Origin of the sequence: Roseovarius atlanticus, from assembly GCF_001441615.1 — a bacterium.
Classification (GTDB): domain Bacteria; phylum Pseudomonadota; class Alphaproteobacteria; order Rhodobacterales; family Rhodobacteraceae; genus Roseovarius; species Roseovarius atlanticus.
In genome coordinates, this window is record NZ_LAXJ01000012.1 from 1 (window position 1) to 57671 (window position 57671).

Sequence of the window (57671 nt, forward strand, 5' to 3'; positions counted from 1 at the left end):
GGAACAGGATGTCGTCGGCCATGCGCCGCGCCTGCCCCATGTCGTGGGTCACGAAGACGATGCGCACGCCCCGCTGGCTGGCCTCGCGGACGATCTGCTCGATGGCCAGAACCGACGCCGGGTCGAGGCTGGCCGTGGGCTCGTCCAGGAACAGCACCTCGGGATCAACGGCCAGCGCGCGCGCCAGCGCCAGGCGCTGCGCCTCGCCCCCCGACAAGAGGCGTGCGGGCTGGCGGGCCTTGTGGGCCAGGCCAACGTGATCGAGAAGGGCCGCGGTCCGCGCGCGGTCCTTGCCGCGCGCTTTCAGCACGAAGTCGACATTCGCGGCCACCGAGCGGCGCAGCAGCACCGGCTTCTGGAACACCAGCGCCTGCCGGGCCGTGACCTCGCGCGGCCCTTGCCCGCGCCAGTCGATACGGCCCGAGCTCGGCGCGATCAGCCCGTGCAGCAGTTTCAGCAGCAGGCTCTTGCCTGCGCCATTGGGGCCCATGACCATGGTGCAGCCCGAGGGGCCGAGATCGAAACTGACGCCGTCCAGTACGGTCGACGTGCCAAAGCGCAAGCCAAGATCGCGCACCGCCAGCGGCAGGAGGGCCGCGGGCCGTGCGGACGGCGCCATGTCCCGGCTCAAGGGAAGCGCCGCATCAGACATAGGCTTGCCGCGCCGCTGTCATGCGCACCGATTGGACGGCGGCGTTGACGCCAAGCGCGATGACCAGAAGGATGAGGCCAAGTGCGAGTGCCAGCGCCAGGTCGCCCTTGGACGTCTCCAGCGCGATGGCGGTGGTCATGACCCGCGTCAGGTGGTCGATATTGCCGCCGACGATGATGACAGCGCCCACCTCGGCCACCGCACGGCCGAACCCGGCCAGCCCCACGGTCAGCAGCGAATAGCGCGCGTCCCACAAAAGCGCCTGCACGGTCTGCAGCTTCGTCAGGCAGAACGAGCGGAACTGCTCGGCATACTCGGAATGCAGGTCTTCCAGCACCTGCCGCGACAGGGCGGCCACGATGGGCGCGATCAGGATGGTCTGCGCGATGATCATCGCGGTGGGCGTGTATAGCAGGCCCAGAAACCCCAGGGGGCCCGAGCGCGACAGATGCAGGTAGACCAGCAGGCCCACGACCACGGGCGGCAGACCCATCAGCGCGTTCATCACGATCAGCACGGCATTGCGGCCGGCAAACCGACCCGTGGCCACCAGCGCCCCGATCGGCAGCCCGATCAGGCAGGCCAGCGCGGTGGCCGTCAGGCTGACCCGCAGCGACAGCAGCACGATCTCGATCAGATCCGCATCGCCCGATAGAACAAGGTCGAACGCAAGGCCGAAGGCGTCTCCCATGGACTGCAAAATTTCCCACCTTGCAAATCTTCCGTTGTTTGGCACCGTATGCGATTCAGCGAAGGATGTTCAAGTCTGACAATGAAAAACTGCGGGTGAGTTGAATAATTGAAAATCCGACTTGTCCAATCGCCCAGCGGATGACTGCAAAATTTCCCGATTGGAGAGCCCGACGGAGGCCTGGGCAGCGCAGAGACACGCCCTGTTGCCCGACTCATGAGAGTGACGGAGACCCGACCTCCGAGACGCATTGCCGACCGCCGCTGCCGCGCCCAAAGCCCGGCGACGCGCGTCGGTTGGGGCCGGACCGCGCGCCAAAGGCACGTGTTTTGCCGAAGTCGTTGTACCCAAGGCCGGACTCGAACCGGCACGGTATCACTACCGGGGGATTTTGAAATTTCATGAAATTAAATGGCGACAACCTATTAGCAAAATTGACTCCCACAAAAACTGCGGCGTTGCCGATAAATATTGAAGTCCATAAATCCCGAGGAGCACCTTCACAATCGCGACGGGCGGTTGGGACACGGTTTGGTAAAGAGTCTTGGTGCTAAAAAATGAATGTTCAGACCAGCGATTGTGATGTCGCCCGGTCGAGACGACTGCATGTCATACCTTGAAGCACACATATCGGCTCTGAACTCTGCACCCTATTGGCGGTGGTCATATCTTTTTCGAAACAGAAATACAGGTATCCTGAGCACGGTCGCTACGTCGTGTAAGTGACAGCACGCAAAATCGTTTCTCGACTTGCCATGACTTGTTCGGTGATATCAGCCGACACTTAGTGCAAGGAACCGCGCCTACTTCAAAAGGTTTAATGACTGCCGCCATACAGATTACATTCTGAAACCGTGAAGGTTGGCGTCTCAGCGGCGGCACAATCCGCACCAAACCGTTCCGGGTTTTAAATCGAAATAATTTATTTGAGCGCTCAATAAAAATTGCTAGAGTGCCGGCAAGCCACTCAACCCGGAGTTTGCCATGACGCCCCCAGCCACACAGGCCATAGACCTGCCCAACGACCACGACCGCAAGGGACTGCCCGCCTGGAGTTACTTCAACACCGAGATGCTGGAGATGGAAAAGGACCTGCTGTTCCGCTCGCACTGGCAGCTTGTCTGCCATGCCAACGATCTGCCGGAGGTCGGCGATTTCGTCACGCTGGACTGCGTGGGCGAACGCGCGCTGGTGATCCGGGGCAAGGACGGCGAATTGCGGGCCTTTCACAACCTGTGCCGGCATCGCGGGTCGCGCGTGGTGGCCGGGGAACAGGGCAATTGCAAGAATGCGATCATCTGCCCCTTTCACGGCTGGGTCTACAACCTTGACGGCACGCTGCGCGGGGCGGCGCAGCCCGACACCCTGCCCGAGCTGGACCCCGTCGCCTTTGGGCTGAAGGCGATCGAGCTGGACCTGTGGAGGGGGTTCGTCTTCGTGCGGTTCCGGCCCGGCCCGCAGCCCGCGATGTCCGAGGTGCTGTCGCGGTTCGATGCCGAGATTGACCAGTACGACCTTGAAGGTCTCATGCCTTCGGGCGAAGGTTTTTATGCCGACGTGGCCGAGGTGAACTGGAAGTGCATCCGCGATGTGGACAACGAGGGCTATCACGTGCCCATGGCGCATCCGGGCCTACAGGACTTGTTCGGGTCCAACTATTACGACGAAGATTTCGAGGATGGCGCCTCGCGCTCCTATTCCGAGTTCCGCGAGGCCAATCACCGCCTGTGGAGCGTGCGGGCCTATACGTCCATTCTGCAAGCGCCACCCAAGCTGGACGAGAGCCATGCCAAAGCCTGGCTTTATATCGGCATCTTCCCGAATTGCGTGCTTGGCATTTACCCCGATTGTGTCAAATTCTACCAGGAATTCCCGGTGGAGTATGGCAAGACCATGCAGCGCGGAACGACGTACAGGCTGGGCACCGAAGACCGCCGGATGCGGCTGTCGCGCTATCTCAGCAGCCGGATCGACAGGCTGACCTCGGAAGAGGACGAGGAACTGGTGCGCTGGTCCTGGGAAGCGGCGTTTTCCAGCGGCTATGACGGCGTGATCCTCTCGGACCTGGAAAACACCGTGCGCAGCTATCACGACTGCCTGCGCGAGCTGTTCCCGGTGCTGAACGAGGACGAGCCGCCGAAAGGCACGGTGGCCGCGCGCAACGCAGAACTGCTGGCCCGAAAGGTCGCGGCCGAATGAGTACCAAGCCCGCCTCCGGCGGAGGCGCATCCTGATGGCATGGCGCTTTGACCGGGAGGCGGGACAGGGCCTCAAGCTGATCAGCCCGACATTCGGCTATGTGCTGGTGATGCTGGCCGCGCCGCTGTTGATGGTGATCACCTTCAGCTTCTGGACGCAGGATTACCTGACGATCGACACGACGCTGACGCTGGACAATTACCGCGAGGCGTGGACCCAGCCGCTGTATCAGGTGCTGATGTGGAGGTCGTTGAAGATTTCGTTGATCGTGACGGTGGTGACGGTGCTGCTGGCCTTCCCGATCGCCTATTACCTGTCGTTTCACGTCAAAAAGCGCAAGGCGCTGTGGCTGTTCCTGATCACGGTGCCGTTCTGGACAAGCTATCTGCTGCGGGTGTTCCTGTGGAAGGTGATCCTGGGCTATAACGGCGTCTTCAACACGACGCTGATGGGCTTGGGGTTCATCGAGGAACCGCTGACCTTTATCCTTTACAACCTGAACGCCGTTGTCATCACGTTGGCCCACGCCTGGGCGCCTTTCGCGATCCTGCCCATTTTCGTGGCGCTGGAAAAGATCGACCGGTCCCTGCTGGAGGCGGCGACCGACCTTGGCGACAGCCCAATGCGGCGTTTTTTCCGTATCACGCTGCCGCTGGCGATGCCGGGCATCGTCGCATCCACGCTGATCGTGCTGATCCCGACAGTAGGCGATTTCATCACGCCGCGGCTGGTGGGCGGCACCGACGGGCTGATGATCTCGAACATGATCCAGATCCAGTTCGGCAAGGCCAACAATGCGCCGCTGGGGGCCGCTCTGGCCGTCTCGGCGATGGTGGTGATCGGGCTGATCAGCGCCGGAATTTTCTTTGCCGGCAAAAAACTCGGAGGACGCGTGCGATGAAATGGCTCTCGGTCAAGTGGCTGACGATCTATGCCGTGGTCTACATGATCTTCCTCTATGCGCCGGTCATCCTGCTGCCGCTCTTTGCCTTCAACACATCGACCATCATCGCCTTCCCGCTTTCAGGCTTCACCACCGAATGGTTCGTGGGGCTATGGCACACCGACACGCTGCACACCGCGCTGGGCAATTCGATGATCGTGGGGCTGACCACGGCGGTGCTGAGCACGCTTCTGGGCGCCTTTGCGGCCCGCGCCTCGGCCCGGTTCACGTTCCCCGGCAAGACCGGGATCGTCGGGCTGATCATGCTGCCGCTGGTGCTGCCCGAGATCATCGTGGCGGTGGCGCTCTTGGTGATGCTGAACCAACTGGGGATGCCGCTGTCGCTGTGGACGGTTGTGGCGGGGCATGTGCTGATCTGCACGCCCTTTTCCATCGCCATCCTAAGCTCGGCCTTCCGCGGGCTGGACCGCGAGCTGGAGGAAGCCTCGTTCGACCTGGGCGAGTCGCGCTGGGGCACGTTCCGGCGCGTGACGCTGCCGTTGGTGCTGCCCGGCGTGATATCGAGCCTGCTGATCACCTTCACCATCAGCCTCGACGAGTTCATCATCGCCTTCTTCCTGACCGGGACGGACGTGACCCTGCCGGTTTATATCTGGAGCCAGCTGCGCTTTCCGGCCAAGCTGCCGTCGGTCATGGCGCTGGGGACGATCCTGCTGGCCGTCTCGGTCCTGCTGCTGATCGCCGCCGAGGCACTGCGCCGGCGCAGTGCCAGCCGGCAGGGCGTCGAGACCACGCTGGCCGGGGTTTGAACCATGAGCGGAAAGAGTGACATGCAAGACGACAAGACGCCGATGATCGCGATCCGCGATGTGGTCAAGAAATTCGGCAGCTTCACGGCGCTGCACGGCATCACGGCAGATATCCGCGAGGGCGAGTTCTTTTCCCTGCTGGGTCCGTCGGGGTGCGGCAAGACGACCCTGTTGCGCACGATTGCGGGGTTCGAGCCCACGACCAGCGGCACCATCGCCATCGACGGCAAGAACATGGCGGACATCCCGGCCAACGACCGCCCTACCAACATGGTCTTTCAAAGTTACGCGATTTTCCCCCACCTGAACGTGGAGGAAAACGTGGGCTATGGCCTGAAGACCCGGAAGATGCCGAAAAAGGACATCGCCCGCGAGGTGGCCGAAGTTTTGTCGCTCGTGGACATGGAGGGCTATGGCAAGCGCAAGGCGCATGAGCTGTCGGGTGGTCAGCGTCAACGCGTGGCGTTGGCGCGCGCGCTGGTGATGAAACCCAAGGTGATCCTGCTGGACGAGCCGCTGTCGGCGCTGGACAAGAAGCTGCGCGACCAGATGCAGGTGGAGCTGCGCAGCCTTCAGCGCTCGATCGGGATCACCTTCATCCTGGTCACCCACGACCAGGAGGAGGCGCTGATCATGTCCGACCGGATCGCGGTGATGTTCGAGGGGCAGATCGAACAGCTTGATACGCCCGAGGGCCTGTACCGGCGCCCGGTCAACAAGCGGGTCGCGTCCTTTATCGGGGTAATGAATTTCCTGTCCGCCAAGGTGACGGAACAGACCGACACGCACCTGACGCTGGACATGGACGCCCTGGGCAAGATCGACCTGCCGCGCGACAGGCTGGGCGAAGATATTACCCCCGAAAGCATCGGCACTGTCGGCGTGCGGCCCGAGATGCTGACGGTGCTCTTCGACCAGAGCGACTGGTCGCAGAACAAGGTCGAGGGCGAGGTGGTCGACACCGAGTATTACGGTGACATGACCTATTACAAGGTGCGCCTGCCCGGCCGGGACGCGCCGCTGAGCATCTCGATGCGCAACACGGCGGGCCGGTCGGTGGTGCCGCCCGGCAGCCCGGTCACGGTTGGCTGGGGCGCGGAATCGATTGTCGTCTTCGGGGATTGATCCGATGCATGTCACCGACCTGATCGACGCCCAGCAGGACGGCCACGCGATGGCGCAGGCGTTCTATACCTCGCCTGCCGTGTTCGAGGCGGACCGCCGCGCGATATTTGGGCGAGAGTGGATGCTGGCGGGGCATGTCTCGGAGATACCGGACCCCGGCGACTACCTCGTGTTCGATATCCTCAAGGACAGCGTGATCGTCTGCCGCGACCACGACGGCGACGTCCGGGCCTTTGCCAATGTCTGCCGGCACCGAGGCTCTCGCCTGTGCATCGAGGCGCGGGGGAACGTGCGACGGCTGACCTGCCCCTATCACGCGTGGGTGTTCAACCTGGACGGCAGCCTGTTCAGCGCGCGGATGCTGGAAGAGCATCACGACAGGAGCGCGCTGGGACTTTTTCCTGTCGCAGTCGAGATCCTTGAAGGTCTGATCTACGTCTCGCTGGCCGACGATCCACCGGATTTCGCACCGATGCGAACGCACCTGACGCCCTGCCTGGCACCATTCGACCTGGCAAACACCAAGGTCGCGCACCGCGAGATCTATCCGGTTGCCGCCAACTGGAAGCTGCTCCTGGAGAATTACAACGAGTGTTACCATTGCACTCCGGCGCATCCGGAATTCTCGCGCAGCCATGCCACCCACATGTCGGACGAGCGCGTCACACCGTTGAACGAGGCGATGGCGGCCCGGTCGGCCGCCTGCAACGTTCCCACCGATTTCATCGACCGGGTCGGAAAGCACGCGCCTGCGCCCGGGGCGGATTATGCCTATAACCGCTATGCCCTCTACGACGGGTTCCTGACCGGAAGCGAGGACGGCGCGCCGCTGGCGCCCTTGCTGGGGCAGATCACGGGCCATGACGGCGGCGCGTCTGATGTCTACGTGGGCTTACTCAATCCAATGCTGCTGTATTGCGATCACGCGGTGCTGTATCGGTTTCTGCCTGTCGACACGGACACCTGCGCGCAAGAGATCATCTGGCTGGTCCATGCCGATGCGCAGGAAGGGCGGGACTATGAGTTGGGTCGCCTGACATGGCTGTGGGACGTGACCACGAAAGCCGACAAGCGCATCGTCGAGGACAACGCGCGTGGCGTCGCGTCACGGCATTACATGCCCGGCCCGCTGGTCCCGATGGAGTGTTACGTCGCCCGCTTCATCGACGCCTACCAAACCACCTTGAGACAACACGAGGCCCTGACATGACCGACCTGAACTATGATGACCGACACATCGCGCTGCTCGAGTCGTTGTGGGGCGAGGGATATCTGTCCCCCGGCGGCCCGGAAGAAGTGGCGCGCGTGGTCGAGCATGCGCCGGTCGCGGGCGCCAGGATGCTGGATATCGGCAGCGGGTCCGGTGCCATCACCATCTCCCTTGTTCGCGACCACGGTGCCGCGCATGTCACCGGCATCGACGTCGAAGCGCCCGTTTGCGCGGCGGCGCGACGGCGGGTCGAGTCGGCGGGGCTGAGCGACCGGATCGCGATAGAGCTGGTAGAACCCGGCCCCCTGCCCTTTGACGACGCGACGTTCGACGTGGTGTTTTCCAAGGATTCGATCATCCACATTCCGGACAAGGAGGCGCTGGCCGCCGATGTCTTTCGCATCCTCAAGCCCGGCGGCTGGTTCGCCGCCTCCGACTGGATGATGTCGCATGACGACGCGCCCTCGCCCGAGATGGCGGCGTATATCGCGATGGAGGATCTCGATTTCGAAATGGCCTCTCCGGCGCGGTACGAAAAGGCGCTGGCGGACGCGGGGTTTCGGAACATTGCCTTGACCAACCGCAACGCGTGGTACCTGGCGCTGGCCCGGGAGGAACTTGCCAGTTTTTCCGGCGCAAAGCGGTCCGACTGGGAACAGGCGCATGGCGCGGACCTGATCGCGTCCTCCATCGAGACGTGGAGCGCGATGATCACGGTTCTGGAAACCGGCGAGCATTGCCCGCATCACCTGCTGGCGCAGAAGCCCGGCTGACCCTTACGCCTTGAGCCCCAAAGAAACGAAAACCGCCGCACCCGGTAGGCTGCGGCGGTGTCTTTTTCGCATATGGCTCAGGTTCAGAACCCGGCCTTGATGTTCTCGAATTCCGCGATCATCTTCTCGCGCATTTCCGATCCCGGAGGCGCCTGCCACAGGGTGTTTTCACGCAAGGACTCGTTGCTGTCCAGCCCGACCGATTTCAGCATCTCCTGATCCATCTCCGCCATCTGCGCGGCGTTGGAGTGGCCGTAGCCCCAGGCGTTGACGATGTAATCGGCCGTCTTCGGCTCCAGCCATGCGTTGATGAAGTCGTAGAATTTGTCGTCGGACCCTTCACCATCCTTCAGCTTGACGTAGCCGCAGACCCAGCTTGACGCGCCTTCCTCGGTGTCGCGTTTCATCGCGATTGGATGGCCCTCGCCGCTCATGGTGGCCGAGGTTTCGTTCCAGGCCCAGGCCAATTCGACTTGGCCCGACTGCATAAGCTGCGCCAACGACGACGAACTGTCCCAGTAGGACAGCACGTTCTGGTGCACCTTTCGCAGGAAGTCGGAGGCGTTCTGGAAATCCTCGTCGGTGGCGGTGGTCCAGTCCTGCACGCCCGTGGCCAGGAAACCGAGCGCATAGGCGTCATCCACGCTGTCGCCAATCGACACCTTGCCCATCATCGACGGGTCGGCGAAGATCTGCAGCGAACTGACCTGCTCTTCGGTCAGCTTGTCGGTGTTGTAGGTCAGCGCCGTGTTTCCCCAGTCCATCGGGACGAAATAATATTCACCGTCCTTCTTGTAGGCTTCGATCTCGCGGAATTCCTCGTTGAGGTCATCCCAGCGGTCGATGCGGGAGGTATCCAGCGGCTCCAGCAGGCCGGCCTCCATCCATTTCGGCACGGACTGCGAACAGGGGTGCGCGGCGTCGGCCTTGAAGCCCGAGCGCAGTTTCTGGAACGCTTCTTCCTCGTCGCCGAAAAACGCAAAGGTCGGCGGTGCGCCGTGTTCCTCGGTATAGGCGGTGTAGAACTCGGGATCCTCGTACCCGGCCCAGTCGAAAACGGTCAGTTCGGAATCCTGCGCCATGGCTGTCGTGGTCATCAGCGCGGCGGCGCCTGCGAGCGCGGCTATCTTCAGTCGTGACATGATCATCCATTTCTCCCTGTTTCTTATTGTACCGGCCCGTCCGGCACGGATGCGGCGGGCTTCTGGCTGCAAAGGCTACGGGGGAAAGGAGACCGATACAAGATTTATTTGAGCGCTCAAATAATATGCGTCTCGACCAGCGCGCAACGCGTCAGTCCGAGGCCATCTGCGCGGTCACCTCTTCCAACGCGTCCTCCAACAGGACGAACATCTCGTCCACTTGGGCCTCGGTGATGATCAGCGGCGGCGAGAAAACCGCCATGTTGATCAGCGGTCGCACCAGCAATCCGCGCTTGTCGCAGGCCTCGTCCAGCAACGCGCCCAGCTTGCGCTCGGCCGCCAGCGACGTGCCGGGCGTGTCGGGCCGGCCCTCGATACAGCCCAGAAGGCCCATGCCGCGCAGGTCACCGACGATGGGAAACTTTTCCAGCGCATGCAGGCGGGACTGGAAATGCGGGGTGATCGCGCGCGTATGTTCGAGGATGCGTTCCTCTTCCATGATCTCGATATTCTTCAGCGCCGCGACACAGCAGACCGGATGCGCCGAATAGGTGTAACCGTTCGAGAACAGGACATTTTCGTCCGGCCCGGTCATCCGCTCCATCACGCTGTCCGAGATGATGCAGGCCCCGAGCGGCAGGTAACCTGATGTCAGCCCCTTTGCGCAGGTTATAATGTCGGGCACGATCCCGAACACGTCCTCGGACGCAAACCAGTGGCCCAGCCGCCCGAAGGCGGTGACGACCTCGTCCGAGATATAAAGGATGTCGTGCTTGCGGCAGATCTCCAGCGTGCGCTTGTGATAGCCCTCGGGCGGGATGATGACACCGCCGGAACACAGGATCGGCTCGGCGATGAAGGCGCCGATCTTGTCGGGGCCGACCTCGGCAATCATGTCTTCGAGGTCCGCGACCTTGGCATCGCACCAGTCCTCGACGCTCATGCCGTCGGGGCGTTTATAGGGGTTCACGTCGGGCAAAAACCGCACGAGGCGCTTTTCCACGTCAAAGCGGCTCTTGTCGCGTTCCTTGCCGGTGACGGTGGACGCGAGATAGGTCGAGCCGTGATAGCCCTTTTCCCGGGCGATGACGATCTTCTTGTCGGGCCGCCCAAGGGCATTGTTCATGAAATGCATCGTGCGCAGCGCGGTGTCGACGGCGGTCGAACCGCCGGTGGTGAAGAAGACGTTGTTCAGGTCACCGGGCGCCAGATCGGCGATTTTCTTGGCGAGGATCGTCGAGGGATCGGTTGTCGTGGTCCAGGGCGAGGTATAGGGCAGCCGTATCACCTGTTCGGCGATCGCCGCCGCCATGTCCTTGCGGCCATACCCGATATTGACGCACCACATGCCGCCCGGCCCGTCGATGTAGCGCTTGCCGTCGGCATCCCACAGATAGATGCCCTCGGCGCTTTCGATCGGGTGATAGTCGCTCTCCTGCCAGGCATCCATGGCCGCCCAGGGGTGGATCTGGTGGTTGCGGTCCCATTCGTTCAGAAGGTCCGGCGAGGTGCCGTTGGTCATGGTGCGGGGAAGCGTTGTCATGTCGTACTTTCCTTGGTCATCAGAACGCTCCCGGGCGATGTCGCGCGGACGCGGTCAGGCCGTTCTGGCCCGCAACGGCGAGGATCGCGTCGTCTGTGTCCGCGGTCATGCGCCGTCTCCTGGATATCGCATCAGTCTTAGCCGAGGCCCGAATTCCCGTAAAGTTTTTTTGAGCGCTCAAATAAAAAATTTAGAATGACAATGCGGTGCTGGTATGGAAAAAACGGCAGCACCCTGCGGAGGAACGGTATTTGACTGAAGACACGATCAAAAGCTCTGCCAAGCCTCGCAAGGAGCGCAAGGCAAACGCCGACAAGCGCCGGCGCCAGTTGCTGGAGGCGACTCGGCGCTCGATAATCGAGCATGGGCTGGCCAAGACGACGCTGGCCACCGTCGCAGCGCAAGCCGGCCTGTCGCAAGGCGTTGCGGTCTTTTACTTCAAGTCCAAGAACGGTTTGCTGGTGGAAACGCTGCGCGCCCACTACGAGTTTTATAATGATACCTGGCGCGCGGCGCTTGATCGTGCGGGCCCTGACCCCAGACAGCGTTTGATGGCGCTGATCGAGGCGGATTTCTCGCCCGAGGTCTGCTCGCCGGAATCGCTTTCGCTTTGGTTCGCGTTCTGGGGTGAGCAGACCTTCGTGCCACAATATGCCGAAATCTGCCAAGAGTTCGACCGCGACAGGGTCGCAGCGATACGTCAAGTCTGCGGTGAACTGATGACCGGTGCGCAGGAGGAGGAGGTCAATCACGTGGCGCAGTGGATCGACACGCTGACCGACGGGTTCTGGCAGAACCTGCACCTACAACCAGCACGCATGACACCTGCGGACTGTCTGACATCCACCCGCGCGATGATCGACGCGTTGCTGAGTTCGGATGTTTTCCGAGCCTGATCGTACGTCCCTCCCCCTTTCAAACGCCCGGGTGTGGGTGCGCCCAAGTTTTTTTGCGGTACGCAAATTTTTTCGTATTGTGGAAGGCCGTGAGTCAGATTTTTCTTTATATCATTTAAGTCTTTTGCGGTGCTTGGTTTTCGGCAGTCCTTTGGGGCGTGGCTGCTCTTGCCCTGATGCGCTCTGGCGACTTGGTTTCGGTTCTTAATTCTCGATGGCCAAATTCTGCCATAGCCCATGACTTGTTGGTCAAGTCCGAAGTGAGCCTGCCCATCTGAATCGGTCCATCGTTATGTTCAGGAACGGAAGGCAGAGAATGACGAACAAGCGACACAGGCCCGAGTAAGTAGTTAAAAAGTCGCGGCAGGTTGACGTTCTTGTCGGCCAGGGGATGCCGCGTGTGGATGCGATCTGCGAGGTGCACATGCACACTCCATGGTCTCCGCAAGCGCGCGTGCGTTGAACTCGCGGAAGCCAATTGCTCAGACGCCGAAATCCAAGCTGCAACAGGTCAGAGCGCCGAAGCGGTAGCATACTACCGCAAATAAGGCGGACCGGAGAGCATTGCCGCGAACCGCACAGAAGCGGCGCTTCAAGGCATGATGTGGGAGTCACGCAATGCCGGAAGGCAAGCGCGTCATCGCTCAGAAGGCAAGCCCTTGAATTCTTTGGTACCCAAGGCCGGACTCGAACCGGCACGGTATCACTACCGGGGGATTTTGAATCCCCTGCGTCTACCATTCCGCCACTTGGGCACGGACCCAACCTCTACCCAACTCGCCGCCCGAGGACAATAGCAGAACTGGCGCTGGTGTCGGGCGGTGCGATTTGCTACCCGGATGCGGAAGATCCCTCGCGATCCGTTGACCAAGGACCCACGCATGACCGCCACACTGCCGGAAGATGTTGCGATATCGGACCGGCTTGACCAGCTGGCGGCCCGCGCCGGGGGGGCGCAGGTGACGCTGGGCTGGATCCTGGAGCAGCTGCACGAACGCGCCTTCGGTCTGTTCCTGCTGATCCTTGCCCTGCCCTGTTGCATCCCGTTCCTTTACGGCGTGCCGCAGATCGTCGCCCTGCCGCTGATGTTCGTCGCGGTCCAGATCGTCATGGGGCGGCGGGTGCCGTGGCTGCCCGCCCGCCTGGCCGCGCGCCGAGTCGAGACCGAGAGCCTGCGCCGTTTGTCGGACCGCGCGGGCCCCTGGCTGCGCCGGATCGAGGCGGTCAGCAAACCGCGCCTGGCGGTGCTGACACGCAAGCCGCTGGATCAGATCGTCGGTCTGGCGCTGGTTCTGTTCAGCGCCTCGATCCTGGTGCCCCTGCCCGCGACCAACACCGTGCCGGGCTTTGCCGTGGTGGTGGTGGCGATGGGGCTGTTGCAGCGCGACGGCATCCTGGTGCTTGTGGGCGCCGTGCTGGGCACCGCATGGATCGCCACGCTGATCTTCGCCGGGGCGACGCTTGTCAGCCTGATCAGGGGATGGCTTGGGCTGTGACACGGAAATTTGATCCCTTGCGCCGCCCCGCGCAGCCGGTCTAATTCCCCCGTTCCCAATTGTTCGAGGCCGACGTGACCCGTACTTCCTTTGTGATCCTCGCCGCCGGCGGTTCGCTGGCCCTGCTGTTGGGGGCCTGGGCGTTCCAGCACCTGGGCGGGCTGGCGCCGTGCAAGATGTGCATCTGGCAACGCTGGCCGCATGGCGTGGCGATTGCCGTGGGCGCGCTCATCCTGCTGGTGCCGCTGGGCGTCGGGTTGGCGCGACTGCTGATCGGCGTGGGCCTGCTGGCGGCGCTGACCACGGCCGCGATCGGAGGCTATCACACGGGCGTCGAGCGGGGCTGGTGGGAAGGGCCTTCGTCCTGTTCGTCCGGCAGCACCTCGGGCATGAGCACGGACGAACTGATGGACCAGATCATGTCCGCGCCGCTGGTGCGCTGTGACGAGGTGGCGTGGCAGATGCTGGGCCTGTCGATGGCCAGCTGGAACATGCTGGCCTCGCTTCTGCTAGCGGTGTTCTGGGTGATGGCACTGCGCCGGACGGCCTAACCCGCCTGTTTCTTGGTGCTCAGCAATAGGCTCGTCTCGGACGTGGCCACGCCCTCGAACCGGCGGATCTCGGCCAGAACGGCGTCCAGCTCCTCCAGCGTTTCGGCCCCGATCTCGACAATCAGGTCCCAGCGGCCATTTGTGCTGTGCAGGGCGCGCACGGCGCTCAGTCCGCGCAGGCGACGCTCGACCCGCTCGGTGCCGCGCCCCTCGATCCCCAGCATCATCAGGCCGCGCACGGGATCGCGGATCGTGTCCTCCTTGACCACCACGGTGAAGCCCACGATCTTGCCCGAGGCCTTCAGCCGGTCGATCCGCGACCGCACCGTGGTGCGCGACACGCCCAAGGACATGGCCAGTTCCGACAGCGACGCGCGGGCGTCATGGCGCAGCGCCGACAGCAGTTTCTGATCCACCGCATCCATTTCGCAGACCCAAGCCTCCGTTTTGCCGATTTTGGTTTCGTTCTGGTCAAAATACCTGCTTCATTCCGATCAATTTCGCAACAACATTCTGCACAACAGGAAAGGAGCCTCTGACATGACCCCGTCGAACTGCATTCTGATCGGTGCCCCCGTGGACAGCGGCAAGGCGCGCCGCGGCTGCCTGATGGGCTCGGACGCGCTGCGCGTCGCGGGGATCGAGAAATCTTTGTCTTCGCTGGGCCACAGCGTCGAGGATTGGGGCAACCTGACCCCTGCCCCGGCCACCGCGCCCGCCTCCCTGCCCGGCCACCTTGTGCAGCCGGCCGAGACCATCGGCTGGACCGAGAGCATTGCCGCCTCCGCCGAGAAGGCGATGCAGAGCGGCCTGCCGATATTCCTGGGCGGCGATCATGCGCTGTCATTGGGCAGCGTGATCGGCGTGGCCAATCATGCGGCCCGCGTGGAGCGCCCGCAATTCGTGCTGTGGCTGGATGCGCATACCGATTTCCACACGCCGCAGAGCACCGAATCCGGCAACCTGCACGGCACGCCATTGGGCTATGCCACGGGGCGCGACGGTTTCGACGGGTTCCCCGAAGTGAAAAACCCGGTGCACTATGAGAACATCTGTTTCCTCGGCCTGCGGTCGGTCGACCCGGACGAGCGCGAATTCCTGCAATCCACCCCCGCGCATCGCCACGACATGCGCAGCATCGACGAACAGGGCATCGCGCGGCCCCTTGCCGCCTTCCTCGACACGGTCGCGGCGGCAAACGGGATGCTGCACGTGTCTTTCGATGTTGATTTCCTCGACCCCGGCATCGCGCCCGCCGTGGGCACCACCGTGCCGGGCGGCGCCACCATCCGCGAGGCGCATCTGGTGATGGAGATGATCTGCGACAGCGGCCTCATGACCTCGCTCGATCTGGTCGAACTCAACCCCTTCCTCGACGAGCGCGGCCGCACGGCGCAGGTGATGGTGGAACTGACCGCCTCGGCGCTTGGCCGCCGCATCTTCGACCGCCCTACCCGCGCCTTCGCATGATTTCAAAGGAGCCTGACATGCCCATCCTCGCCCCCTCCGACAAGGCGCTCGTGCCGTTCGTGTCCGTCGAGAACATGATGCGCCTCGTGCACCGGATCGGCATCGAGAAGATGCTGACCGGGCTGGCCGACTACATCGCCGCCGATTTCGCGCGGTGGGAACTGTTCGACAAGACGCCCCGTGTGGCCAGCCATTCCGACGTCGGCGTGATCGAGCTGATGCCCACTTCGGACGGCGAGGCCTATGGCTTCAAATACGTCAACGGCCACCCCAAGAACACCAAGGACGGCTTGCAGACCGTGACCGCCTTTGGCCTGCTGGCGGATGTGGATACAGGCTATCCGGTTCTGCTGACCGAGATGACGGTGCTGACCGCGCTGCGCACGGCGGCGACCTCGGCGCTGGTGGCCAAGCATCTGGCCCCCAAGGGGGCCGACACCATGGCGATGATCGGCAACGGCGCGCAGTCGGAATTCCAGAGCCTTGCGATGAAGGCCGTTCTTGGCCTCAAAACCGTGCGCCTGTGGGACATCGACAAGGCCGCAACGCGCAAGGCCGCGCGCAACCTCAAGGGCCTTGGCCTGAACGTGGTGGAATGCGACAGCGCCGAGGAAAGCATGGAAGGCGCGCAGATCATCACCACCTGCACGGCGGACAAGCAATATGCCACGATCCTGACCGACAACATGATCGGCGAAGGGGTGCATATCAACGCCATCGGCGGCGACTGCCCCGGCAAGACCGAGCTTGCGCCCGCAATCCTGACCCGGTCGGACATTTTCGTGGAATATCCCGAACAGACCCGGATCGAAGGCGAGATCCAGCAGATGGAGCCCGACCACCCGGTCACCGAGTTCTGGCAGGTCCTGACCGGGGCCGCGCCGGGGCGCACCAGTGACCGCCAGATCACGCTCTTCGACAGCGTCGGCTTCGCCATCGAGGATTTCAGCGCGCTGCGCTATATCCGCGATCACATCCCGGGCACGGATTGTTTCCTCGATCTCGACCTTCTGGCCGACCCGGACGACCCGCGCGACCTTTTCGGCATGGTGCAACGCGCGACGCCCTGACGCCCGGGACCGATCCGCTCTCGCCTTGGGCGGCGAACTTGGCTATGACGCCGCCCGAACCCCAAGCGAAAGAGCGTGACGATGGCTTCATTCAAACGATGGCTCGACCGGCGGCGCAACCCGTGGAAGGGCGTGTTCTACGATGCCTTCCGCACGTGGCGGCGGCAGAACGGCCAGGCGCGGCTTGTCCAGTACCAGGATCTTGGGCCCGGCGACGTGGTGTTCGACGTGGGCGCCTACAAGGGCGAATGGACCGACACCGTGCTGGGCCAGCAGCCCGCCGCACAGATGCACCTGTTCGAGCCGCACCCAGGCTTTGCCAAGGCGCTGGAGCAGAAATTCGTGGGCCGCGACCACGTGCATGTGCACGAGCTGGCCATCGGCTCGACGACCGGCACGATGGAGCTTTCGGATGCGGGCGACGCGTCGTCCTCGGTGGCCGATCATGGCCGCGCCTTCGAGGCCAAGACCATGTCTGTGTCGGATTTCTTCGCCCATACGCCGGTGGACCGGATCGCGCTGATGAAGGTGAACATCGAGGGCGGCGAATACGACCTGCTGCCCGCGCTGATCGAGTCGGGCGACATCACCAAGATCGACCGCCTGCAAGTGCAGTTCCACCTGTTCGAGCCGGACATGAAGGCGATGCGCGACGATATCCGTGCCCGGCTGGAGGCGACGCACCACTGCGTCTGGTCCTATCCGTTCGTGTGGGAAGAATGGCAGCTACGCCCCTGAGGACACAAGAAAAACGGGGGGCACAAGGCCCCCCGGGTAAGTTTCGCCGCTCAGGCTCACTCTTTATGTACCGCCCGGTTTCTGCCTGCGGCCTGAGCTGCGTCAGGGGCGAGCGCACCCGCCCCGGATCAGGATGGGTCAGAGCGATAGTCTGCCCCCACCCTAGTCTTCAGACCTCGCGCGATGTCTCGCGCCTCTGGCCTGTCTCGTCGGGGCGGCCGGCCTAACGCCAAACCGGGACCGCCCCTGCACACCCCCCAGGGGATGTGTGTTTCGTCAGCTACCGTCAGTCCAGATGCTAAAAACCAATCGCGCCCAATCGACAAACTTTTGCTTTGCCAACCATTTGCCGAACTGAGATTGCTTCAGGACTTCTAACGCTTCTCGCTCGGTTTCAGCTTTCCGCATATCTTCCGCCACGGTTTCAAAACGAGAACGGAGTTCAGCGTCACTCAGTAGCAAATCTTTAAGGTCTTTAGACCCCACGCGAATATCACTTAGATTTACCTTCCCGATGTTCTGTCCGACAAAAGCTTGTCCGTCGCCAACATAGTCGAAACCCTGGACATCCGCCTCATTCATGTTCTTGAAGTCCAAACCTATTTTCGCGCCTGATATGCTTACGTTCTTAACTGTAGCACGGCCGATGCCGTCTAGTTGGATAGCTGATTCACAGTGTGGAGTTTTGTTTTTGCTCATTTGATCAGTCCTCAGCTACACCCGCTCGTCGCGCCGCAGGTGTTGCATTTCATACAAGTTCCATTGCGCACCAGCGTGTAGTTGCCGCATTCGCCGCAGGCCTCGCCTTCGTAGCCCTGCATCTTGGCCTTGGTGGCCGCGGTCATGCCCACCGTGCCCGAGGACACTGCCGTGGTGGTGGTTGCGGCGACCGATGCCTTGGTTTCCGGCACCAGCGTTTGCAGCGTGGTTTCAGGATCGCCGCTGTCCAGCGCCGTGGCGAGCGCCGCCCCGCCATTCAGCACCACCAGTTCCTGGGGCAGACGCTTGCGCAGGTAGCCGGTCGAGCTGATCTGCTTGAGCACTTCGAGGGACTTCGAGGCCGCTTCGCCCGACATCTCCTTGATGTTGCTCACGCCTTCCTCTTCGCCGCGGCCAAGGTCGTCAAACGACGCGCCTTCGGGTTTGACATGGGCGAGGTCCGTGCGGTCGAGGTAGCTGACCGCCAGTTCGCGGAAGATGTAGTCCAGGATCGACGTGGCGTTCTTGATGCTGTCATTGCCCTGCACCATGCCCGCCGGTTCGAACTTGGTGAAGGTGAAGGCGTCCACGAACTCCTCCAGCGGCACGCCGTATTGCAGGCCCACGCTGACGGCGATGGCGAAGTTGTTCATCATCGCCCGGAACCCGGCCCCTTCCTTGTGCATGTCGATGAAGATCTCGCCCAACGAGCCGTCGGCATATTCGCCCGTGCGCAGGTACACCTTGTGCCCGCCGACGACGGCCTTCTGGGTATAGCCCTTGCGGCGCTCCGGCATCTTCTCGCGGTGGCTGGCCTTGATGACCTCCTTCACGATCACCTTCTCGACGATCTTCTCGGCCAGCACGGCGGCCTTTTCCTGCGCCGAGCCGCTTTCGAGGATCTCGGCGGCCTCGTCGTCATCCTCGACCAGCGCGGCGGCCAGCGGCTGCGACAGTTTCGAGCCGTCGCGGTAGAGCGCGTTGGCCTTGACGCCCATCTGCCAGCTGCGCTCATACGCTTCCTGGCAATCCTCGATGGTGGCGTCGTTGGGCATGTTGATCGTCTTGGAGATCGCGCCCGAAATAAACGACTGCGCCGCCGCCATCATGTCGATGTGGGAGTTCACCGACAGGAAGCGTTTGCCCTTCTTGCCGCAGGGGTTGGCGCAGTCGAAGACCACGTAATGTTCTTCGCGCAGGTGCGGTGCGCCTTCCAGCGTCATCGTCCCGCAGACGTGGTCGTTGGCCGCCTCGATGTCCTTCCTGGAATAACCCAGCGAGGCCAGCAGGTCGAAGGTCGGGTCGTTCAGCTTTTCGGCCGGGATGCCCAGCACGTTGCGGCAGAACTCCTCGCCCAGCGTCCACTGGTTGAAGACGAAGCGGATGTCGAAGGCGCTGCCAAGCGCCGCGTCGATCTTGGCCAGCTCGTTGGCGCCAAAGCCGTGGCCCGCGAGCGTGGTGTGGTTGACGCCCGGCGCGTTGCCGATGGTGCCGTGGCCTACGGCGTAGGCGACGATTTCCTCGATCTCTGCGCTGCCATAGCCCAGCTTTTCAAGTGCTGCGGGAACCGACTGGTTGATGATCTTGAAGTAGCCGCCACCGGCCAGCTTCTTGAACTTCACCAGCGCAAAGTCGGGCTCGATGCCCGTGGTGTCGCAGTCCATCACCAGGCCGATGGTGCCGGTGGGCGCGATCACGGTCGACTGCGCGTTGCGGTAGCCGTGCTTTTCGCCCAGCTTCAGCGCCTCGTCCCAGCTGGCCATCGCCAGATCGGCCAGGCGGCTGTCGGGCACGTTGGCCAGGTCCAGCGGCACCGGTTTCACGGCCAGCTTCTCATAGCCTTCGGTCGCGCCATAGGCCGCGTTGCGGTGGTTGCGCATAACGCGAAGCATGTGCGCCTTGTTGCGCTTGTAGCCGGCGAACGGTCCCAGTTCCTTGGCCATCTCGGCCGAGGTGGCATAGGCCACTCCGGTCATGATCGCGGTCAGCGCACCGCAGAGCGCGCGGCCCTCGTCACTGTCATAGCCGAAGCCCATGTTCATCAAGAGCCCGCCGATATTGGCATACCCCAGGCCCAGCGTGCGGAACTCGTAGCTCAGCTGCGCGATTTCCTGGCTGGGGAACTGCGCCATGGTGACCGAGATTTCCAGCGTCACGGTCCAGAGGCGGGTGGCGTGAACATACGCTTCCGCATCGAACGTGGCGCCGTCGAAGAACTGCAGCAGGTTCATCGACGCCAGGTTGCAGGCCGTGTCGTCGAGGAACATGTATTCCGAGCACGGGTTCGAGCCGCGGATCGCGCCGTCTTCCGGGCAGGTGTGCCAGGCGTTGACGGTGTCGTGATACTGGATGCCCGGATCGGCACAGGCCCATGCGGCATGGCCCACCTTCTCCCACAGTTCACGCGCCGGGATTTCCTTGACCACCTTGCCGTCGGTGCGGTTGGTCAGCTGCCACATCGCGTCGTCCTTGACCGCCTTCAGGAAGGCATCCGTGACACGGATCGAGTTGTTAGAGTTCTGGCCCGATACGCTGGCGTAGGCTTCACTGTCCCAGTCGGTGTCGTAGGTCGGAAACTCGATGCTTTCGTAGCCCTGCTTGGCGTAGTCCAGCACGCGCTTGACATAGGTTTCCGGGATCGCCGATTTCTTGGCGCCGCGAATGGCCGCCTTCAGTTGCTCGTTCTTCGACGGGTCCACCGCATCCTCGGTGCTGCCGTCCCAGGCGCGGATCGCGCCGAAGATCTCGTTCAACTTCTGCTCGTGCATCTTCGAGCCGGCGACGATCGACGCCACCTTCTGTTCCTCGATAACCTTCCAGTTGATGAAATCCTCGATGTCGGGGTGGTCGACGTCGCAGATCACCATCTTGGCCGCCCGGCGCGTGGTGCCGCCCGACTTGATCGCGCCCGCCGCGCGGTCACCGATCTTCAGAAAGCCCATCAGGCCGCTGGACTTGCCGCCGCCCGACAGCGGCTCGTTGGCCGCACGCAGCGAGGAAAAGTTGGTGCCGGTGCCCGAGCCGTACTTGAACAGGCGGGCCTCGCGCACCCACAGATCCATGATGCCACCGTCGCCGACAAGGTCGTCCTTGACCGACTGGATGAAACACGCATGGGGCTGCGGGTGCTCATAGGCGCTGCTCGATTTTGTCAGTTCGCCCGTCTTGAAATCCACGTAGTAGTGGCCCTGGCCGGGGCCGTCGATGCCATAGGCCCAGTGCAGGCCGGTGTTGAACCATTGCGGGCTGTTGGGCGCCGCCATCTGCCGCGCCAGCATGTAGCGCATCTCGTCGAAATAGGCGCGGGCGTCTTCCTCGGTGGTGAAATAGCCACCTTTCCAGCCCCAGTAAGCCCAGGCGCCGGCCAGCCGGTCGAACACCTGCTTGGCGCTGGTTTCGCCGGTTTTCGGCGTGTCGTCGCTGGCGGGAACCGAGCGCCACAGGAACTCGGGCACGTCCTTTTCCTCGACCTTCTTCAGATCGGTGGGCACACCGGCCTTGCGAAAGTATTTCTGGGCGATCACGTCGCTGGCGACCTGGCTCCACTTGGCGGGCACCTCGACCTGATCCAGCTTGAAGACGGTGGTGCCGTCAGGGTTGCGGATTTCCGAACTCGTGGTGACGAAGTCCAGCTCCGCGTAAGCGTCCTGACCTGCCTTGGTAAACTTTCTTTCGATCTTCATTTTGGCTGCCCCATGATCCAGCGTTTTATGACCTGCACGACCCTTGGCCGCGACCCTCGCGTCTCAGTGGATCAGGAGGCAAAACCCATCCCCGCCGATGCGCCGCATCCGGTCGCACCTCGCCGTCCCGGCCGTGCCGGTGGAAGTCTGTGGTGTTCGTCCCTCTCCAGATCCGCGCCACTATATCTTGTGGCTTGCTGATCCGCCTGCACAACCTGACGTATCCGGCCCTCACCGGTCAACGAATTTTTTACCTTGATTGCCGAAAAATTTCCGAGCGTCGGGTTATCCACAGCACCGGGTTTGGCCTGCTGGCGATTCCTTTCCGGGCCCCGTGCGGCTGACCGCCTCAGCGGGGGCCGAAAAAGCGCTTTTATCCGTGTGGCTTAGCCGGTTCTGAACGACCGAGTTCGGCAGGACAACACGCAAGCGCCCAAGAATCCACCACATGTGGTGTTCCGAACACGCCAAAGACCCCAGATAGTGCGCGCACGTGTCTCGACAACACTCGTGGCGGTGTTATCCACAGAATCGACCGCGGGCGCGCGTGCCGGCGTGTCAGTCTTGTCTTGTCGGAAAGAAGTGGTCGGGGCGGCAGGATTCGAACCTACGACCCCCTGTACCCAAAACAGGTGCGCTACCAGACTGCGCCACGCCCCGGACCGTTTGGCCCGTTTAGAGCGGTTTGCCGCGAATGGAAAGCCCCTTTGCGACACGCGCCAAATCTGCGCGACACGTCATCCCGGACGTGATCCGGGATCTCGGGCCGAGAGGTCCCGGGTCAGGCCCGGGACGGGCGCACGCGAGCCTAGTCGGCGGCGCAGGGCCAGGCCGCGGCCCCGATCGCCGGATGGCGCAGCTCGGTGCCTTCGGAGATGCCCAGCTGCCGGGCCAGCCCGCCATTGATCTCCAGCACGTACTGGATGGCATCGCCGCCATAGATCAGCGTCTCGTCCAGAGGTTGCGCCTCGTGATGCACCTTCTGCACCGTGCCGGTGTCGTCGAGGAAGATCATGTCGAGCGGGATGAGCGTGTTGCGCATCCAGAACCGCACCGGGCGCGGCGCCGGATAGGCGAAAAGCATCCCCGCCGAGCGCGCCATGCTCTCGCGGTTCATCAGCCCCTGCGCCCGCTCGGCATTGTCGTCGGCCAGTTCCACGGTAAAGCTGGCCGAGCCCCAGTCGCCGCGCAGATCGACCTTGTCCTCGCGGCAGGCGCCCATTGCGGCCCCCGCCATCAGTACGAGCGCCAAAGCGCCCGTCAGGAGCCTTTGGATTCCTTGACCGCCATTTCCCATCCACACACCTCCGTGGCCATGCGGCCGCGTTTACCTTCTATGACACGAATGGCAAGCGCCTCGCCCGGCTGCAAGTCCGCAAGGCCCGAGCGGCGCAACACTTCTATGTGAACGAACACGTCCTCGTCGCGCCCGAAGGTGTTCGCGAAACCGAACCCCTTGCCCTTGTCGAACCATTTCACCCGCGCCGGTTCCAGCGGGGCGGCGCGGATCACCTCGGGGTCGATGCCTTCCAGATCCGCCAGCCCCGTCGCCTCGGCATCCTCTGGCGGCTCGATCTTCAGCACCTCGACGGCCTGCACGCCGCGATCGGTTTCCTGGACCATCAGCACGATACCGGCGCGGTCGGCGACCGAGCTTTGGCCGAAATTGCGCAGAACATTGGCGTGCAGCAGAATGTCGGGGCCGCCCTCGTCGGCCACGACGAAACCGAACCCCTTGACGGGATCGAACCACTTTACGTGGCCATGCAATTGCCTGGTACCGTCTTCCAAGTTCTTCACGTTCGCCGTCCGCTTGAGCCGTATTCACGGGCCGTTTCAGAATATTGCGCCGAAGTGAGCGCCGGATTCAAGAGAATCCCATGACGTTCAAAGGTTTGCATATTGGCATACAATGCGCCTTACGGGCTTAGCCGTGTGATTTCCCACGCATTTTCGTGTGTTTCGCGTCGCCAGACGAACCGGTCGTGCAGACGGAACGCGCCGTCGGCCCAGAATTCGATTTCAACCGGAGCGATACGAAACCCGCCCCAGTACGCGGGACGCGGTGGATTCGGCCCCTTGGCGGCGGTCACACGGGCCACCTCGGCCATCAGATCGGCGCGTGACCCCAGCGGCTGCGATTGTTTCGACGCCCACGCGCCCAGGCGGCTTTTGAGCGAGCGCGAGGCGAAATAGGCGTCGGCCTCGGGGCCGTCCTCGCGGGTGACGGTGCCGCGCACCCGGATCTGGCGGCGCAGCGATTTCCAGTGCAGCACCAGCGCGGCCTTGCCGCTGGCCGCGATCTCGGCGCCCTTGGCGCTCTCGTAATTCGTATAGAACACGAAGCTGTCCGCGCCGATGGATTTCAGCAGCACCATGCGCACGTTGGGCAGGCCGCTCTGGTCGACCGTGGCCAGCGCCATGGCGTTGGGATCGTTGATCTCGGTCTCTTCCGCCTCGGCCAGCCAGGCGCGGGCGATCTCGAACGGATCGTCACCTGCGAATTTGCCGCTTCTGTCGCTCATTGCCTTTTCCCCGTCTGCATCGTTCCTGCGCTAGACCGTGCCGCGCGCGGACGCAAGCGGAACCGCTTTGTCCGGCCACAGACATTGCCGACATGGCGCATCGCTTGGTCTTTGGCTTGATGCACCTTGGCCAATCGCCTAAAGCAGTCAGACAAGCGAAGTGGGCCGAGGGCACTGAATGTCAAATCAACTGATGGCGGGCAAGCGTGGGCTGATCATGGGATTGGCCAATGACAAATCCATTGCATGGGGAATCGCCAAGGCCTGCGCCGAGGCCGGTGCCGAACTGGCCTTTTCCTACCAGGGTGAGGCCTTGCTGAAACGCGTGGCCCCGCTGGCCGAACAGCTGGGCAGCGACACGGTGCTGCCGTGCGACGTGGCCGACATGGCCTCGATCGGGGCGCTGTTCGACGCGTTGGAAAAGAAATGGGGCAAGATCGACTTTCTGGTCCATGCCATCGGTTTTTCCGACAAGAACGAGCTGCGCGGTCGCTACGTCGACACCAGCCGCGAGAATTTCATCAAGACGATGGATATCTCGGTCTATTCCTTCACCGCCGTGGCCCACCGCGCCGAGAAACTCATGACCGATGGCGGCTCGATGCTGACGCTGACCTATTACGGCGCCGAGCAGGTGATGCCGCATTACAACGTCATGGGCGTGGCCAAGGCCGCGCTGGAGGCGTCGGTGAAATACCTGGCCGAGGATCTGGGCCGCGACGGTATCCGCGTGAACGCCATCTCGGCGGGGCCGATCCGCACGCTGGCCGCCAGCGGTATCGGCGACTTCCGCTATATCCTGAAGTGGAACGAGCTGAACTCGCCCCTGCGCCGCAACATCACGATCGAGGATGTGGGTAAGTCCGCGCTCTATCTTCTCAGCGATCTGGGCAGCGGCACCACAGGCGAGAACCTGCACGTGGACGCAGGATACCATATCGTCGGCATGAAGGCCGTCGATGCGCCGGATATCGACAAGAGCTGATCTGCCCCGGACGGGAGACACCGCATGACCGACCGCCTGCCCCACGAAAAAGGCTTTCACGTCAGCTGGGACCAGCTGCACCGCGACGCGCGGGCACTGGCTTGGCGGTTGCAGGACGAGGCGCCCGCCGAGGCCGACTGGAAAGCCGTGGTGGCCATCACCCGCGGCGGCATGGCGCCCGCGATGATCGTGGCGCGCGAGCTGGACATCCGCGCGGTCGACACGATCAGCGTGAAATCCTATGACCACCAGACCCAGGGCAAGCCCCAGATCCTGAAATCCCCCGACCCGGACCTTGTGGGCGATGGTGAGGGTGTGCTGATCGTCGACGACCTTGTCGATACCGGCAAGACGCTGGAGGTGGTCCGCGCGGCCCTGCCCCGCGCCCATGTCGCCACCGTCTATGCCAAGCCGCAGGGGCGCGAGCTTGTCCATACCTTCGTTACCGAAGTCAGCCAGGACACCTGGATATTCTTCCCGTGGGACATGGCCCTGCAATATGTCGAGCCCTATCGCGGGGCCTGAGGACACGATCATGACAAGCCGCACCGAGACGACCTTTTCGCCCCCGGTGATGGAGGCGCGGCGCTGGCTGGAGGGCGTCACCTTCCCGCCCGAGCGCCCGCTGATCAACGTGAGCCAGGCCGCCCCGGTGGACCCGCCGCCCGAACAGTTGCGCAAGGTGATCGCCGAGGCCGCGCTGAACGAGCCGCAGGCGCATCTTTACGGCCCGGTTCTGGGCCGCCCCGACCTGCGCGAGGAAGTCGCCCGCCAGTGGTGCGGCGCTTACGGCGGGGCCATCGCGGCAGACCAGGTCGCCATCACCTCGGGCTGCAACCAGGCCTTTGCCGCCACCATCGCGGGGCTCTGCACCGAAGCCGACGAGGTCATCCTGCCCACCCCGTGGTACTTCAACCACAAGATGTGGCTCGACATGCAGGGCGTCACGTCGGTGCCCCTGCCCACCGATGACGCGCTGCTGCCCGACCCTGGACGGGCCGAAGCCCTGATCACGCCCCGGACGCGGGCGATTTCGCTTGTCACCCCCAACAATCCCGGCGGCGTCGAGTATCCCGCCGAACTGGTGCGGGCGTTTTTCGATCTGGCCCGCCGTCACGGCATCGCGCTGATCGTGGACGAGACCTACCGCGATTTCGACGCCCGAAGCGGCGCGCCGCATGACCTGTTCACCGATCCCTCGTGGGACGACACGCTCATTCAGCTTTATTCCTTCTCCAAGGCCTACCGCCTGACCGGCCACCGCGTGGGTGCGATGGTCGCCAGCCGCGCGCGCCTCGCCGAGGCCGAGAAGTTTCTGGACACCGTCACCATCTGCCCCAACCAGCTGGGCCAGATTGCCGCCCTGTGGGGGATGCAGAACCTTTCGCAATGGCTGGCCGGTGAGCGGGACGAGATCCTCGACCGCCGCGCGGCGATTTCCGACAACATGGCCAAGCTCAAAGGCAAGGGCTGGCGCCTCATGGGCTGTGGCGCCTATTTCGCCTATCTCCGCCATCCATTCGCCATGCCGTCCGATGAACTGGCGCAGAAACTGGTGGCCGAGGCGGGCATCCTGCTCTTGCCCGGCACCATGTTCCAGCCCGCCGAAGCGCCCCAAGGCAAACGCGAGCTGCGCGTGGCCTTCGCCAACGTGGACCGCGCCGAAATCGGCACGCTCTTCGACCGGCTCTCGGCGCTCGACTGGCCCCTTGCTCCTCACTGAAACCGGCCTTAGACAGGCCTGAACCGCACGAGCAGCCCCGGGGGAGGCCACATGGCAGCCAAAAGCATCACGAAACCGCTTGTCTGGATCTTGATGGGTCTTCTGATCCTCGGTCTTGGCGGCTTCGGCGTCACCAGCCTGTCGGGCACCCTGCGCACCGTGGGGTCCGTGGGCGAGGCCGAGATCTCGGTCCAGGACTATTTCCAGGGCCTGCAGAACGAGATCCGCGCCGAAGAGGCCGACCGCGGCGAAAGCATCAGCTTTGCACAGGCCCAGCAATTGAACATCCCCGAAAAGGTGATGGGCCAGCTGACCGTGCAGGGTGCGCTGGACCATGAAACCATCGTCAACAACATCTCGGTGGGCGACGCGAACCTGGCCGACCAGATCACCTCGATGCGCCAGTTCACCGGCCCGGGCGGCGAGTTCGACCGCGAGGCGTACCGCTTTACCCTCGACCGCATGGGCATGAACGAATCCGAGTTCGAGGACGACATCCGCCGCGAGATCGCCCGCAGCTTCATCCAGGCCGCGGTGCTGTCGGGCGTCACCATGCCCGAGGCCTATACCGACACCGTCAAGCAATACCTGGGCGAACGGCGCGGCATCGAATGGGCCATCCTGGAACGTGGCGACCTGGAGGTCGGCGTGCCCGACCCCACCGAGGAAGAGCTGGCCGCGTACCATTCGGAAAACGAGGCGCAGTTCACCCGCCCCGAGCTGAAGCGCATCACCTACGCGCTTCTGACGCCCGAGATGATCCTCGACACGGTCGAAGTGGACGAAGAGGCGCTGCGCGAGGCCTATGAGGCGCGACGCGACGAGTTCGTGCAGCCCGAGCGCCGGCTGGTGGAACGGCTGGTCTTTTCCGACACCGAAGCCGCCGAGGCCGCGATGACCCGGCTGGACGAGGGCGAGGCGAGCTTCGAGGATCTGGTGGCCGAACGCGGGCTGGACCTGGCCGACACCGACATGGGCACCGTCACCGCCGCCGATCTGGGCGAGGCCGCCGACACCGTGTTTCAGGCCGCCCCGTCCGAAGTGGTCGGCCCCCTGCCCAGCAGCGTCGGCCCCGCGCTTTTCCGTGTGAACGCGGTGCTTCAGGCGCAAGAGACCACCTTTGAAGAGGCCGAGCCGGAGCTGCGCGACATCATCGCCGCCGACCGCGCCCGCCGCGTGGTCGAAGGCCGCGTCGATGCGGTCGACGACCTTCTGGCCGGTGGCGCCACCATCGAAGACCTGGGCGCCGAGACCGCGATGCGCGTCGACCAGATCGACTGGCACCCGGGCATGTCCGAGGATATCGCCGCCTACGAGGGCTTTCGCGCCGCCGCCGCAAACCTCAGCGCGGACGACTATCCCGAAGTGATCGAGTTGGAGGATGGCGGCATCTTCGCCATGCGCCTGGACGAGGTCGTGCCCCCCACCCTGCAACCGCTGGACGAGGTGCGCGACGCCGTCACCGAGGCCTGGACCCAGACCAAAATCAACGAACTGCTGCGAGAACAGGTGGCCGGTAAGGTCGGCCGCCTCGCCACCGGCGAAAGCTTCGAGGATGTCGAGCTGACCGTGGATGGCAGCGAAGAGGTGACCCGCCGCGGCTTTATCGATCAAGCGCCGCAGGAATTCATCCAGACCGTCTTTGGCATGGAGGCGGGCGAGGTCGAGGTGATCAACGGCAATGGCCGCATCTTCGTGCTGAAGCTCAACACGATCGAGCCGCCCGACCCCGAGGATGGCGACCTGCAACAGATCGACCAGTTCCTGCGCAACGAGACGGCGGGCAGCCTCTCGCAGGATCTCTTCCAGGTTCTGGCCAACGACATCCGCACCCGCGCCGGGGTCAGTTTCGACCAGGGCGCGCTCAACGCCGTGCACAACAACTTTCAGTAAGGGCGCCACCGTTGGACCTGACCCCGTCATTCGAGGATTTCGCCAAAGGCCACGAGGCCGGGCAGAACCAGGTCGTCTATGCCCGGCTGGCCGCCGATCTGGACACGCCGGTGTCGCTGATGCTGAAGCTGACGGGCGCGGCCCGCGATGCCTTCCTGCTGGAGTCGGTGACGGGCGGCGAGGTGCGCGGGCGCTATTCCATGATCGGGATGAAGCCCGACCTGATCTGGCAGTGCCACGGGCAGACCAGCCGCATCAACCGGCAGGCACGTTTCGACAGCGACGCGTTTGAACCGCTGGAGGGCTCGCCGCTCGACACGCTGCGCGCGCTGATCGCCGAAAGCCGGATCGACCTGCCCGAGGGCCTGCCCGCCGCCAGCGCCGGCCTCTTCGGCTATCTGGGCTATGACATGATCCGGCTGGTCGAACACCTGCCGGATGTGAACCCTGACCCGCTGGGCCTGCCCGATGCGGTGATGATCCGCCCCTCGGTGGTTGCCGTGTTGGACGGGGTCAAGGGCGAGGTGATCGTCGTGGCCCCCGCCTGGGTCAGCGACGGGCAAAGCCCGCGCGCGGCCTATGCCCAGGCCGCCGAGCGGGTGATGGACGCGGTGCGCGATCTGGAACGCGCCCTGCCCCAGCAGGCCCGCGACCTGGGCGATGCGCACGAGGTGGGCGAGCCGGTCAGCAACTTCACCCGCGACGGCTACAAGGCCGCGGTGGAACAGGCCAAGGAATACATCCGCGCGGGCGACATCTTTCAGGTCGTGCCCAGCCAGCGCTGGACGCAGGACTTTCCGCAGCCGCCCTTCGCGCTCTATCGCAGCCTGCGGCGCACCAACCCGTCGCCCTTCATGTTCTATTTCAACTTCGGCGGTTTCCAGGTGGTGGGCGCCAGCCCCGAAATCCTGGTGCGGGTAATGAAGGGCGAGGTCACGATCCGGCCCATTGCCGGCACAAGGCCGCGCGGTGCCACGCCCGAGCAGGACCGCGCCAACGAAGCCGACCTGCTGGGCGATCAAAAGGAACTGGCCGAGCACCTGATGCTGCTGGACCTGGGCCGCAATGATGTGGGCCGCGTGGCGAAAATCGGCACGGTGCGCCCCACCGAGGAATTCATCATCGAACGCTACAGCCACGTCATGCATATCGTGTCGAATGTGGTGGGCGAGTTGTCAGACGACCACGACGCCCTGTCTGCCCTGCTGGCCGGCCTGCCGGCGGGCACGGTCAGTGGCGCGCCCAAGGTCCGCGCGATGGAGATCATCGACGAGCTGGAGCCGGAAAAGCGCGGCGTCTACGGCGGCGGCGTGGGCTATTTCAGCTGCACCGGCGACATGGATGTCTGCATCGCCCTGCGCACCGCTGTGGTCAAGGACGGCAAGCTGTATATCCAGGCGGGCGGCGGCGTGGTCTATGACAGCGACGCCGAGGCCGAGTACATGGAAACCGTCCACAAATCCAACGCCATCCGCCGCGCCGCCGCCGATGCCACCCGCTTCACCGGCAATGGCAACACGTAGGGTGGGGTTTCACCCCACCACTCTCCACCCCCCATGCTGATCCTCTTCAACAAACCCATGGGCGTCCTGTCGCAGTTCACCGACAAGGGCACCGAGGACAGCCCCCGCCCCACGCTTTCGGCCTATATCGACATCCCCGGCGTCTATCCCGCCGGGCGGCTCGACCGCGACAGCGAGGGGCTGCTCTTGCTGACCGACGACGGCAAGCTTCAGGCGCGCCTGTCGAACCCGAAGTTCAAGACCGAGAAAACCTATCTGGTGCAGGTCGAGGGCGAGCCCGACGACGACGCCCTTAACGCGCTGGCCCGGGGCGTCACGCTCAAGGACGGCCCCACACGCCCCGCGAAAGCGCGCCGGATCGACCCGCCTGACCTCTGGGAGCGTGACCCGCCTGTCCGGTTCCGCAAATCCGTGCCCGATTGCTGGCTGGAGATGACCATATCCGAAGGCCGCAACCGCCAGGTCCGCCGCATGACGGCACATGTGGGCCACCCCACCCTGCGGCTGGTGCGCTGGCGCGTGGGGGATTTCACGCTGGACGGGATCGCGCCCGGGGAATGGAAGGCCGTTGTCGGCAGGTGAGCGCAGAGCGTGGTGCGTCTCGGGTGATCTGTCAGAGCCCCTTGAGACATCGGTGTGGCGCCCCCAGCCGGTTAACAGCCGCGAAGCGGCCCGGCCATCGTCAGCCCCTCCTACGGGCTGGCGATTTGGCAAAGGCTGGGCGCAACAATCATTCTGGGGATGTATTTGGCAGGCATAAAGTGCTTCAGAATTGCCGTCGGATCGCCATCCCAGGGGCTGACGCTCGCCTACGTCGTGAATGGCACCAGAGTCCGCTTCGCCGACCTTTCGAAACAAGCACCCGCGCGGAATCAACGTGCAGCTTGCTGCACCGCCGCGCATCGCCGTACCGCCAACCGGACGTCCCTACTCCGCCGTCAGCACCGCAGACACCGGCGCCAGCGCCACGCTGGCCGCGCGGTCCTGCAAGCCCCACAAGAGCAGCGCGCTGATCGTGTCGGGGCGCAGGCGGCCCACCATGATCACGCCGCCCTCTTCCTGGCCCGCGCGGAACGCGGCCTGGTCCAGGAACCGGCGCACCGCGCTGGCGTTCTGGCCGTTCGAGTCGAAATCGCGGAACACCGTGGCCGAAGGCACGCCCTCGCGCGCGATCAGCTTCTGCGCGGTGTTCAGCCCGTTGGGAAACATCACCAGCCCGTGGCCGCTGTCCTTGAGGATCGGCGCCAGCTGCTCGGCGGCCTCGCGGCTGGATTGCAGGCCGGTCCCCGTGCCCTCGAACACCGCCACGGCCTCGGGGACCGCGTCCAGCAGGACACTCATCGAGGTTTCGGCATCGCTCGCGGCGGCGTTCTGCGGCAGGTTCACCATGGCCAGCACCTCCATCCCCGCCGCGCGGTACGTGGCGGCGGTCTGGGCCGCGTCGGGGCGCGATGCGTCGACCGCAAAGCTGAGCGGATAGGGAAAATCCGCCAGCGCGGCGGGACCAATCGGGCTGGTGCCGTCGTCGATCAGGATGATCGACATCAGCGGCTTGTTCTCGGGGTTCTCGAATTCGGCGGCATAGCGCCGGACCGGCGGCAGGGCTTCGGCTTCTTCGACTGCGTCTTCGGCTGCGGCCTCGGCGGGCTCTGGCTCTGCCTCGGGATCGGGCGCGGGGTCAAGCGCGGTGGGCAGTCGGTTGGTGGTCACGCCTTCGGCGATGTCGCCGATCGTGCCGGTCGTGCCGGTCTCCGTCTCCTCGGTCTCCGTCTCCTCGGGCGCGGCCTCCTCGGGTGCGGCCTCTGCCGCTGCTTCACCCGCCTCTGCCGAAGGTGCCGCCGGCGCCTGCGGGGCATCGACGACCGGCTCGTCCTCGGCCTCCGGCGTCGCCGCATCGGTTTCGGCCTCCGCCTGCGTTTCGCCGTTCGCCTCGGGGTCCGCATCGCTGTCGGCCTCAGGCGTGGCCGTCCCTTCGGTCCCGGCCTGCGGCGCGGGGAAGGCCGCACTGTCCTCTTCGGCCTCTGGCACCACCGGCTGTGCCGGTTCGGTCGAGATCGACAGGTCATCCTCGCCCGCCGGCGCCTCGGGCGCCTGGGCCTGCGGGTTGGGCAAAACCGGCTCTTCGGTGCCGACAGTGACGCCGGTTTCGCCCTCGGGCGTCTCCGGCGCGCTCAGCGCGGCCTCGGGCTGGCCGGTTTCGGGCTGCCCCGACGAGGTCGTGTCGGCACCGTCCATCGAACTCAGGTCATCAGGCTCGGGCGCGGTCACCTGCGGCACGGCGTCGGGCGTGGGCGTGTCCTGCAACTGCGGCAGCGAGGCCGCGTCGTCGTCGCGCGACTGGTCGAACTCGGACCCGGGCGGCACCTCGACCGGCGTCGCCTGAGGCGGGGTATCGCCCGGCATCCCGCTCAGCACCGAGGCCCCGGCCAGAAGCACTCCCGACAAGGCCGTTCCAGATACCAGTCCGGCAAGAAATCCGCGTAACACTGCTTTTGCCCTCTTATTTCTTTCTTAACAGTTTTGCGCCTCTTGACCCTGCCGCGCAACCCTGAGCATCTATACCCCGATTGAAAGGTCGGGTCATAGGCCCGAAATGACACGGCACAGACGGGAAATTGGCGGGAAATTGGCGACATGCTGCTGCTTATCGATAACTACGACAGTTTCACCTACAACCTCGTGCAATATGTGGGCGAGCTGGGCGCGGACGTACAGGTGCACCGCAACGACGCCCTGAACGTGCAAGAGGCGATGGCGATGAAGCCGGCGGGTATCCTGCTGTCGCCCGGCCCCGGCACGCCGTCGCAGGCGGGCATCTGCAAGGCGCTGATCGAGGCGGCGGCGGACACGGGCACGCCCCTTCTGGGGGTCTGCCTGGGCCATCAGGCCATCGGCGAGGTCTTCGGCGGCACGGTCACGCGCCATACCGATATCGTGCATGGCAAGATGGGCACGATGCACCACACCGCCTCGGGCGTCTTTGCCGGGCTGCCCACGCCCTTCGAGGCGACGCGCTATCACTCCCTCGTCGTGGCGCGCGACACCTGCCCCGATGTGCTTGATATCACGGCAGAGCTTGAGGACGGCACGATCATGGGCCTGCAACACAAATCGCTGCCCATCCACGGCGTGCAATTCCACCCCGAATCGATCCGCTCGCAGCATGGTCACGCCCTGCTGAAGAATTTCCTCGACGTGATGAAGGTGCCCGCGTGAGCGACAGCCTGAAGCCCCTGATCGGCGCCGCCGCCGACCGCCCCCTGACCCGGGACGAGGCCGAGGCGGCCTTTACCACCCTCTTCGAGGGCGAGGCGACGCCGGCGCAGATGGGCGGCTTCCTGATGGCCCTGCGCACGCGCGGCGAGACGGTGGACGAATACGCCGCCGCCGCCGCCGTGATGCGCGCCAAGTGCAACAAGGTCCGCGCGCCCAAGGGGGCGATGGACATCGTCGGCACCGGCGGCGACGGCAAGGGCACGCTGAATATCTCGACCGCCACCGCCTTTGTCGTCGCGGGCGCGGGCGTGCCCGTGGCCAAGCACGGCAACCGCAACCTCAGTTCCAAGTCCGGCGCGGCCGATGCGCTCACGCAGATGGGTGTCAACGTAATGGTTGGCCCGGATGTGGTTGAGAAGGCTTTGGAAAACGCCGGCATCGCCTTTATGATGGCGCCCATGCATCACCCGGCCATGGCCCATGTCGGCCCAGTGCGCGCCGAACTTGGGACGCGCACGATCTTCAATATCCTTGGGCCCCTCACCAACCCGGCGGGCGTCAAACGCCAGCTGACCGGCGCGTTCAGTCCCGACCTCATCCGCCCCATGGCCGAAACCCTGGGCAAGCTCGGCTCCGAACGGGCCTGGCTGGTCCACGGCGGCGATGGCACCGACGAACTGAGCATCTCCGCCCCCAGCCAGCTGGCCGCGCTGGAAGAAGACGGCACCATCCGCGAGGCCGAGATTCACCCCGAAGACGCCGGCCTGCCCGTCCACCCGTTCGAGGATATCCTGGGCGGCACGCCCGAGGAAAACGGCCGCGCCTTCCGTGCCCTGCTGGACGGCGCGCCGGGCGCCTACCGCGACGCCGTGCTGCTGAACGCCGCCGCGGCGCTGGTGGTGGCGGGCCACGCGAGCGACCTCAAACAAGGCGTCGAACAGGCCCGCGACAGCATCGACAGCGGCGCCGCGAAATCGCGCATCGAAACCCTTGCCAGAATAACGTCGGAGGCCGCATGAGCACGCCATCCATCCTGGAAAAGATAAAGGCCTACAAGCTGGAGGAGATTGCCGCCGCAAAGGCCAACAAGTCCTTGGAAACGCTGGAATCCGAGGCCGCAAACGCCCCCGTTGTGCGCCCCTTCGGCGACGCGCTTTTGCAGGCCAGCAAGACCGGCTTCGGTCTGATTGCCGAGATCAAGAAGGCCAGCCCCTCCAAGGGTCTCATCCGCGAGGATTTCGACCCCGCCGCGCTGGCCGCCGCCTATGCCGAAGGCGGCGCGACCTGCCTGTCGGTGCTGACCGACACGCCCAGTTTCCAGGGCGCGCCCGAGTACCTGGTGCAGGCCCGCGAGGCCTGCGATCTGCCGGTGCTGCGCAAGGATTTCCTCTATGACCCCTACCAAGTGGTCGAGGCCCGCGCCTGGGGCGCCGACTGCATCCTGATCATCATGGCCTCGGTCAGCGACGCGCAGGCGATCGAGCTGGAAGAGGCCGCGCGCGAGCTTGGGATGGACGCGCTGATCGAGGTCCATAACGAGGCCGAACTGGACCGCACCGGCGTGCTGAAATCAAACCTTCTGGGCATCAACAACCGGGATCTCAACACGTTCGAGACCTCGCTCGATGTGACCAAGCGGCTGGCCCGGCTCGCACCCATCGACCACTTGCTGATCTCGGAAAGCGGGCTTTACACCAATGACGACCTGGCCGAGATGGCCCGCTACGGCACGCGCTGCTTCCTGATCGGCGAAAGCCTGATGCGGCAGAACGATGTCACCGCCGCCACACGCGATATCCTGTCGGGCAGCACCCCGGCCGCGCACGTCTGATGGCCGGGCTCACGCATTTCGACGGCAAGGGCGACGCCCACATGGTCGACGTTTCGGACAAGGACGTGACGGACCGCGTCGCGGTGGCCGAGGCGCACATCAAGATGGCCCGAGAGACCTTTGATATCATTACTGAAGGCCGCGCCAAGAAGGGCGACGTTCTGTCCGTCGCCCGCCTCGCTGGCATCATGGGCGCCAAGCGCACGTCCGAGCTGATCCCGCTCTGCCACCCCTTGCCCATCGCCAAGGTCGCGGTGGAACTGACCCCCGACCCCGACCTGCCCGGCATCCGCATCACCGCCACGGTCAAGACCACTGGCCAGACCGGGGTGGAGATGGAGGCGCTGACCGCGGCCAGCACTGCGGCGCTGACGGTCTATGACATGGCCAAGGCCGTGGACCGCGCAATGGAAATCGGCGGGCTGCGCGTGGTGCTGAAAGACGGCGGAAAATCGGGCCGTTACGAGGCCAAATGATTACCGTCGACGAGGCTCTTGCCCACCTCTTCTCGCTCGTCTCCCGCTTGGAGCCGGAAACCGTTCCGCTGCGCGAGGCGCATGGCCGCGTGCTGGCGCAGGATGCCGAGGCGCGGCGCGACCAGCCGCCGTTCGATGCTTCCTCGATGGACGGCTATGCCGTCAAACGTTCCGAGGCCGTGCCGGGCGCCAGCTTTGACGTCATCGGCGAATCCGCCGCCGGGCATGGCTTTGATGGCACCGTCAACGCGGGTCAGGCCGTGCGCATCTTCACCGGCGCGCCGGTGCCCGAGGGCGCGGACAAGGTCGTGATCCAAGAGGACGTCACCCGCGATGGCGACCGCATCACCCTGGGCGACAGGCTGGAAGACAAGCCGAACATCCGCCCCCGCGGCGACGATTTCCGCATCGGCGACCGGGTCGAGGCGCCGCGCCTTCTGTCGCCCGAGGACGTCGCGCTTTTGGCGTCGATGAACGTGGCCGAGGTCACCGTCACCCGCAAACCCAAGGTGGCCCTCATTGCCACCGGCGACGAGCTGGTGATGCCGGGCGAAGACCCCGGCCCCGACCAGATCATCGCGTCCAATTCCTTCGGGCTTTGCGCCCTGCTGGACACGCTGGGGGCCGAGCCCCGGATGCTGCCCATCGCCGGCGACACGCGCGAGGCGCTGGAAACCGCCTTTGATCTTGCCAAGGGCGCGGATCTTGTCGTGACCATCGGCGGCGCGTCGGTGGGCGACCACGATCTTGTCGGTGCGGTGGCCGGCGATCTGGGCATGGATCGCGCGTTCTACAAGGTGAAAATGCGCCCCGGCAAACCCCTGATGGCGGGCCGGATGGGGGATGCCGCCATGCTGGGCCTGCCCGGCAACCCCGTCTCGGCCATGGTCTGCGGACATATCTTCATGGCCCCGATGATCCGCGTCATGCAGGGCCTGCCCGCCATGCCCGCCCCACGCCTTTCGGCCAAACTGGCCACAGCCATGCCCCCCGGCAGCCCGCGCGAGCATTACATGCGCGCCCAGGTCGAGGACGGCACCATCCTGCCCGAACGCAGCCAGGACAGCGGGATGCTGTCGGTCCTGGCCCGCGCCAACGCGCTGCTCATCCGCCCCGCCGACGACGCCCCCCGGGCGCAGGGCGACTGGGTGGATTACGTGCCGATCTGACCGCTTATCCACAGACCCGTTGACACAAAACGAGAACATGCGTAGAACAAATGTAAACACATGGATCGTGGAGACGTGGGAAAATGCTGACCAAGAAACAGCTCGATCTGCTGGAATTCATTCACAAGCGGGTGCAGCGCGATGGCGTGCCGCCCAGCTTTGACGAGATGAAGGATGCGCTGGACCTGCGCTCCAAGTCCGGCATTCACCGCCTGATCACGGCGCTGGAGGAACGCGGCTTCATCCGCCGGCTTGCCCACCGTGCGCGTGCGCTGGAAATCATCAAGCTGCCCGACAGCATGACAAGCGACATGATCGGCGGCGGTGGCGGCGGCTTTACCCCCCGTGTGATCGAGGGCGACCGCCCCGAGGACCAGCCCGCAGATGCACGTCCGGTCGAGGCGGTGCACGCGCTGGAACTGCCCGTCATGGGCCGCATTGCCGCCGGTGTCCCGATCGAGGCCATCGCCCATGCCAGCCACAACGTGGCCGTCCCCGGCGACATGATCGCCGGCCCCGGTCAGCATTACGCGCTGGAAGTAAAAGGCGACTCGATGATCGAGGCCGGCATCAATGACGGCGACGTGGTGGTGATCCGCGAGACATCCACCGCCGACAATGGCGATATCGTCGTGGCGCTGGTCGAGGATCAGGAGGCAACGCTGAAGAAATTCTACCGCCGCGGCAATGCCATAGCCCTGGAAGCCGCTAACCCGGCCTACGAGACCCGCGTGCTGCCCGAAGACCAGGTCAAGGTGCAGGGCCGCCTCGTGGGCCTTATCCGTACCTACTGACGACTATCGGACCGCCCAGGACGGTCAATGTTCCAAAGTCGTGCGCCCGTCATGTCGCGGGCGCTCACGGCGCGCAGTCCGTCCTTCTCGCGCCAGATCGCCAACGCGCCGGTGTCCTTCAGCGTGCCGGGATGGATCGCGCGGCATGGCAATTCCGCCCGCGGCACGTTGTTGAACACCACCCAGTCCTTGGGCGCGCAGTCGGTGAACTCTTCTGCCGCCCGCTTGCCCCGGACGGCGGTGATCGGCCAGCCCGCGCCGCCCGCCACCTGCGTCCAGCGGGCAAAGGCCCCTTCCTGATCCGCCGGGTCGCCGTCATTCTCCAGCCAGTTCATCGCCACGAAGCCTGACGCGCGGCCCGTGGACAGCGCCCGCCCCTCGGGCGTCATCACGCCGACGAGGCTGCCGGTGTCGGAGACAAGGATATCTGGCCGCTCCGCCTCCGACCACAGCACGAAGGCCGCTGCCACCGGCACCGCCCCCGAGAACCGCGCCCGCCCTTGCCACAGCACGACGAAAAGCGCTCCCAGCGACAAGAGCGGCAGCACCCATGGCCCCGGCCGCACCACCGTGCCCCGCGCGCCGTCCAGCCCCGAGACCCAATGCGCCACACCCAGGATCCACTCCAGCGCGGGCTGCATCACGCCCAGTGCCAGCCCTTCCAGCCCCAAGGGCATCAAAAGGCCGGCCAGCACCGCCATGGGCATGACAAGCATGCCCATCAGCGGCACGCTCATCAGGTTCGCCACCAGCCCGTAATGCGCGATCTGGTTGAAATGCGCAGCCGCAATGGGCGCCGTCGCCAGCCCCGCCACGAAGGACGACATCACCACCGCCCAGACCGGCCGCATCCACTTGGGCCCCACGCGCCAGTCCCGGTCGCGCAAGGCGCCGAAGACCGCCACCAGCGCGGTCGTCGCCGCAAACGACATCTGGAACCCCGGCCCCATCAGCGCCTCGGGCCGCAGCACCAGAATGATGCAGGCCGCCAGCGCCACCGCCCGCAAGCTGAGCGCGCGCCGGTCCGCCAGCACCGCCAGCAGCATCACCGCCACCATGACGAAGGCCCGCTCGGTGGCCACGTTGCCGCCCGACAGCGCCAGGTACCCCGCCGCCGCCAGCAGCGCACCCACCGCCGCGATCTTCTTGGTGGGCAGGCGCAGGCCCCAGCCCGGCAAGGCGGCCATCCCCAGCCGCAACGCGGCAAAGACGAACCCCGCCAAAAGCCCCATGTGCAGACCCGATATGGCCAGAAGATGCGCCAGGTTCGACACGCGCAGGGCGGTCAGCGTCTCCTGCCCCATGCCCGAGCGGTCGCCGGTCATGATCGCCGCCGCGAACGCCCCGGCCTCGCCCGGCATCTGCGCCTGGATGCGGTCCGACAATGCCATGCGCGTCTTGAACAGCACCTGCCCGCCCGCCGCCGGTTCCAGCAGCAGGACGGGCGTGCGCGTGTAGCCCACGGCACCCAGCCCCTTGAACCACGCGTGCCGCTGAAAATCGAAACCGCCCGGCTCGACCGGGCCGGCGGGCGGCGACAGGTGCGCGGTCAGGATCAGCGTCTCGCCCGGGCGCGGATCGGCCCCCTCGGCCGCGCCGTGAAACGACACCCGCACGCGCCCCGGCGTGATGTCGGGGCCCATGTTGCGCAGCACCACGCGGTCCAGCGTCACCCGCAGCGCGTCCGAGCTTGATCGGTCGATATCCACCACGCGCCCCTCGACCGGGCCGTAATAGCGCCAGCCCAGCTTGGCATCCGCCACGCCATGCGCCCGCACGGCGGCGATGCAGACACCAACGGCCACAAGCGCCACGGCCCAGATCACCGGCGCCAGCCCCGCGCCGACGGCCCGAAGCACCACAAGCGCCGCTCCAATGCCCCCGGCCAGCGCCGCGTAAACCCAAAGCGGCGGCTCGGCTTTCAGCCCGAAATAAAGCGCGATCCCGCAGGCCAGCATCACCGGCACCCACGCAAACAGGTGCCCGCGCTGATCCATCCACGCGGCGACGGCACGCTGCCAAAGCACCAAGGCTTGTCTCCCTTTTCATGGGCCGATAGACAGGCACCGTATTGATACGTCTCCCATGCTTACCGAAAGGTTAACCGGCCCCATGTCGCAGCCAGTTGTCACCCGATTTGCCCCTTCGCCGACCGGATACCTGCATATCGGCGGCGCGCGCACGGCGCTTTTCAACTGGTTGTTTGCGCGGCGTCACGGCGGCTCGTTCCTTCTGCGCATCGAAGATACCGACCGCGCCCGCTCGACCCCCGAGGCGACGCAGGCGATATTGGACGGGCTTGCGTGGCTGGGCCTCGATCATGACGGCGAAGCGGTCAGCCAGGCCGCCCGCGTCGACCGCCACGCAGAGGTCGCGAACGAGTTGCTGGCCAACGATCAGGCTTACAAGTGCTTTGCCACGCAGGAAGAAATCCAGGCCTTCCGCGATCAGGCCAAGGCCGAGGGCCGCTCCACCCTCTACCGCAGCCCGTGGCGCGACGCCGACCCCGCCACGCACCCCGACGCGCCCTATGTCATCCGCATCAAGGCCCCGCTGGAGGGCACGACCACCATTGCCGACACCGTGCAGGGCGACGTCACCATCCGCAACGATCAGCTGGACGACATGGTCCTGCTGCGCTCTGACGGCACGCCGGTCTACATGCTGGCCGTGGCGGTGGACGACCACGACATGGGCGTCACCCACGTCATCCGCGGCGACGACCACCTCAACAACGCCGCCCGCCAGATGTTGATTTACACCGCGATGGGCTGGCCCCTGCCCGTCTACGCCCACATCCCGCTGATCCACGGCCCCGACGGCAAGAAGATGAGCAAGCGGCACGGCGCGCTTGGCGTTGATGAGTACCAGAAACAGGGGTACCCGGCGGCGGGGATGCGCAACTATCTCGCCCGACTGGGATGGAGCCACGGCGACGACGAGTTTTTCACCGACGATCAGGCGAAGGCGTGGTTCGACCTCGACGGAATCGGCAAATCCCCGGCCCGCTTCGACTTCAAGAAGCTGGAAAATCTGTGCGGGCAGCACATCGCCGCCAGCGACGATGCTGCACTGCTGCATGAACTGAACGGTTTTCTTGACGCGACGGCATCCGCGCCCTTGTCTGAGCCGAAACAGGCGCTGATGCTGGACGGCATGTACTGCCTGAAAGAGCGCGCCAAGACCTTCCCGGAACTGCTTGACAAGGCACAGTTTATTCTGACAGACCGCCCTGTCGAGCCGGACGAGAAAGCCGCCGCGCAGCTAGACGATGTATCCCGTGGTATACTGCGCGAATTGACGCCGCACTTGCAAAATGCTAACTGGTCGCGCAACGATCTGGAAGAGGCGGCGAACGCGTTCGCGGCCTCCAAGGAACTCAAGTTCGGCAAGCTGGCCGGCCCGATGCGGGCCGCACTGGCCGGTCGGGCGGCAACACCGAGCGTGTTTGACATGATGCTGGTCCTGGGCCGGGAGGAATCCCTCGCCCGACTGAATGATGCTGCCTCGCAGAGCGGTTAACCCGCTCGTAAGGCGTGCTGGAATATGCAGCCAAGGTGCGCCATGCGCCGCGGCATGACGAGGGAGATCCTGATGGCAGACAGTACCAAAACTGCAAAACTGACGATCGAAGGCACCGAGTACGAGCTTCCGATCTATTCGCCCACCGCCGGCCCGGACGTGATCGACATCCGCAAGCTTTACGCGCAGGCGGGCGTGTTCACCTATGATCCCGGCTTCACCTCGACCGCCAGCTGCGACAGCACGATCACCTATATCGACGGCGGCAAGGGCGAGCTTCTGCATCGCGGCTACCCGATCGACCAGCTGGCCGAGAAATCCCACTATCTCGAAGTGTGCTATCTGTTGCTCTACGGCGAGCTGCCCTCTGCCGCGCAGCTGGAAGACTTCGAATCCCGCGTGACCAACCACACCATGCTGCACGAACAGATGCAGTTCCTGTTCCGCGGCTATCGCCGTGACGCGCACCCGATGGCCATCATGGTCGGCGTGGTCGGTGCGCTGTCGGCCTTCTACCACGACAGCACCGACATCTCGGACCCGTGGCAGCGCGAGGTTGCGACGATCCGACTGATCGCCAAGATGCCCACCATCGCGTCGATGGCCTATAAATACACGCTGGGCCAGCCCTTCGTGTACCCGCGCAACGAGCTCGACTATGCCTCGAACTTCCTGCGCATGTGCTTTGCCGTCCCGGCCGAGGATTACGAGGTCAACCCGATCCTTTCGCGCGCCATGGACCGCATCTTCACGCTCCATGCCGACCACGAGCAGAACGCCTCGACCTCCACGGTGCGGCTTGCGTCCTCGTCGGGCGCCAACCCGTTTGCCTGTGTCGCGGCGGGCATCGCCTGCCTCTGGGGTCCGGCCCATGGCGGCGCCAACCAGGCCTGCCTGGAAATGCTTCAGGAAATCGGCACGCCCGACCGCATCCCGGAATTCATCAAGCGCGCCAAGGACAAGGACGATCCTTTCCGCCTGATGGGCTTCGGCCACCGTGTCTACAAGAACTTCGATCCGCGCGCCAAGGTGATGAAGCAATCCGCCGACGAGGTGCTGGACCTTCTGGGCATCGAGAACAACCCGACGCTTCAGGTCGCCAAGGAGCTTGAGAAACAGGCGCTGGAAGACTCCTACTTCACCGAGAAGAAGCTGTTCCCGAACGTCGATTTCTACTCGGGCATCATCCTCGAGGCGATGGGCTTCCCGACGTCGATGTTCACGCCCATCTTCGCGCTCAGCCGCACGGTCGGCTGGATTTCCCAGTGGAAGGAAATGATCGGCGATCCGCAGCTGAAAATCGGCCGCCCGCGCCAGCTCTACAAGGGCGAGACGCTGCGCGACTACGTGGATATGGAAAACCGCTGAGCCCGGAACACCAATGCGACAACGCCCCGCCGATGCGGGGCGTTTTTCGTTGCGGCACAGCTGCCCGCCGCTGATCTTTAAAATTTTATTGGAAAGCGTGCGCCTGTCTCAGTGCGGATTTACCGGCTGTTCAGTCCTCTGGCCCAAGATGCCCGGAACTGGGGTTAGCGAGGGCGCGATATGGCCATTATGGGCATTCTGTTACTTGTGGGCGGTGCCATGGCGGGGCTTGTCGGCCTCGGCGGGCTCGACCTGCCGGAGGTCGAACAGGACGCGGGCAACCGCAACGCCGCCGATGCCGATCCGGATGGGGCGGACCCTGATGCGACGGGCCAGGTCAAGCCCGGCGACGACCTGATCCTGGGCACCGACAGTGCCGAGGCGCTGACCGGCGAGCGCGGTGGCGACTGGCTCCTGGGCCTTGACGGCGACGACACGCTGTCGGGCGGTGCGGGCGGCGACGTCATCCTTCCCGGTGACGGCGCCGACGTGGTGCAGTCGGGCACCGGCAACGATTTTGTCGAGGCGGCCAATATCGTCGACGAGGCGGCCCTGCGCGCCTCAGCCGCCACGGCCACGGATATTTTCAGCATCAGCTTCGCCTATGACCTGCCCGCCACCTCCGACGCGGGCGACGTGATCGACCTGGGCGATGGCGACGACACGGTGGTGGCCGGCTCTGACGACACCGTCACCGGCGGGCCGGGCGACGACGAATTCGCCCTGGGCGACTGGATCGAGGGCGACGCCCCGGTCGAGATCGCCGATTTCGACGCCGCCGAGGACATCATCACCTTTGTCTATGATCGCGATGGCGATGCACCCGAACTCTCGGTCGAGCGCAACGAGACCACGGGCGTGACCACGATCCTGGCCGATGGCCGTTCGATCGCCGTGCTGCGCGACGCCAGCCCTGAATTTTCGCTGCGCAACGTCGCCGTCGGGCGCTACACCGCCTAACCGGTCGGGCCGCCCCAGACCGAGCGTTGGAACACTTCCTGGTTTTTCAGTTTATTGTTCCCGGAGCGGCGACAATGCAGGGCCGGAATCGCCATCTGATGATGAAATTCGACCCTCGCGCGCGAATGTTCAGGACCGGATACAAACGCGGCAGTATTCTGCAAGCGTGTGAGTCTCCTGGGGAATTCTTTCATGCTTGGTATAGTTCTGCTCAGTCTTCTGGGCATCGGTGCGACGGCCGCGCTGGCCATCGACCTTCTTGACGATGATGACGACGACAACGCGCGTGCACCGGACACGCCGGGCGAGGAAGAGCCCGAAACCGGCGGCCCCGGCCCCCTGCCCGAAGAGCCGGAAACCGGTGGCCCCGATCCCCTGCCGACCGACGGGATCAACCCGATCACAGGTACGGCGGGCGCCGATTCGATTGTTGGTACGGATGCCATTGATTTCATCGACGCCGAAGGCGGCGATGACGTGGCGCGTGGCGGCGCGGATGGCGACATCATCGATGGCGGCGATGGCGACGACCGGTTGTTCGGCGAAGCCGGGCAGGACGTGATCGCGGGCAATGCCGGCAACGACTTCCTGCGCGGCGGGGCCGACGACGATATCCTGATCGACAGCGACGGCGCCGACACCTTGCGCGGGGACACCGGCGACGACTTGATCCTGTCCACCGGCCTGACCGATCAGACCGCTTTCATCGACGCGGTCCGCACCGCGGCCCGTGATTTTGAAAATGGCGTGACGGCGTCGCTCGACGATCTGCCGGGCCTGGACCTGACCCAAGATGAAGACACCCAAGGCGACGAGGTCGATGGCGGCGCCGGCAGCGATGCCATGATCTTCGGCCAGGACGACACGGTGTCCGGCGGCTACGGCTTTGACCTTTTCATCGGCGGCAGCCCTCTTCTGGCGGGCAACCCAGCCACCATCACGGATTTCGAAGTGAACGAGGAGCTGCTTGTGCTGACCTACGAAGGCAGCGAGCCCCCGGACCTCAGCCTGACGGATGTGGGCGGCGACGCCGTGGTCAGCCTCGACGGCGCCCCCGCCGTCATCCTGGCCGGGCTTGGCGGGTCTTTCCTGCTCAGCGACGTGGAACTAATCGAGCTCGCCGACTGATCAGCGCCCTTCGTATTCCGGCTTGCGCTTGTCCAGGAAGGCGGTCACGCCTTCCTGGAAATCCCGTGTCCGACCGCATTCGCCTTGCAACTGCGCCTCGAGGTCCAGCTGCTTGTCGAAGCCGTTTTCCCAGCTGCCGCGCACCGCGCGCTTGATCCCGCCATAGGCCGCCGTCGGCCCCTTGGCCAGGTGCGCCGCCCGCGTCTGCCAGTGCAGCTCGAACGCGTCATCCTCGACCGCCTCCCATATGAGGCCCCAGGCATCCGCCTGCCGCGCCGAAATCGGCTCGGCGAACAGCGCCGCGCCCATCGCCTTGGCCGCGCCCACCTGCCGCGGCATCCAATAGGTGCCGCCCGCATCCGGGATCAGCCCGATCCGCGCAAAGGCCTGCAGGAAATAGGCGCTTTCCGTGGCGATCACCACGTCGAAGGCCAGCGCCAGGTTCGCCCCCGCCCCCGCCGCGGGGCCGTTCACGGCCGCAATCGTCGGCACCGGACAGTCCGAGATCATCCGCAGCATCGGCTCGTACTCGTCGCGCAACACGCGCTCCACGTCCAGCGCCGCCGCCGTTCCGTTGTCCGACAGGTCCTGCCCCGAGCAGAACGCCTTGCCATTGCCGGTCAGCACCACCACCCGCGCCTCGCGCCCGGCACGCTGAACCGCGTCGGTGATTTCGGCCCGCATCTGTGTGTTGAGCGCGTTCATCTTGTCGGCGCGGTTCATCCGCAGCACGGCGATGTCGTCTTTCAGGTCGTATGTCAGGGTCTCGTAACGTGTCATCGGGCGGGCCTCCATCTGGCGTCTGACGCCAATCAACCCCGCGCGGCCCGGAAATGCAACGCGCGACGGCGCGTCAGTCCTTCATGATTTCGCGCAGCCGCGCCTCTTCGGCGGCGCTCAGCCCCGCCTCGCCCTCGGGTTTCGAGTTCGCGCGCCCCCGGATATAGACCGCCGCCAAGAGCCCGCCGAGGATCAGCATCACCGGCCCCGCCAGCCACAGCACAAGGTTGCTGCCGCTGGCCACCGGGTTCAGCAGCACGTATTCGCCGTACCGGTCCACGACGAAGTCCACGACCTCTTCGTCGCTGTCGCCGGCCACCAGCCGCTCGCGCACCAACAGGCGCAGATCGCGGGCCAGGTCAGCATTGGAATCGTCGATGCTCTCGTTGCGGCAGACCAGACAGCGCAGGCCGGAGGATATCTCCCGCGCGCGCTCCTCCAGCGCCGGATCGTCCAGGATCTCGTCCGGCTGCACCGCCCAGAGCGGCGAGGCCAGAAGGCACAGGATCAGCACAAGCCGCTTCATTCCGCCGGCACCCCCACGGCGCGGGTCTTGCGCGCGCCGGCTGCCACGCGGTAACGCCGATCCGAAAGCGACAGCGCACCGCCGATCGCCATCAGGATCGCGCCGCCCCAGATCCAGTTCGCCAGGGGCTTGTAATAGGTCCGCACGGCCCAGCCGCCCGCCGCCTGCTCGTCGCCGATCACGACATAGACGTCGCGCAGAAAGCCGTTGTCGATCGCGGCCTCGGTCGTTGGCATCCCGGCCACCGGGTAGATGCGCTTTTCCGGGGTCAGCCGGCTGATCTCGGAGCCGCCCTTCGACAGGGTCACATCCGCCATAGTCGACAGGTAGTTCGGCCCCTCCACCTCGCGCACGTCGTCGAGCGTGATGGTCAGTCCCGACACGTCAAAGCTGTCGCCCACCTGCGCCACGCGGATATCCTCGGCCTCCCAGGCCAGCATCCCGGCGATGCCCGCGATGGTGATGCCAAAGCCCGCATGGGCCACGGCCTTGCCCCAGTCGGCGCGCGGCAGGCGCGTCAGCCGCGACAGGCGGCCCCCGCCCCGTCCCGTCCGGCTCCACAGATCGACCGCCGCGCCCGACACCAGCCAGGCCGCGAGGAACAGGCCCACCGGGCCAAGCGCGCTGCGTTCCGTCTGCATCGCAAACGCCAGCGCGCCCACGGCCACGGCCAGCGCGAACGCCCCCGCCAGCGGCTTCACCACGCGGCCCAAATTGCCCCGCTTCCACGGCAGCATCGCGCCCACCGGCAGGATCAGGCCCAGAACCACCATGAACGGCGTGAAGGCCATGTTGAAGAACGGCTCGCCGACGCTCAGCTTGCGGTCGAACATGAGTTCCGAGATCAGCGGCCAGATCGTGCCCACGAAGATGACAAAGGCCGACACGCCCAAGAGCACGTTGTTGGCCACCAGCATCGTCTCGCGGCTCATCAGGCCAAAGACCCCCTTGGCCTGCATCGCGCCCGCCCGCGCGGCGAACAGTGTCAGGCCCAGCATCATGAAAAAGCCGGTGATCATCAGCAGGAACACGCCGCGTTCGGGGTCCGTGGCAAAGGCATGAACCGAGGTCAGCACGCCCGAGCGGGTGATGAACGCGCCGATCATCGAAAACCCGAAGGCGATGATGGCCAAGAGGATGGTCCAGCTTTTCAGCGACTCGCGCTTTTCCACCACGATGGCCGAATGCAGCAGCGCGGCGGCAATGAGCCACGGCATGAAGCTGGCGTTTTCGACCGGGTCCCAGAACCAGAACCCGCCCCAGCCCAGCTCGTAATAGGCCCACCAGGACCCAAGCGCGATGCCGATGGTCAGGAAGATCCACGCCGCCAGCGTATAGGGCCGCACCCACCGGCCCCAGGCCGCATCGACCCGGCCCTCGATCAACGCGGCCAGCGCGAAGGAATAGGTCATCGAAAGACCCACGTAGCCGAGGTAGAGGAACGGCGGATGGAACGCCAACCCGGGGTCCTGCAACAGCGGATTGAGGTCGCGCCCGTCGAAAGGCGGCACGTCCATGCGCAGAAACGGGTTCGAGGTGAACAGGATAAACGCAAAGAACGCCACCCCGATCAGGCCCTGAATCGACAGCACACGCGCCTTCAGCGTCGGCGGCAGGTTGCCGCCGAACCACGCGGCGAACGCCCCGAAAAGCGTCACGATCAGCACCCACAGCAGCATCGAGCCTTCGTGGTTCCCCCAGACGCCGGTGATCTTGTAAAGCAGCGGCTTGGCCGAATGGCTGTTGGCCACCACCAGCTCCAGCGAGAAATCAGAGGTCACGAAGGCCCACATCAGCGCGCCGAACGCGCCCAGCGTCAGCACGAATTGCAGCGTCGCGGCGGGCTCGGCCACCGCCATCCACCCCGCCCATCGCTTATGCGCGCCGATCAGAGGCACGACCGACTGAAAGCACGCCACGAAGAAGGCGAGGATGAGGGCGAAATGTCCAAGCTCGGTGATCATGGCCCGGTTATAATCGTCCCGGGCCTCGTCTCCAACCCATTTCGGGTGCGACGGGTGATCACATTGTCGCGGGAATACGCCGCGCCATCGCTGCCCCCCGGGGTGTCGATCCAACGGCACATCGGCAGAGCTTTTTCTCGGCCAAATCCGAAAAACGTTCAAGCAATGTACCCGCGTCTGCCCAATCGCCGCCCCCTGGGTGGGGGGCAGCGATGGCGCGGCGGCGCGGCAAGCAGCGCCTTGATTCCGCGCCGGTGACTAGATACGCAACATCGTCCCGGACTTGATCCGGGACCTCCCCCGCCAAGAGATCACCGGATCAAGTCCGGGGATGACGGTGAGGACACGCGGCGGGCCCCGTGCTTCGCGCCACGCGCCCGCGCGCTCTTATCGCCCGTGGCTAGCGTCCTGCCACTCCCGCAGGGCCGCATTGGGCTCGCTGTCCGCCTGCTGCACCTGCAAGCTCAGCCCCGCGTCATGCCCGGTATCGGCCACGCCCGCGCTGCCCGCCTCCAGCGCGCGCAGGGATTTCAGGTTGCCCACCACCTGCGGCGTGCGGGCCATCGTGGCAGCGATGGAGCGGTGAAATTCCTGCCCCTTCGCCTGATGCCGCGCCCCGAAGTAAAAGCTGACAATCGCCCCCAACAGCCACCACAGCGGCTCGGGCACCAGCGCGATCCCCTGCATCCGCTCGGAAAACCAGATCGGGTCCACCATCGCGGCCACGAACAGACCCAGCGTGCCAAGCGCCATTGCCGGGCGCGGCACCCGGTTCAGCCCGTCGATGAACCGGTCGTACCAGCCCTTGCGCTCGGCCTTGAACTCCGCCGCCAGCTGCGCCAGCGCCGCGCCCTGCAACTCCGCCGCGCGTTCATCCGATTTCTCGGCATTCACCCGGAACGCCTCCGCCGTCTCGACCACGGCATTGCGCCCGCCGCCGAAGACCAAGCTCAGGAATGTCTGGATCAGTCCCATTTCGCCACCCGGTCCCGAAATTCCGTCGGCGTCAGGTGATAGCGGGGCGAGATGAACGCCTCGGCCCGCCGGATCCAGCCGCCCTTTCCGCCCGCCCGGGTGCGCGCGTATTTGCGCGACGCGGGGCGCTGATCGGCCAGCCGGAAATAGTAATTCCGCCGCGCGATCCCGTAGGCATCCGCGATATGCAGCGGCGCCACGCCATGGGCCAGCTCGGCCGCCTCGATGGTCTGCGGGCCGATGATGCCGTCCACCGCCACCTCGTGCCCCATCTGCCGCAACAGCCGTTGCAGGATCTTCACCGCATTGGCCCCGGCATTCACGTACATGTCGAACACGCTGGCCTGCAAAACCTGCGGCAGGCGGGCGATGCCGGGCCGGTGGTAGTAATGGTCGATGAAAATATCCTGCGCCTGTGCGCGGCTCAGCCGGCGCACATCGGCCACGTCCACATCCCCGTCGCGGTCCAGGTCCAGCCCCAGCCGCCGCATCGTGTGGATGGTCACGCCATGGTTGGTGGCCCCGCCGGGGTCGTTGGGGTCGTTCACGAACCCGCCTTCCCGCGCCAGGATATCCTTTGCGATCTCCGAGACAGTCTGCATTCCGCGCCCCCTTGGCCAGCGATGTCAACTCGCCGGCAAGGGTGGTCAGGAATGGTTAACGCGGGGTCTAGCTACCGTCCGGTTCCTGGTAGACGCCCTGTTCCTTCAGCGCGTCGACCACCTCTTTCGGCATGTATTCCTCGTCATGCTTGGCCAGGATCTCGGTCGCGGTAAAGACCCCGTCCTCATAGCGGCCCAAGCCCACCATGCCCTCGTTCTCTCCGAAAAGATCCGGCAGAACCCCGGTATAGCGCACCGGCACCGACGCGCCGCCATCGGTCACGCTGAAGGTCACAGTCTCGCCCTCGCCGCGCCTCAGCGTGCCTTCCTCAACCAGCCCGCCGATGCGGAACGTTTCCGAGGGTGCGGGCGGTTCGGCCATCACCTGGCTTGGCGAGCGGAAGAAGTTGATGCCGTCGCGCATGGCATAGCCGATCAGCCCCGTGGCCAGCACCAGCGCAATGGCCGTCACGGCAATGATCTGCACACGCCTTTGTTTTTTCAATGATTTCATCGCGCTACCCCGTCCTCCTCAGGGAAACTCATGGAAACACCGGCGCCAGCATCAGCCCCGTGGTCTCGTCGATACCTAGCATCAGGTTGGCATTCTGCAAAGCCTGCCCGCTCGACCCCTTGCACAGGTTGTCGAGTGCGGCGACCACGATGGCCCGCCCGTCGATGCGGTCCGCCACCACGCCGATATGGCAGAAATTGCTGCCCCGCACATGCCGCGTGCTGGGCCCTTCACCATAGGGCAGAACCTCGATGAAAGGCTCGTCCGCGTAAGTATTGAAAAGCGTCTCGTAAACGGCCTTGGCCTCACCCTTCACATATCCCGTCGCCAGAATCCCCCGGTTCGCCGGGATCAGATGCGGCGTGAACTGGATGCGCACGTCCCGCCCCGCAATCTCCGAGAACTCCTGATCGAACTCGCCCAGGTGCCGGTGCGTGCCCCCCAGGGCATAGGCGTGATACCCTTCGGACAGCTCCGCATGCAGCAGGTTTTCCTTGAGCGACCGCCCTGCCCCCGAAACCCCGCATTTCAGATCGAGGATGATCTCGTCGAGGTCGATCACCCCCGCCTGGATCAAGGGCCGCAGGATATATTGCCCGGTCGCGGCATTGCATCCCGTTCCGGCCACCAGCCGCGCGCCCCGGATGGCGTCGCGGTAGAACTCGGTCAGGCCATAGACCGCCTCTTTCTGCATCTCGACGGCGGCGTGCGCGTTGCCGTACCATTTCTCGTAAGCGTCCGGATCGCGCAGCCTGAAATCCGCGCTCAGATCCACGATCTTCAGATCCGTGGGCAGCGCCGCGATGACCTCCTGGCTGGTCTTGTGCGGCAGGGCGCAAAAGCACAGGTCGATCCCGGAAAAGTCGATCTCGTCGATCGTCACCAGCGTCGGCAGATCGAGGTGCCGCAGATGCGGAAACGCCTGCGCCATGGTCTGCCCGGCCTTGGAATTGGCCGACAGCGCGGCAATCTCCAGCCCGGGATGGGTGGCGATCAGCCGGACAAGTTCGGCGCCGGTATAGCCCGAAGCGCCCAGAATGGCGATTTTATGGGTCATGTCAGACCTCTTTCATCAGTTATCAGTCTTGTAAGGAAGATTGCGCGCGCCCGCAATGCGACGCGCTGGCCTCAGGCGGCGTGAAACGTGATCCCTCGTCGCAGGAACTGCGTCGCCCGGTCCGAGGTGCGCTTGGGGTCGCCCGTGGTCAAAAAACGCACGCCCTCGCCTCCGGTCGCCATTTCGGGGTGCCGCTCCAGGTAATCGGCCAGGCTCGCCGCCACCAGTTGCGGCTGCGAATAGACCTGCACCTCCGGCCCCAATGCCGCCTGGAACACGTCTTCGACCAGCGGGTAATGCGTGCAGCCCAGAACGGCGGCCTGCGGATTGGGCATCTTACGCTTCAGCGCATCCACATGGCTGCGCACCAGCGCCTCGGCCAAAATCATGTCGCCGTCCTCGATGGCATCCACCACGCCGCCACAGGCCTGCGCCTCGACATCCACGCCGATGGCCCGGAACGCCAGTTCGCGCTGAAAGGCCCTGCTGCTGACGGTCGTGGGCGTGGCGAACAGCGCCGCGTGCTTCACCGCCACCTCGCGCGGGGGAGAGTTGTCGCCCCATTGCCGCTCGGTCAGCGCCTCGATCAGCGGCACGAAGACGCCCAGCACGCGCTTGCCCTTCGGCACGCCTTCCTCCTGCATCCGGCGCAGCGCGGCGGCGGACGCGGTGTTGCAGGCCAGGATCACCAGGTTGCAGTCCTCGTCATGCCACAGCCGCTGCACATGCGCCTTGGTGCGAGTGAATATATCGTCAGGATCGCGCACGCCGTAAGGCGCGTTGGCGTTGTCGCCCAGATAGACCAGCGCCACATCGGGCAGCCGCGCCTCCACGGCGCTCAGAACCGTCAGGCCGCCAAGCCCGCTGTCGAAAATCCCAACTGCCATGTCAACCGCGCTGCCCGCGCCCCTAGTCGTATTCGAAGCCAATCTCGTCCGGGTTCACCGGACGCGTGCTAAGCTCATACGTCTTGTGCCGCAGAAACGCCATCATGGATTTCGTGTCGCCGGCCCGGGCGCGCAATTCGTCCTGCGCGATGGGCTGGCCCACCACGACCTGCACGCGTGTGTCCACGCGCTTGCTGAACTCCTTGATCAGCAAGCCCATGCGCAGGGTGTAATGCAGGTGACTGGCCAGCTGGAACAAACGGCTGGTATGCCCTTCGAAGAAAATCGGCACCACAGTCGCATCCGATTTCGCCACCATCCGCGCCGTGAACCCGCGCCAGCCGGGGTCGAGCGGCTGGGCAAAGGGTTTGGCCGCCGTGCTGACCGTCCCGCCGGGGAAAATCCCGATGGCGCCCCCGCCCTTCAGATAGTTCAGCGCCGTCTTGCGCGTCTCGACATTCAGCGCGACAGCCTCTTTCGTCTCGTCGAAGCTGATCGGCAGGATCACGCGGTTCAGATCCTCAGCCTTGCGAAAGATCTGGTGCGCAAGGATGCGGAAATCGCCCCGCGTCTGGCTCAGGATATGGCCCATCATCAGACCATCCAAAATGCCATACGGGTGGTTCGCGATCAGGATCAACGGCCCCTTGCGCGGGATGCTGTCCAGGCTTCCGCCCACAACGTCCAGCGTCAGGCCATAGCGTTCCACCATCACCTGCCAGAAATCCCGGCCCGCCGCGACCTCCTGCTCATAGCCCGCCGCCCGCTTGATCAGCCGGATACGGCCCGTCAGGTTTTCCATCGTGCGGATCATGGCGCGGCCCCCGCGGGTCTGCGCCGAGTAGGCATAGCTGATGTCACGGGCCACGTGGCGTTCCAGGCGCATGTTACCGTCCGTCTCGATTCGCGTGCATCCATCTACATCGCCCCGCCACGTAACAGGGCGATGAAATTTGGGTAACAAAGGCGCGGGCGGCCTACTGTGCCGCGCGCGCCACGTCCTGCCCGCCTTCGCGGATCACCTGCAACAGATGCTCGCGCTGCTTGGCCGCCTTCTGCGCGTTCGCCATCTTCACCGGACCGAAGCCGCGAATCTGCAACGGCAGTTCGGCCAGCGCCACGATGGCGTCCTGCGTCCTGCCCTCCAGCTTAGGCAGCACCTGCGCCATGTCCGCCTCGTACTCGCGGATCAGCGCGCGTTCCATCCGCCGCTCCTCGCTATAGCCGAAGATGTCCAGCGGCGTGCCGCGCAAGCCCTTGAACTTCGCCATCAGGCGCATCGGCTTTTCCATCCAGGCGCCGAATTGCCGCTTCTTGGGCCTACCGTCCGGGCCGGTCTTGCTCAGGATCGGCGGCGCCAGGTGAAAGGTCATGTCGAAATCACCCGCGAACTCCTCCTCGGCCTTCTTCCGGCTCTGGATCAGCAGGCGCGCGACCTCGTATTCGTCCTTGTAGCTCAAGAGCTTGTGATAGCCCATCGCCACCGCTTCGCGCACTTGCTCGTTCTCGATCCCGTCCACCAGCTTGCGATACCGCTTGGCCAGCCGCTTGGACTGATATCCGACCAGGTGATCGGCGCGGAAGGCGATCTTCTCCTCCAGCGATTTGGGTTTCTGCACCACGTTCGGCGTCACCATGCGGTCCGCCTCCTCGGGGTGCACGGCGGCCCATCGCCCAATTTCGAAGGCGCGCAGGTTCCGCTCCACCGCGGCCCCGTTCAGCTCGATGGCAGCATCGATCGAGGCCTTAGACAAGGGCACGAGGCCCCGCTGCCATGCCGCGCCAAAGATGATCATGTTGGAAAAGATCGCGTCGCCCATCGCCACCCGCGCCAGTTCGCTGGCGTCGAACAGCACCACGTCATCCTGCATCCGCGCCTTCAGCGACAGCGCCAGCTGGTCGGTCGGCAGCGTGAATTCGGTGTCGCGGGTGAAATCGCCGGTCATGATCTCGTGGCTGTTGACCACGCCACCCGTGCGCCCCATCCGAGTCAGGCCCAGCGTCTTGGCCCCGGCGCTGACCACCAGGTCACCGCCAATCAGCGCATCCGCCTCGCCCGTGGCGACTCGTATCGCACTGATATCGCCCGGCTTCTCGGCAATCCGGCAATGGATATGCACCGCGCCGCCCTTCTGCGCCAGACCGGCCATTTCCATCATGCCCGCGCCCTTGCCGTCGATCTGCGCCGCCTGCGCCATGACCGCGCCGATGGTCACCACGCCCGTGCCGCCGACGCCGGTGATCACCACGTTATACGTGCCGTCGATCCTGGGCAGCGCGGGCTCGGGCAGGTCCGGCAGGTCCAGATCGGCTGAGGCTTCCTTGCGGATCTTCGCCCCTTCCAGCGTCACGAAGGACGGGCAAAACCCCTTGAGGCAGGAAAAATCCTTATTGCAGCTCGACTGGTCGATGGCCCGCTTGCGGCCCAGTTCGGTTTCCTTCGGCACGATGGCGACACAGTTCGACTGCACCCCGCAATCGCCGCAGCCTTCGCAAATGTCGGTGTTGATGAACACGCGCTTGTCGGGATCCGGAAATTTGCCGCGCTTGCGGCGACGGCGCTTCTCGGCGGCGCAGGTCTGTACGTAAATTATGGCAGATACGCCCTTGATTTCCTGAAACTTCTCCTGCACCTGCATCATCTCGGCCCGCTCGCGCCAGCCGATGCCGGACGGGAAGTGCGACTTCTCCGGCTCTTCCTTCTCGTCATAGACCACCGCGATGTGCTGCACGCCCATCGACTGCAGCTCGCGCGCGATCCGGTCGGGGCCCAGCCCGCCCTCGTTGGTCTGCCCGCCGGTCATGGCGACCGCGTCGTTGTAGAGGATCTTGTAGGTGATGTTCACACCCGCAGCCAACGCCGCGCGAATGGCCAGAACGCCAGAATGGTTGTAGGTGCCATCCCCAAGATTCTGGAACACATGTTCGCGGTTCGAAAACGGCGCCTCGCCGATCCAGTTGGCCCCTTCCGCACCCATGTGGGTGAACCCGCTGGTCTCGCGATCCATCCACAGCGACATGATGTGACACCCGATCCCGGCATAGGCGCGCCCGCCCTCGGGCACCTTGGTCGAGGTGTTGTGCGGACACCCGGCGCAGAAATACGGCAGCCGCGCCGCCAGCTCCTCGGCATTGTCCGATTTCTTCGCTTCGTCAATCAGTTGCAGGCCGGCCTTCACGCGATCCGTGCCGCGACCTTCCTCCACCAGGATCGTGCCGATCTTCTCGGCCACCATCACCGGGTCCAGCGCCATGCGCGTCGGGAACAGCTCCTCGGAATGCAGGCCGCCCGCACCGCCCTTGTACCAGCCATAGACGCGCCGCCCCTGCCGGTCGTCGAAAATCGCTTCCTTGATCTGGATCTCGATCAGCTTGCGCTTTTCCTCGACCACCACGATCAGGTCCAGCTCCTCGGCCCAATCGTGAAAGCCCTTCATGTCCATCGGGAAGGTCTGGCCCACCTTGTAGGTCGTCAGCCCCAGCCGCTCGGCCTCGGCGGCGTCGATCCCCAGCATGTCCAGCGCATGAGTCAGGTCCAGCCAGTTCTTGCCGGCGGCCACAAACCCGATCTTCGCGCCCGGCTTGCCCCACACCCGTTTGTCAATTTTGTTTGCGTGTGCAAAGGCTTCGGCGGCGTACCTCTTGTGGTCGATCATCCGCGCTTCCTGCGCGATCCAATGATCCCCCAGCCGGATGCTCAGGCCCCCATCCGGCATGTCGAACTCCGGCAACACGAAATTCATCCGGTCGAGGCTGCCATCGACGACGCTGGTCACCTCCACCGTGTCCTTCATCGTCTTCAGCCCGGCCCAGACGCCCGCAAAGCGCGACAGCGCAAAGCCATAGAGGCCAAAGTCCAGGATCTCCTGCACCCCCGCCGGCGACAGCACCGGCATGTAGGCATCCACCAGCGCCCAGTCCGACTGGTGACACACGGTCGAGCTTTCGCCAGTATGATCATCCCCCATGGCCATCAACACGCCGCCCAAGGGCGCGGTCCCGGCCATGTTCGCGTGGCGCATCACGTCGCCCGAGCGGTCCACCCCCGGCCCCTTGCCGTACCACAGGCCGAAAACGCCATCATGTTTTCCTTCGCCGCGCAGCTGCGCCTGTTGCGTGCCCCACAGCGCCGTCGCCGCCAGATCCTCGTTCAGCCCCGGCTGAAAGGTCACGTTCGCCTCGGCCAGCACCTTTTCCGCGCGCGCCATCTGCAAGTCCACGGCCCCCAGGGGCGAGCCGCGATAGCCCGTCACGTACCCGGCGGTGTTGTGCCCTTCGGCGCGGTCCCGTGCGGCCTGCATCAGCATCAGCCGCACCAGCGCCTGCGTGCCGTTCAGCAGGATCTGCGATTTGGACAGGTCCAGCCGGTCATTGAGGGAAATCTTCTGATCGCTCATTTCGTCCTCCCGTGGCGCTTGCGCGATCCGGCGCAATTGCTAAACATATAGGCGTGTATTAGGTCAATATACGTGACCTACCCCAAAATTTCACGCGAATTCGGCGCTATCGGCTGTGAACCGCAAATGTTTTTCTGCTATTGCGCCAGCGGGGAACGGATTGATTTGAAAGTTGCGAAATGGATTGGGACAAACTGAGAATATTTCACGCCGTCGCCGACGCGGGCAGCCTCACCCATGCCGGTGATCAGCTTCACCTGTCGCAATCCGCCGTCTCGCGGCAGATTCGCGGGCTCGAGGAATCACTCAACGCCACGCTTTTTCACCGCCACGCGCGCGGTCTGATCCTGACCGAACAGGGCGAGCTTCTGTTCGACGCCACCCGCGCCATGGTCAAGCGTCTCGATGCCGCCACCGCCCGCATCCGCGACAGCGAGGAAGAGGTGTTCGGCGAATTGCGCGTGACCACCACCATCGGATTCGGCACGCTCTGGCTGGCGCCCCGCCTGCCGAAGCTTTTCGCCACCTACCCCGACCTCAACATCGACCTCATGCTCGAGGAACGCGTGCTCGACCTGCCCATGCGCGAGGCCGACGTGGCCATCCGCATGAAGGAACCCAGCCAGGCGGACCTCATCCGCAAGCGGCTGATGATGATCAACATGTGCCTTTTCGCCTCGCAGAAATACCTAGACGAGCGCGGCACGCCGGAAAGCATGGAAGACCTCAGCCAGCACCGCATCATCTGCCAGAATCCGCGCTCGGCCCAGGTCGGCGCGGGCGCCACGCTGGTCAGCGAGCTGATGACCTACGACATCCCGTCGCTGCTGACGGTGAACAACTATTACGGCGTCTTGCAGGGCGTGCTCAACAATCTGGGCATCGGCGTGCTGCCCGACTACCTGGGCCACGATTTCGACCAGATCGTGCGCGTGCTGCCCGAGGTTCAGTCCTCGGACGTGCCGGTCTTCCTCGCCTACCCCGAGGAGCTGCGCCAGTCACAGCGCATCAAGGCATTCCGCGATTTCGTCCAGGAAGAGATCGTGGCCTATCGCAAAAACGTCGCAAAATAAGGCATTGCGCCCATTTCCCGAACAGCGGCCAATGCAGCTATGCGGCAACAGCATAGCAGGTTTTCACTTATTGCCGCCTGTTTATCCTTGATCGCTCGGAAAACGGGCACTAATTCGCAGGCATGACGGTGA

At 64.7% G+C, this 57671-nt stretch carries 51 protein-coding genes and 2 tRNA genes; 29 read left to right on the forward strand and 24 right to left on the reverse strand.

The window, feature by feature from the left end; translation table 11 throughout:
- Together XM53_RS12500 and XM53_RS12505 are read right to left on the reverse strand one after the other, a co-directional pair.
- Positions 1-619, reverse strand: a 619-nt coding sequence (locus tag XM53_RS12500; RefSeq protein ID WP_236544487.1) for an ATP-binding cassette domain-containing protein, incomplete at its 3' end; no start/stop codon positions are given.
- Positions 620-644: 25 nt separating this feature from the next.
- Complete coding sequence (locus XM53_RS12505) at positions 645-1352, reverse strand: ABC transporter permease (protein ID WP_408006065.1); 708 nt, start codon at positions 1350-1352, stop codon at positions 645-647.
- A gap of 975 nt (positions 1353-2327) precedes the next feature.
- On the opposite strand from XM53_RS12505, the gene XM53_RS12510 reads away from it, so the two are divergent.
- The 6 genes from XM53_RS12510 to XM53_RS12535 are packed head-to-tail and all read left to right on the forward strand — an operon-like array spanning position 2328 to position 8363.
- Entirely contained in the window at positions 2328-3542 is a 1215-nt protein-coding gene (locus XM53_RS12510) for an aromatic ring-hydroxylating oxygenase subunit alpha (RefSeq protein ID WP_057793816.1), read from the forward strand.
- 34 nt (positions 3543-3576) lie between these two features.
- On the forward strand, positions 3577-4443 hold the full coding sequence (locus tag XM53_RS12515) for an ABC transporter permease (protein WP_057793818.1): 867 nt from the start codon (positions 3577-3579) through the stop codon (positions 4441-4443).
- Positions 4440-5255, forward strand: a complete 816-nt coding sequence (locus tag XM53_RS12520; protein WP_057793820.1) for an ABC transporter permease — start codon at positions 4440-4442, stop codon at positions 5253-5255. Before XM53_RS12515 ends, XM53_RS12520 begins: the two co-directional genes overlap by 4 nt.
- 21 nt (positions 5256-5276) lie before the next feature.
- Positions 5277-6380 carry an ABC transporter ATP-binding protein gene (locus XM53_RS12525; protein ID WP_236544488.1) on the forward strand — a complete coding sequence of 368 codons (1104 nt, stop codon included), beginning with the start codon at positions 5277-5279 and terminating at the stop codon, positions 6378-6380.
- Positions 6381-6384: 4 nt separating this feature from the next.
- Positions 6385-7590 carry an aromatic ring-hydroxylating oxygenase subunit alpha gene (locus XM53_RS12530; protein WP_057793824.1) on the forward strand — a complete coding sequence of 402 codons (1206 nt, stop codon included), beginning with the start codon at positions 6385-6387 and terminating at the stop codon, positions 7588-7590.
- Positions 7587-8363, forward strand: coding sequence for a methyltransferase domain-containing protein (locus tag XM53_RS12535; RefSeq protein WP_057793826.1), 777 nt, complete (start codon positions 7587-7589; stop codon positions 8361-8363). Before XM53_RS12530 ends, XM53_RS12535 begins: the two co-directional genes overlap by 4 nt.
- Before the next feature lie 83 nt (positions 8364-8446).
- Here the strand turns inward: XM53_RS12535 and XM53_RS12540 are convergent, their stop codons facing one another.
- Both XM53_RS12540 and XM53_RS12545 read right to left on the reverse strand, forming a co-directional pair.
- The gene (locus XM53_RS12540; protein ID WP_236544489.1) at positions 8447-9505 is read right to left on the reverse strand and encodes an extracellular solute-binding protein; all 1059 of its coding nucleotides are present in this window, start codon (positions 9503-9505) and stop codon (positions 8447-8449) included.
- Positions 9506-9656: 151 nt separating this feature from the next.
- Positions 9657-11048, reverse strand: coding sequence for an aminotransferase (locus XM53_RS12545; protein WP_082630992.1), 1392 nt, complete (start codon positions 11046-11048; stop codon positions 9657-9659).
- A 251-nt stretch (positions 11049-11299) separates the two neighbouring features.
- On the opposite strand from XM53_RS12545, the gene XM53_RS12550 reads away from it, so the two are divergent.
- The gene (locus XM53_RS12550; RefSeq protein WP_160321390.1) at positions 11300-11944 is read left to right on the forward strand and encodes a TetR family transcriptional regulator C-terminal domain-containing protein; all 645 of its coding nucleotides are present in this window, start codon (positions 11300-11302) and stop codon (positions 11942-11944) included.
- Between the two features lie 669 nt (positions 11945-12613).
- Here the strand turns inward: XM53_RS12550 and XM53_RS12555 are convergent.
- Positions 12614-12699: transfer RNA gene (locus XM53_RS12555), tRNA-Leu, on the reverse strand.
- A 126-nt stretch (positions 12700-12825) separates the two neighbouring features.
- On the opposite strand from XM53_RS12555, the gene XM53_RS12560 reads away from it, so the two are divergent.
- Positions 12826-13440, forward strand: coding sequence for an exopolysaccharide biosynthesis protein (locus tag XM53_RS12560; RefSeq protein ID WP_057793831.1), 615 nt, complete (start codon positions 12826-12828; stop codon positions 13438-13440).
- Between the two features lie 74 nt (positions 13441-13514).
- Positions 13515-13991: a disulfide bond formation protein B gene (locus XM53_RS12565; protein WP_057794063.1), complete on the forward strand. Its 477-nt coding sequence runs from the start codon at positions 13515-13517 to the stop codon at positions 13989-13991.
- Here XM53_RS12565 and XM53_RS12570 read toward each other — a convergent pair.
- On the reverse strand, positions 13988-14416 hold the full coding sequence (locus XM53_RS12570) for an Lrp/AsnC family transcriptional regulator (protein WP_057793833.1): 429 nt from the start codon (positions 14414-14416) through the stop codon (positions 13988-13990). The two genes, XM53_RS12565 and XM53_RS12570, sit on opposite strands and share 4 nt — an antisense overlap.
- A gap of 115 nt (positions 14417-14531) precedes the next feature.
- Here XM53_RS12570 and rocF point away from each other — a divergent pair, with 115 nt between their 5' ends.
- From rocF to XM53_RS12585, 3 genes are all read left to right on the forward strand, one after another.
- A complete protein-coding gene (gene rocF, locus XM53_RS12575) occupies positions 14532-15461 on the forward strand; it encodes an arginase (protein WP_057793835.1) in 930 nt (309 codons plus the stop codon).
- A gap of 17 nt (positions 15462-15478) precedes the next feature.
- On the forward strand, positions 15479-16531 hold the full coding sequence (locus XM53_RS12580) for an ornithine cyclodeaminase (protein ID WP_057793837.1): 1053 nt from the start codon (positions 15479-15481) through the stop codon (positions 16529-16531).
- An 81-nt stretch (positions 16532-16612) separates the two neighbouring features.
- A complete protein-coding gene (locus tag XM53_RS12585; RefSeq protein ID WP_057793839.1) occupies positions 16613-17269 on the forward strand; it encodes an FkbM family methyltransferase in 657 nt (218 codons plus the stop codon).
- A gap of 276 nt (positions 17270-17545) precedes the next feature.
- Here XM53_RS12585 and XM53_RS12590 read toward each other — a convergent pair whose 3' ends face one another.
- From XM53_RS12590 to pdxH, 6 genes are all read right to left on the reverse strand, one after another.
- Positions 17546-17968: a hypothetical protein gene (locus XM53_RS12590; protein WP_057793841.1), complete on the reverse strand. Its 423-nt coding sequence runs from the start codon at positions 17966-17968 to the stop codon at positions 17546-17548.
- A gap of 11 nt (positions 17969-17979) precedes the next feature.
- Entirely contained in the window at positions 17980-21651 is a 3672-nt protein-coding gene (locus XM53_RS12595) for a vitamin B12-dependent ribonucleotide reductase (RefSeq protein ID WP_057793843.1), read from the reverse strand.
- Positions 21652-22234: 583 nt separating this feature from the next.
- A tRNA-Pro gene (locus XM53_RS12600) sits at positions 22235-22311 on the reverse strand.
- Between the two features lie 148 nt (positions 22312-22459).
- Positions 22460-22948, reverse strand: coding sequence for a DUF192 domain-containing protein (locus tag XM53_RS12605; protein WP_082630994.1), 489 nt, complete (start codon positions 22946-22948; stop codon positions 22460-22462).
- Positions 22912-23451, reverse strand: coding sequence for a cold-shock protein (locus XM53_RS12610; RefSeq protein ID WP_082630996.1), 540 nt, complete (start codon positions 23449-23451; stop codon positions 22912-22914). The genes XM53_RS12605 and XM53_RS12610 overlap by 37 nt, the downstream gene beginning before the upstream one ends.
- Positions 23452-23570: 119 nt before the next feature.
- Complete coding sequence (pdxH, locus tag XM53_RS12615) at positions 23571-24176, reverse strand: pyridoxamine 5'-phosphate oxidase (protein WP_057793847.1); 606 nt, start codon at positions 24174-24176, stop codon at positions 23571-23573.
- A gap of 178 nt (positions 24177-24354) precedes the next feature.
- Here pdxH and fabI point away from each other — a divergent pair, with 178 nt between their 5' ends.
- From fabI to XM53_RS12645, 6 genes are read left to right on the forward strand one after another with little or no spacing between them, the layout of a single operon-like run.
- Complete coding sequence (gene fabI, locus XM53_RS12620) at positions 24355-25161, forward strand: enoyl-ACP reductase FabI (RefSeq protein WP_057793849.1); 807 nt, start codon at positions 24355-24357, stop codon at positions 25159-25161.
- A gap of 24 nt (positions 25162-25185) precedes the next feature.
- Positions 25186-25686: a xanthine phosphoribosyltransferase gene (gene gpt / locus XM53_RS12625; RefSeq protein WP_057793851.1), complete on the forward strand. Its 501-nt coding sequence runs from the start codon at positions 25186-25188 to the stop codon at positions 25684-25686.
- Positions 25687-25696: 10 nt separating this feature from the next.
- Positions 25697-26884 carry an aminotransferase gene (locus XM53_RS12630; RefSeq protein WP_057793854.1) on the forward strand — a complete coding sequence of 396 codons (1188 nt, stop codon included), beginning with the start codon at positions 25697-25699 and terminating at the stop codon, positions 26882-26884.
- A gap of 51 nt (positions 26885-26935) precedes the next feature.
- The gene (locus XM53_RS12635) at positions 26936-28777 is read left to right on the forward strand and encodes a peptidyl-prolyl cis-trans isomerase (RefSeq protein ID WP_057793856.1); all 1842 of its coding nucleotides are present in this window, start codon (positions 26936-26938) and stop codon (positions 28775-28777) included.
- Between the two features lie 11 nt (positions 28778-28788).
- Positions 28789-30300: an anthranilate synthase component I gene (trpE, locus tag XM53_RS12640; protein WP_057793857.1), complete on the forward strand. Its 1512-nt coding sequence runs from the start codon at positions 28789-28791 to the stop codon at positions 30298-30300.
- A gap of 33 nt (positions 30301-30333) precedes the next feature.
- Positions 30334-30882: a pseudouridine synthase gene (locus XM53_RS12645; protein WP_057793859.1), complete on the forward strand. Its 549-nt coding sequence runs from the start codon at positions 30334-30336 to the stop codon at positions 30880-30882.
- Between the two features lie 345 nt (positions 30883-31227).
- On the opposite strand, the gene XM53_RS12650 is transcribed toward XM53_RS12645, so the two are convergent.
- A complete protein-coding gene (locus XM53_RS12650; protein WP_236544495.1) occupies positions 31228-32736 on the reverse strand; it encodes a divergent polysaccharide deacetylase family protein in 1509 nt (502 codons plus the stop codon).
- 198 nt (positions 32737-32934) lie between these two features.
- On the opposite strand from XM53_RS12650, the gene XM53_RS12655 reads away from it, so the two are divergent.
- From XM53_RS12655 to lexA, 6 genes are all read left to right on the forward strand, one after another.
- Positions 32935-33516, forward strand: coding sequence for an anthranilate synthase component II (locus XM53_RS12655; RefSeq protein ID WP_057793861.1), 582 nt, complete (start codon positions 32935-32937; stop codon positions 33514-33516).
- On the forward strand, positions 33513-34535 hold the full coding sequence (gene trpD / locus XM53_RS12660; RefSeq protein WP_057793863.1) for an anthranilate phosphoribosyltransferase: 1023 nt from the start codon (positions 33513-33515) through the stop codon (positions 34533-34535). The genes XM53_RS12655 and trpD overlap by 4 nt, the downstream gene beginning before the upstream one ends.
- Positions 34532-35347, forward strand: a complete 816-nt coding sequence (gene trpC, locus XM53_RS12665) for an indole-3-glycerol phosphate synthase TrpC (protein WP_057793865.1) — start codon at positions 34532-34534, stop codon at positions 35345-35347. The genes trpD and trpC overlap by 4 nt, the downstream gene beginning before the upstream one ends.
- Positions 35347-35823: a cyclic pyranopterin monophosphate synthase MoaC gene (gene moaC / locus XM53_RS12670; RefSeq protein ID WP_057793868.1), complete on the forward strand. Its 477-nt coding sequence runs from the start codon at positions 35347-35349 to the stop codon at positions 35821-35823. The genes trpC and moaC overlap by 1 nt, the downstream gene beginning before the upstream one ends.
- Positions 35820-36992 carry a molybdopterin molybdotransferase MoeA gene (locus tag XM53_RS12675; protein ID WP_057793870.1) on the forward strand — a complete coding sequence of 391 codons (1173 nt, stop codon included), beginning with the start codon at positions 35820-35822 and terminating at the stop codon, positions 36990-36992. The genes moaC and XM53_RS12675 overlap by 4 nt, the downstream gene beginning before the upstream one ends.
- Positions 36993-37075: 83 nt before the next feature.
- Positions 37076-37786 carry a transcriptional repressor LexA gene (gene lexA / locus XM53_RS12680; RefSeq protein ID WP_057793872.1) on the forward strand — a complete coding sequence of 237 codons (711 nt, stop codon included), beginning with the start codon at positions 37076-37078 and terminating at the stop codon, positions 37784-37786.
- Here lexA and XM53_RS12685 read toward each other — a convergent pair.
- A complete protein-coding gene (locus XM53_RS12685; protein WP_328586676.1) occupies positions 37780-39813 on the reverse strand; it encodes a ComEC/Rec2 family competence protein in 2034 nt (677 codons plus the stop codon). The two genes, lexA and XM53_RS12685, sit on opposite strands and share 7 nt — an antisense overlap.
- 85 nt (positions 39814-39898) lie before the next feature.
- Between XM53_RS12685 and gltX the strand changes: the two genes are divergently transcribed.
- The 4 genes from gltX (at position 39899) to XM53_RS12705 (ending at position 44764) form a co-directional block, all read left to right on the forward strand.
- Positions 39899-41308: a glutamate--tRNA ligase gene (gene gltX, locus XM53_RS12690; RefSeq protein WP_057793874.1), complete on the forward strand. Its 1410-nt coding sequence runs from the start codon at positions 39899-39901 to the stop codon at positions 41306-41308.
- 72 nt (positions 41309-41380) lie between these two features.
- On the forward strand, positions 41381-42676 hold the full coding sequence (gene gltA / locus XM53_RS12695; protein WP_057794070.1) for a citrate synthase: 1296 nt from the start codon (positions 41381-41383) through the stop codon (positions 42674-42676).
- 180 nt (positions 42677-42856) lie between these two features.
- Positions 42857-43636 (forward strand): calcium-binding protein, encoded by a 780-nt coding sequence (locus XM53_RS12700; RefSeq protein WP_057793876.1) that lies wholly within the window; start codon positions 42857-42859, stop codon positions 43634-43636.
- Between the two features lie 192 nt (positions 43637-43828).
- Positions 43829-44764 (forward strand): calcium-binding protein, encoded by a 936-nt coding sequence (locus XM53_RS12705; RefSeq protein WP_057793878.1) that lies wholly within the window; start codon positions 43829-43831, stop codon positions 44762-44764.
- Here the strand turns inward: XM53_RS12705 and XM53_RS12710 are convergent, their stop codons facing one another.
- The 10 genes from XM53_RS12710 to XM53_RS12755 all read right to left on the reverse strand — a co-directional run bounded on the left by XM53_RS12710 (position 44765) and on the right by XM53_RS12755 (position 56466).
- Positions 44765-45544, reverse strand: a complete 780-nt coding sequence (locus tag XM53_RS12710; RefSeq protein ID WP_057793880.1) for an enoyl-CoA hydratase-related protein — start codon at positions 45542-45544, stop codon at positions 44765-44767.
- 73 nt (positions 45545-45617) lie between these two features.
- Positions 45618-46070 (reverse strand): cytochrome c-type biogenesis protein, encoded by a 453-nt coding sequence (locus XM53_RS12715; protein ID WP_057793882.1) that lies wholly within the window; start codon positions 46068-46070, stop codon positions 45618-45620.
- Positions 46067-48034 carry a heme lyase CcmF/NrfE family subunit gene (locus XM53_RS12720; protein WP_057793883.1) on the reverse strand — a complete coding sequence of 656 codons (1968 nt, stop codon included), beginning with the start codon at positions 48032-48034 and terminating at the stop codon, positions 46067-46069. The genes XM53_RS12715 and XM53_RS12720 overlap by 4 nt, the downstream gene beginning before the upstream one ends.
- A 387-nt stretch (positions 48035-48421) precedes the next feature.
- Positions 48422-49009, reverse strand: a complete 588-nt coding sequence (locus XM53_RS12725; protein ID WP_201455417.1) for a holin family protein — start codon at positions 49007-49009, stop codon at positions 48422-48424.
- Entirely contained in the window at positions 49000-49611 is a 612-nt protein-coding gene (locus tag XM53_RS12730) for a holin-associated N-acetylmuramidase (RefSeq protein ID WP_057793885.1), read from the reverse strand. The genes XM53_RS12725 and XM53_RS12730 overlap by 10 nt, the downstream gene beginning before the upstream one ends.
- Before the next feature lie 67 nt (positions 49612-49678).
- The gene (ccmE, locus tag XM53_RS12735) at positions 49679-50125 is read right to left on the reverse strand and encodes a cytochrome c maturation protein CcmE (RefSeq protein ID WP_057793887.1); all 447 of its coding nucleotides are present in this window, start codon (positions 50123-50125) and stop codon (positions 49679-49681) included.
- 28 nt (positions 50126-50153) lie between these two features.
- Complete coding sequence (gene argC / locus XM53_RS12740) at positions 50154-51182, reverse strand: N-acetyl-gamma-glutamyl-phosphate reductase (RefSeq protein WP_057793889.1); 1029 nt, start codon at positions 51180-51182, stop codon at positions 50154-50156.
- Positions 51183-51253: 71 nt separating this feature from the next.
- Positions 51254-52069 (reverse strand): glutamate racemase, encoded by an 816-nt coding sequence (locus XM53_RS12745; protein ID WP_057793891.1) that lies wholly within the window; start codon positions 52067-52069, stop codon positions 51254-51256.
- Between the two features lie 22 nt (positions 52070-52091).
- Positions 52092-52955 carry a lysophospholipid acyltransferase family protein gene (locus tag XM53_RS12750; protein ID WP_057793893.1) on the reverse strand — a complete coding sequence of 288 codons (864 nt, stop codon included), beginning with the start codon at positions 52953-52955 and terminating at the stop codon, positions 52092-52094.
- Between the two features lie 91 nt (positions 52956-53046).
- Positions 53047-56466, reverse strand: coding sequence for an indolepyruvate ferredoxin oxidoreductase family protein (locus XM53_RS12755; protein WP_057793895.1), 3420 nt, complete (start codon positions 56464-56466; stop codon positions 53047-53049).
- A 179-nt stretch (positions 56467-56645) separates the two neighbouring features.
- Here XM53_RS12755 and XM53_RS12760 point away from each other — a divergent pair, with 179 nt between their 5' ends.
- On the forward strand, positions 56646-57539 hold the full coding sequence (locus tag XM53_RS12760) for a LysR family transcriptional regulator (protein WP_057793897.1): 894 nt from the start codon (positions 56646-56648) through the stop codon (positions 57537-57539).
- Positions 57540-57671: the final 132 nt, after the last annotated feature.

What these genes read in the sequence shown, in the direction of transcription:
- XM53_RS12630 (WP_057793854.1), top strand. Translation starts at nt 25,697, where the DNA reads ATGACAAGCCGCACCGAGACGACCTTTTCGCCCCCGGTGATGGAGGCG.
- XM53_RS12655 (WP_057793861.1), top strand. Translation starts at nt 32,935, where the DNA reads ATGCTGCTGCTTATCGATAACTACGACAGTTTCACCTACAACCTCGTG.
- XM53_RS12750 (WP_057793893.1), bottom strand. Translation starts at nt 52,955, where the DNA reads ATGCGCCTGGAACGCCACGTGGCCCGTGACATCAGCTATGCCTACTCG.
- gltX (WP_057793874.1), top strand. Translation starts at nt 39,899, where the DNA reads ATGTCGCAGCCAGTTGTCACCCGATTTGCCCCTTCGCCGACCGGATAC.
- XM53_RS12700 (WP_057793876.1), top strand. Translation starts at nt 42,857, where the DNA reads ATGGCCATTATGGGCATTCTGTTACTTGTGGGCGGTGCCATGGCGGGG.
- trpC (WP_057793865.1), top strand. Translation starts at nt 34,532, where the DNA reads ATGAGCACGCCATCCATCCTGGAAAAGATAAAGGCCTACAAGCTGGAG.
- XM53_RS12755 (WP_057793895.1), bottom strand. Translation starts at nt 56,466, where the DNA reads ATGAGCGATCAGAAGATTTCCCTCAATGACCGGCTGGACCTGTCCAAA.
- XM53_RS12675 (WP_057793870.1), top strand. Translation starts at nt 35,820, where the DNA reads ATGATTACCGTCGACGAGGCTCTTGCCCACCTCTTCTCGCTCGTCTCC.
- XM53_RS12530 (WP_057793824.1), top strand. Translation starts at nt 6,385, where the DNA reads ATGCATGTCACCGACCTGATCGACGCCCAGCAGGACGGCCACGCGATG.
- XM53_RS12760 (WP_057793897.1), top strand. Translation starts at nt 56,646, where the DNA reads ATGGATTGGGACAAACTGAGAATATTTCACGCCGTCGCCGACGCGGGC.
- XM53_RS12510 (WP_057793816.1), top strand. Translation starts at nt 2,328, where the DNA reads ATGACGCCCCCAGCCACACAGGCCATAGACCTGCCCAACGACCACGAC.
- XM53_RS12720 (WP_057793883.1), bottom strand. Translation starts at nt 48,034, where the DNA reads ATGATCACCGAGCTTGGACATTTCGCCCTCATCCTCGCCTTCTTCGTG.
- pdxH (WP_057793847.1), bottom strand. Translation starts at nt 24,176, where the DNA reads ATGAGCGACAGAAGCGGCAAATTCGCAGGTGACGATCCGTTCGAGATC.
- XM53_RS12535 (WP_057793826.1), top strand. Translation starts at nt 7,587, where the DNA reads ATGACCGACCTGAACTATGATGACCGACACATCGCGCTGCTCGAGTCG.
- XM53_RS12730 (WP_057793885.1), bottom strand. Translation starts at nt 49,611, where the DNA reads ATGCAGACTGTCTCGGAGATCGCAAAGGATATCCTGGCGCGGGAAGGC.
- lexA (WP_057793872.1), top strand. Translation starts at nt 37,076, where the DNA reads ATGCTGACCAAGAAACAGCTCGATCTGCTGGAATTCATTCACAAGCGG.
- XM53_RS12705 (WP_057793878.1), top strand. Translation starts at nt 43,829, where the DNA reads ATGCTTGGTATAGTTCTGCTCAGTCTTCTGGGCATCGGTGCGACGGCC.
- XM53_RS12525 (WP_236544488.1), top strand. Translation starts at nt 5,277, where the DNA reads ATGCAAGACGACAAGACGCCGATGATCGCGATCCGCGATGTGGTCAAG.
- XM53_RS12540 (WP_236544489.1), bottom strand. Translation starts at nt 9,505, where the DNA reads ATGTCACGACTGAAGATAGCCGCGCTCGCAGGCGCCGCCGCGCTGATG.
- XM53_RS12645 (WP_057793859.1), top strand. Translation starts at nt 30,334, where the DNA reads ATGCTGATCCTCTTCAACAAACCCATGGGCGTCCTGTCGCAGTTCACC.
- XM53_RS12635 (WP_057793856.1), top strand. Translation starts at nt 26,936, where the DNA reads ATGGCAGCCAAAAGCATCACGAAACCGCTTGTCTGGATCTTGATGGGT.
- ccmE (WP_057793887.1), bottom strand. Translation starts at nt 50,125, where the DNA reads ATGAAATCATTGAAAAAACAAAGGCGTGTGCAGATCATTGCCGTGACG.
- XM53_RS12605 (WP_082630994.1), bottom strand. Translation starts at nt 22,948, where the DNA reads ATGGGAAATGGCGGTCAAGGAATCCAAAGGCTCCTGACGGGCGCTTTG.
- moaC (WP_057793868.1), top strand. Translation starts at nt 35,347, where the DNA reads ATGGCCGGGCTCACGCATTTCGACGGCAAGGGCGACGCCCACATGGTC.
- XM53_RS12545 (WP_082630992.1), bottom strand. Translation starts at nt 11,048, where the DNA reads ATGACAACGCTTCCCCGCACCATGACCAACGGCACCTCGCCGGACCTT.
- XM53_RS12570 (WP_057793833.1), bottom strand. Translation starts at nt 14,416, where the DNA reads ATGGATGCGGTGGATCAGAAACTGCTGTCGGCGCTGCGCCATGACGCC.
- XM53_RS12515 (WP_057793818.1), top strand. Translation starts at nt 3,577, where the DNA reads ATGGCATGGCGCTTTGACCGGGAGGCGGGACAGGGCCTCAAGCTGATC.
- XM53_RS12715 (WP_057793882.1), bottom strand. Translation starts at nt 46,070, where the DNA reads ATGAAGCGGCTTGTGCTGATCCTGTGCCTTCTGGCCTCGCCGCTCTGG.
- XM53_RS12710 (WP_057793880.1), bottom strand. Translation starts at nt 45,544, where the DNA reads ATGACACGTTACGAGACCCTGACATACGACCTGAAAGACGACATCGCC.
- fabI (WP_057793849.1), top strand. Translation starts at nt 24,355, where the DNA reads ATGTCAAATCAACTGATGGCGGGCAAGCGTGGGCTGATCATGGGATTG.
- XM53_RS12725 (WP_201455417.1), bottom strand. Translation starts at nt 49,009, where the DNA reads ATGGGACTGATCCAGACATTCCTGAGCTTGGTCTTCGGCGGCGGGCGC.
- XM53_RS12585 (WP_057793839.1), top strand. Translation starts at nt 16,613, where the DNA reads ATGGCTTCATTCAAACGATGGCTCGACCGGCGGCGCAACCCGTGGAAG.
- rocF (WP_057793835.1), top strand. Translation starts at nt 14,532, where the DNA reads ATGACCCCGTCGAACTGCATTCTGATCGGTGCCCCCGTGGACAGCGGC.
- gpt (WP_057793851.1), top strand. Translation starts at nt 25,186, where the DNA reads ATGACCGACCGCCTGCCCCACGAAAAAGGCTTTCACGTCAGCTGGGAC.
- gltA (WP_057794070.1), top strand. Translation starts at nt 41,381, where the DNA reads ATGGCAGACAGTACCAAAACTGCAAAACTGACGATCGAAGGCACCGAG.
- XM53_RS12560 (WP_057793831.1), top strand. Translation starts at nt 12,826, where the DNA reads ATGACCGCCACACTGCCGGAAGATGTTGCGATATCGGACCGGCTTGAC.
- XM53_RS12595 (WP_057793843.1), bottom strand. Translation starts at nt 21,651, where the DNA reads ATGAAGATCGAAAGAAAGTTTACCAAGGCAGGTCAGGACGCTTACGCG.
- XM53_RS12745 (WP_057793891.1), bottom strand. Translation starts at nt 52,069, where the DNA reads ATGGCAGTTGGGATTTTCGACAGCGGGCTTGGCGGCCTGACGGTTCTG.
- XM53_RS12520 (WP_057793820.1), top strand. Translation starts at nt 4,440, where the DNA reads ATGAAATGGCTCTCGGTCAAGTGGCTGACGATCTATGCCGTGGTCTAC.
- XM53_RS12590 (WP_057793841.1), bottom strand. Translation starts at nt 17,968, where the DNA reads ATGAGCAAAAACAAAACTCCACACTGTGAATCAGCTATCCAACTAGAC.
- argC (WP_057793889.1), bottom strand. Translation starts at nt 51,182, where the DNA reads ATGACCCATAAAATCGCCATTCTGGGCGCTTCGGGCTATACCGGCGCC.
- XM53_RS12580 (WP_057793837.1), top strand. Translation starts at nt 15,479, where the DNA reads ATGCCCATCCTCGCCCCCTCCGACAAGGCGCTCGTGCCGTTCGTGTCC.